Origin of the sequence: Butyrivibrio fibrisolvens (assembly GCF_023206215.1) — a bacterium.
Classification (GTDB): domain Bacteria; phylum Bacillota; class Clostridia; order Lachnospirales; family Lachnospiraceae; genus Butyrivibrio; species Butyrivibrio fibrisolvens_C.
Genome location: NZ_CP065800.1, coordinates 3,574,572 through 3,632,242, shown reverse-complemented (window position 1 = coordinate 3,632,242; position 57,671 = coordinate 3,574,572). Strand labels below are relative to the sequence as shown.

At 40.1% G+C, this 57,671-nt stretch carries 52 protein-coding genes (1 of these 52 only partly in view); 42 read left to right on the top strand and 10 right to left on the bottom strand.

Translation table 11 applies throughout. The annotated features are described in order from the left end of the window. Positions 1–44 precede the first annotated feature (44 nt). The 10 genes from I7804_RS15160 (at position 45) to I7804_RS15115 (ending at position 10,411) form a co-directional block, all read left to right on the top strand. Positions 45–1,214 (top strand): trans-sulfuration enzyme family protein, encoded by a 1,170-nt coding sequence (locus tag I7804_RS15160; RefSeq protein ID WP_034485924.1) that lies wholly within the window; start codon positions 45–47, stop codon positions 1,212–1,214. Between the two features lie 344 nt (positions 1,215–1,558). After that, complete coding sequence (locus tag I7804_RS15155) at positions 1,559–3,046, top strand: nitrogenase component 1 (RefSeq protein ID WP_248404056.1); 1,488 nt, start codon at positions 1,559–1,561, stop codon at positions 3,044–3,046. After that, positions 3,047–4,387: a nitrogenase component 1 gene (locus tag I7804_RS15150; RefSeq protein ID WP_027207627.1), complete on the top strand. Its 1,341-nt coding sequence runs from the start codon at positions 3,047–3,049 to the stop codon at positions 4,385–4,387. It abuts the gene before it with no gap. Positions 4,388–4,527: 140 nt separating this feature from the next. Beyond that, positions 4,528–4,962, top strand: coding sequence for a NifB/NifX family molybdenum-iron cluster-binding protein (locus I7804_RS15145; RefSeq protein ID WP_248404055.1), 435 nt, complete (start codon positions 4,528–4,530; stop codon positions 4,960–4,962). Continuing rightward, positions 4,962–5,837: a radical SAM protein gene (locus I7804_RS15140; RefSeq protein ID WP_248404054.1), complete on the top strand. Its 876-nt coding sequence runs from the start codon at positions 4,962–4,964 to the stop codon at positions 5,835–5,837. Before I7804_RS15145 ends, I7804_RS15140 begins: the two co-directional genes overlap by 1 nt. A gap of 105 nt (positions 5,838–5,942) precedes the next feature. After that, complete coding sequence (gene nifH, locus I7804_RS15135) at positions 5,943–6,797, top strand: nitrogenase iron protein (protein WP_110073042.1); 855 nt, start codon at positions 5,943–5,945, stop codon at positions 6,795–6,797. A 28-nt stretch (positions 6,798–6,825) separates the two neighbouring features. Further along, positions 6,826–7,611 (top strand): methionine ABC transporter ATP-binding protein, encoded by a 786-nt coding sequence (locus I7804_RS15130; RefSeq protein WP_022758673.1) that lies wholly within the window; start codon positions 6,826–6,828, stop codon positions 7,609–7,611. Positions 7,612–7,634: 23 nt separating this feature from the next. Further along, on the top strand, positions 7,635–8,465 hold the full coding sequence (locus I7804_RS15125; protein WP_080659092.1) for a methionine ABC transporter permease: 831 nt from the start codon (positions 7,635–7,637) through the stop codon (positions 8,463–8,465). Beyond that, a complete protein-coding gene (locus tag I7804_RS15120; RefSeq protein ID WP_248404053.1) occupies positions 8,377–9,333 on the top strand; it encodes a MetQ/NlpA family ABC transporter substrate-binding protein in 957 nt (318 codons plus the stop codon). Before I7804_RS15125 ends, I7804_RS15120 begins: the two co-directional genes overlap by 89 nt. Positions 9,334–9,442: 109 nt before the next feature. After that, positions 9,443–10,411, top strand: a complete 969-nt coding sequence (locus I7804_RS15115; RefSeq protein WP_110072795.1) for a LysR family transcriptional regulator — start codon at positions 9,443–9,445, stop codon at positions 10,409–10,411. Between the two features lie 95 nt (positions 10,412–10,506). Here the strand turns inward: I7804_RS15115 and I7804_RS15110 are convergent, their stop codons facing one another. The 4 genes from I7804_RS15110 to I7804_RS15095 all read right to left on the bottom strand — a co-directional run bounded on the left by I7804_RS15110 (position 10,507) and on the right by I7804_RS15095 (position 13,815). Then, entirely contained in the window at positions 10,507–11,133 is a 627-nt protein-coding gene (locus tag I7804_RS15110) for an SOS response-associated peptidase (protein WP_022758677.1), read from the bottom strand. Positions 11,134–11,260: 127 nt separating this feature from the next. Beyond that, positions 11,261–11,512, bottom strand: a complete 252-nt coding sequence (locus tag I7804_RS15105; protein WP_248404052.1) for a hypothetical protein — start codon at positions 11,510–11,512, stop codon at positions 11,261–11,263. A 91-nt stretch (positions 11,513–11,603) separates the two neighbouring features. After that, positions 11,604–13,010: a DNA methylase gene (locus I7804_RS15100; RefSeq protein WP_248404051.1), complete on the bottom strand. Its 1,407-nt coding sequence runs from the start codon at positions 13,008–13,010 to the stop codon at positions 11,604–11,606. Positions 13,011–13,107: 97 nt separating this feature from the next. Further along, positions 13,108–13,815, bottom strand: coding sequence for an XRE family transcriptional regulator (locus tag I7804_RS15095; RefSeq protein ID WP_248404050.1), 708 nt, complete (start codon positions 13,813–13,815; stop codon positions 13,108–13,110). A 203-nt stretch (positions 13,816–14,018) separates the two neighbouring features. On the opposite strand from I7804_RS15095, the gene I7804_RS15090 reads away from it, so the two are divergent. Further along, positions 14,019–14,288 (top strand): hypothetical protein, encoded by a 270-nt coding sequence (locus tag I7804_RS15090; RefSeq protein ID WP_248404049.1) that lies wholly within the window; start codon positions 14,019–14,021, stop codon positions 14,286–14,288. Positions 14,289–14,513: 225 nt separating this feature from the next. Beyond that, positions 14,514–15,419: a DUF2268 domain-containing protein gene (locus I7804_RS15085; RefSeq protein WP_248404048.1), complete on the top strand. Its 906-nt coding sequence runs from the start codon at positions 14,514–14,516 to the stop codon at positions 15,417–15,419. Between the two features lie 134 nt (positions 15,420–15,553). Here I7804_RS15085 and I7804_RS15080 read toward each other — a convergent pair whose 3' ends face one another. After that, positions 15,554–17,122: a DUF3472 domain-containing protein gene (locus tag I7804_RS15080; RefSeq protein ID WP_248404047.1), complete on the bottom strand. Its 1,569-nt coding sequence runs from the start codon at positions 17,120–17,122 to the stop codon at positions 15,554–15,556. 335 nt (positions 17,123–17,457) lie between these two features. Here I7804_RS15080 and I7804_RS15075 point away from each other — a divergent pair, with 335 nt between their 5' ends. The 5 genes from I7804_RS15075 (at position 17,458) to I7804_RS15055 (ending at position 23,305) form a co-directional block, all read left to right on the top strand. After that, positions 17,458–19,203 (top strand): cellulose binding domain-containing protein, encoded by a 1,746-nt coding sequence (locus I7804_RS15075; protein WP_248404046.1) that lies wholly within the window; start codon positions 17,458–17,460, stop codon positions 19,201–19,203. Between the two features lie 267 nt (positions 19,204–19,470). After that, on the top strand, positions 19,471–20,808 hold the full coding sequence (locus I7804_RS15070) for an O-acetylhomoserine aminocarboxypropyltransferase/cysteine synthase family protein (RefSeq protein WP_248404045.1): 1,338 nt from the start codon (positions 19,471–19,473) through the stop codon (positions 20,806–20,808). A 263-nt stretch (positions 20,809–21,071) separates the two neighbouring features. After that, positions 21,072–22,043, top strand: a complete 972-nt coding sequence (locus I7804_RS15065; RefSeq protein ID WP_248404044.1) for a hypothetical protein — start codon at positions 21,072–21,074, stop codon at positions 22,041–22,043. Then, positions 22,036–22,737, top strand: coding sequence for a dimethylsulfonioproprionate lyase family protein (locus I7804_RS15060; protein WP_248404043.1), 702 nt, complete (start codon positions 22,036–22,038; stop codon positions 22,735–22,737). The genes I7804_RS15065 and I7804_RS15060 overlap by 8 nt, the downstream gene beginning before the upstream one ends. An 88-nt stretch (positions 22,738–22,825) precedes the next feature. Further along, positions 22,826–23,305 (top strand): S-ribosylhomocysteine lyase, encoded by a 480-nt coding sequence (locus tag I7804_RS15055; RefSeq protein ID WP_248404042.1) that lies wholly within the window; start codon positions 22,826–22,828, stop codon positions 23,303–23,305. Between the two features lie 265 nt (positions 23,306–23,570). Here I7804_RS15055 and I7804_RS15050 read toward each other — a convergent pair whose 3' ends face one another. After that, positions 23,571–23,909, bottom strand: coding sequence for a cupin domain-containing protein (locus I7804_RS15050; RefSeq protein WP_022758691.1), 339 nt, complete (start codon positions 23,907–23,909; stop codon positions 23,571–23,573). 94 nt (positions 23,910–24,003) lie between these two features. Here I7804_RS15050 and I7804_RS15045 point away from each other — a divergent pair, with 94 nt between their 5' ends. From I7804_RS15045 to I7804_RS15010, 8 genes are all read left to right on the top strand, one after another. Then, positions 24,004–25,479, top strand: a complete 1,476-nt coding sequence (locus I7804_RS15045; protein WP_248404041.1) for a sensor histidine kinase — start codon at positions 24,004–24,006, stop codon at positions 25,477–25,479. After that, complete coding sequence (locus tag I7804_RS15040; RefSeq protein WP_092041231.1) at positions 25,464–26,207, top strand: response regulator transcription factor; 744 nt, start codon at positions 25,464–25,466, stop codon at positions 26,205–26,207. The genes I7804_RS15045 and I7804_RS15040 overlap by 16 nt, the downstream gene beginning before the upstream one ends. Before the next feature lie 230 nt (positions 26,208–26,437). After that, entirely contained in the window at positions 26,438–27,565 is a 1,128-nt protein-coding gene (locus tag I7804_RS15035) for a TRAP transporter substrate-binding protein (protein WP_110072809.1), read from the top strand. A 171-nt stretch (positions 27,566–27,736) separates the two neighbouring features. Beyond that, the gene (locus I7804_RS15030) at positions 27,737–28,261 is read left to right on the top strand and encodes a TRAP transporter small permease (RefSeq protein ID WP_092041225.1); all 525 of its coding nucleotides are present in this window, start codon (positions 27,737–27,739) and stop codon (positions 28,259–28,261) included. Beyond that, positions 28,258–29,553 carry a TRAP transporter large permease gene (locus I7804_RS15025; protein ID WP_110072810.1) on the top strand — a complete coding sequence of 432 codons (1,296 nt, stop codon included), beginning with the start codon at positions 28,258–28,260 and terminating at the stop codon, positions 29,551–29,553. Before I7804_RS15030 ends, I7804_RS15025 begins: the two co-directional genes overlap by 4 nt. A 168-nt stretch (positions 29,554–29,721) precedes the next feature. Further along, entirely contained in the window at positions 29,722–30,201 is a 480-nt protein-coding gene (locus I7804_RS15020) for a hypothetical protein (protein WP_248404040.1), read from the top strand. Positions 30,202–30,212: 11 nt separating this feature from the next. Beyond that, entirely contained in the window at positions 30,213–31,283 is a 1,071-nt protein-coding gene (locus I7804_RS15015; protein WP_248404039.1) for a TRAP transporter substrate-binding protein, read from the top strand. Between the two features lie 217 nt (positions 31,284–31,500). Then, the gene (locus tag I7804_RS15010) at positions 31,501–32,733 is read left to right on the top strand and encodes a hypothetical protein (protein WP_248404038.1); all 1,233 of its coding nucleotides are present in this window, start codon (positions 31,501–31,503) and stop codon (positions 32,731–32,733) included. 213 nt (positions 32,734–32,946) lie between these two features. Here the strand turns inward: I7804_RS15010 and I7804_RS15005 are convergent, their stop codons facing one another. The 3 genes from I7804_RS15005 to I7804_RS14995 all read right to left on the bottom strand — a co-directional run bounded on the left by I7804_RS15005 (position 32,947) and on the right by I7804_RS14995 (position 36,099). Then, positions 32,947–33,606, bottom strand: a complete 660-nt coding sequence (locus I7804_RS15005) for a potassium channel family protein (RefSeq protein WP_110072813.1) — start codon at positions 33,604–33,606, stop codon at positions 32,947–32,949. A 50-nt stretch (positions 33,607–33,656) separates the two neighbouring features. Next, positions 33,657–35,006: a TrkH family potassium uptake protein gene (locus I7804_RS15000; RefSeq protein WP_110074267.1), complete on the bottom strand. Its 1,350-nt coding sequence runs from the start codon at positions 35,004–35,006 to the stop codon at positions 33,657–33,659. Between the two features lie 229 nt (positions 35,007–35,235). Continuing rightward, positions 35,236–36,099, bottom strand: a complete 864-nt coding sequence (locus I7804_RS14995; protein WP_248404037.1) for an AraC family transcriptional regulator — start codon at positions 36,097–36,099, stop codon at positions 35,236–35,238. A 408-nt stretch (positions 36,100–36,507) separates the two neighbouring features. Here I7804_RS14995 and I7804_RS14990 point away from each other — a divergent pair, with 408 nt between their 5' ends. Both I7804_RS14990 and I7804_RS14985 read left to right on the top strand, forming a co-directional pair. After that, positions 36,508–37,908 (top strand): MATE family efflux transporter, encoded by a 1,401-nt coding sequence (locus tag I7804_RS14990; protein ID WP_022753035.1) that lies wholly within the window; start codon positions 36,508–36,510, stop codon positions 37,906–37,908. Positions 37,909–38,554: 646 nt separating this feature from the next. Continuing rightward, complete coding sequence (locus I7804_RS14985) at positions 38,555–39,994, top strand: APC family permease (protein WP_022758180.1); 1,440 nt, start codon at positions 38,555–38,557, stop codon at positions 39,992–39,994. Positions 39,995–40,166: 172 nt separating this feature from the next. On the opposite strand, the gene I7804_RS14980 is transcribed toward I7804_RS14985, so the two are convergent. Next, positions 40,167–41,081, bottom strand: a complete 915-nt coding sequence (locus I7804_RS14980; protein ID WP_248404036.1) for an EamA family transporter — start codon at positions 41,079–41,081, stop codon at positions 40,167–40,169. A 453-nt stretch (positions 41,082–41,534) separates the two neighbouring features. Here I7804_RS14980 and I7804_RS14975 point away from each other — a divergent pair, with 453 nt between their 5' ends. From I7804_RS14975 to I7804_RS14905, 15 genes are all read left to right on the top strand, one after another. Then, complete coding sequence (locus I7804_RS14975) at positions 41,535–42,236, top strand: YczE/YyaS/YitT family protein (protein ID WP_248404035.1); 702 nt, start codon at positions 41,535–41,537, stop codon at positions 42,234–42,236. A 120-nt stretch (positions 42,237–42,356) separates the two neighbouring features. Then, positions 42,357–43,385, top strand: coding sequence for a lysylphosphatidylglycerol synthase transmembrane domain-containing protein (locus I7804_RS14970; RefSeq protein ID WP_022755007.1), 1,029 nt, complete (start codon positions 42,357–42,359; stop codon positions 43,383–43,385). Next, the gene (locus tag I7804_RS14965) at positions 43,385–44,047 is read left to right on the top strand and encodes a CDP-alcohol phosphatidyltransferase family protein (protein ID WP_022755008.1); all 663 of its coding nucleotides are present in this window, start codon (positions 43,385–43,387) and stop codon (positions 44,045–44,047) included. Before I7804_RS14970 ends, I7804_RS14965 begins: the two co-directional genes overlap by 1 nt. A gap of 115 nt (positions 44,048–44,162) precedes the next feature. Continuing rightward, the gene (locus tag I7804_RS14960) at positions 44,163–44,972 is read left to right on the top strand and encodes a phosphatidylserine decarboxylase (RefSeq protein ID WP_022755009.1); all 810 of its coding nucleotides are present in this window, start codon (positions 44,163–44,165) and stop codon (positions 44,970–44,972) included. Positions 44,973–45,583: 611 nt separating this feature from the next. Next, entirely contained in the window at positions 45,584–46,141 is a 558-nt protein-coding gene (locus I7804_RS14955; protein ID WP_027203965.1) for a hypothetical protein, read from the top strand. Beyond that, a complete protein-coding gene (locus tag I7804_RS14950) occupies positions 46,141–46,824 on the top strand; it encodes a response regulator transcription factor (protein WP_027203966.1) in 684 nt (227 codons plus the stop codon). The genes I7804_RS14955 and I7804_RS14950 overlap by 1 nt, the downstream gene beginning before the upstream one ends. Beyond that, the gene (locus I7804_RS14945) at positions 46,821–46,985 is read left to right on the top strand and encodes a hypothetical protein (protein ID WP_248404034.1); all 165 of its coding nucleotides are present in this window, start codon (positions 46,821–46,823) and stop codon (positions 46,983–46,985) included. Before I7804_RS14950 ends, I7804_RS14945 begins: the two co-directional genes overlap by 4 nt. Continuing rightward, the gene (locus I7804_RS14940; RefSeq protein ID WP_248404033.1) at positions 46,982–48,052 is read left to right on the top strand and encodes a sensor histidine kinase; all 1,071 of its coding nucleotides are present in this window, start codon (positions 46,982–46,984) and stop codon (positions 48,050–48,052) included. The genes I7804_RS14945 and I7804_RS14940 overlap by 4 nt, the downstream gene beginning before the upstream one ends. A 247-nt stretch (positions 48,053–48,299) precedes the next feature. Beyond that, positions 48,300–49,583 (top strand): sensor histidine kinase, encoded by a 1,284-nt coding sequence (locus tag I7804_RS14935; RefSeq protein ID WP_248404032.1) that lies wholly within the window; start codon positions 48,300–48,302, stop codon positions 49,581–49,583. Between the two features lie 167 nt (positions 49,584–49,750). Continuing rightward, entirely contained in the window at positions 49,751–50,572 is an 822-nt protein-coding gene (locus I7804_RS14930) for a response regulator (RefSeq protein WP_248404031.1), read from the top strand. Between the two features lie 184 nt (positions 50,573–50,756). Continuing rightward, a complete protein-coding gene (locus tag I7804_RS14925) occupies positions 50,757–51,704 on the top strand; it encodes a hypothetical protein (protein ID WP_248404030.1) in 948 nt (315 codons plus the stop codon). A gap of 256 nt (positions 51,705–51,960) precedes the next feature. Further along, positions 51,961–53,166, top strand: a complete 1,206-nt coding sequence (locus I7804_RS14920; RefSeq protein ID WP_248404029.1) for a hypothetical protein — start codon at positions 51,961–51,963, stop codon at positions 53,164–53,166. 84 nt (positions 53,167–53,250) lie between these two features. Then, entirely contained in the window at positions 53,251–53,547 is a 297-nt protein-coding gene (locus I7804_RS14915; RefSeq protein WP_074756051.1) for an STAS domain-containing protein, read from the top strand. Positions 53,548–54,187: 640 nt separating this feature from the next. Beyond that, positions 54,188–56,068, top strand: coding sequence for a hypothetical protein (locus I7804_RS14910; RefSeq protein ID WP_248404028.1), 1,881 nt, complete (start codon positions 54,188–54,190; stop codon positions 56,066–56,068). 144 nt (positions 56,069–56,212) lie between these two features. Next, positions 56,213–57,671, top strand: the 5' portion of a protein-coding gene (locus I7804_RS14905; RefSeq protein WP_248404027.1) for a helix-turn-helix domain-containing protein. The gene runs 974 nt beyond the window's last position; only the first 1,459 of its 2,433 coding nucleotides appear in the window; its start codon is at positions 56,213–56,215; its stop codon lies beyond the right edge, outside the window.

Genomic DNA, 57,671 nt, shown 5'->3' with positions numbered 1-57,671 from the left:
AGAAATATTTATTGTTTATAAGTATAGTACGAGAGGTAACGATCATGGCAATCAGCAGATTCAGTAATCATAAAATAGAAACAAAACTTATACATGGAGGAATATACGGCGACGAGCTGACAGGAGCTGTTAATGTCCCGATATATCAGACATCTACTTACGAGCAGGAGATTCCCGGAGTTCATAAGGGCTTTGAATATTCAAGAACAGGCAACCCTACAAGAAAGGCTCTGGAAGCCCTTATTGCAGATCTTGAGAACGGGACACAGGGCTTTGCTTTTGCATCAGGTCTTGCAGCTATCACAACAGTTCTTAGCCTTTTCAAACAGGGTGATAAGCTCATCATATCTGACAATGTATATGGCGGAACATATAGACTTCTTAGCAAGGTATTCGATAACTTTGGCATCAGCTTTGTATCAGTAGATACAACAGATCCAGCCAAGGTTGAGGCAGCTATAACAAGTGATGTCAAGGCCATCTATATAGAGACTCCAACCAATCCTCTTCTTGGTATCACAGACCTTCAGGCTATCTCCGATATAGCTCACAAGCACGGACTTCTTCATATAGTAGATAACACTTTCTATACACCTTATATCCAGAGACCAATAGAGCATGGTGCGGATATAGTGATCCACAGCGCTACCAAGTACCTTGGCGGTCACAGCGACCTTGTTGCAGGACTTGTAGTAGTCAATGATGCAGTACTCGGCGAAAAAATTGCATTTATCCAGAACGCGGCAGGAGGTGTCCTTGGACCTTTCGATTCATTCCTTCTTATTAGAGGTATCAAGACTCTTGGTGTTCGTCTTGACAGGCATGTTGATAATGCAGTAAAGATAGCAGATGCCCTTAAGAACAATGCTGATGTCAAGAACGTATACTATCCTGGATTTGAGGATCATCCGGGACATGATATTAACCTTAAACAGGCCAAGAACGGCGGAGCTATGATCTCTTTTGAGCTTACAGAAGGTCATGACATTAATAAGTTCTTCAGAGCTCTTTCTATCTTTGCTCTTGCAGAGAGTCTTGGCGGCGTTGAGTCACTTGTATGCCATCCTGCAACTATGACACACGCCGCTATTCCGAAGGAAGTCAGAGACAGTGTTGGCATCACTGATGGTCTTATCAGAGTATCTGTAGGTATCGAAGACGGGGATGAACTTACAAGAGATCTGCTTCAGGCAATAGAAGCTTCCCGCGTCTGATGACACGAGCTTACTTTGCTCGTGACATAAGATAATATTTATGCAAAAAAAGCTGCGTTTTTTACAAGCACAATTATCTACGGACTATGTGCAACAAGTAATAATTATATGATTTTTGCCATCAATAATATACTTATGCAGTATACATTAATAAATGTGTATACTGCATTTTTAAAAAATGTATAGTTTTTGAATCAAAAATTTTCTTTTTTGAAAAATACGTCAGTTATATTTTAAAACTATAGCCGGAAATATCTTACAAGTATTATTCAAAAAAAAATTTACAAATGCTATAGTGCTTAAAACAACAAATCAAAGTTTAGTTTTCAGGCAGGAGGAAAGAAATGGGCAAGTTGGACATAAGCATACCCGAGGTTTCCATAAGAGAGATAAGACTTGGATCCATCACAGGATATCAGGGGTCAGCCAAAGGACTTGTGGATGGATATGGATGCGGCGGACTTAAGAACAGAGATCGTAAATTCCAGCAATGTGCAGGATGTTCGATCAGTAAAGCTGCATGTATGGTAACTCTTATTCAGGATGCAGCGGTTATAATACATGGTCCTGTAGGATGTGCATCATGTCTTCATGAATTCAACTTTACATACTATGTAAATGCAAAATCAAGAAGAGGCATCGACAATCCTACTCAGAGAAAGATCTTCTCAACCAATCTCAAAGAAACAGACACAGTATACGGCGGAGCAAGAAAACTTGCAAAAGCTATACGTGAAGTAAATGAAAGAACAAATGCATCAGCTATATTCGTACTAAGCTCCTGTGCATCAGCAATAATCGGTGATGACATCGAGAGCGTAGCAAATGAAGCTGAAGAAGAGATCGGAAAGCCGGTAGTTGCTATCTACTGCGAAGGCTTCAGATCCACAGTATGGACAACAGGTTTTGATGCAGGCTACCACGGTATCGTAAGGAAACTGGTAAAGCCTCCGGTCAAAAAAGACAACGGACTTATAAATGTGATCAACTTCTGGGGATCAGATGTATTCACTAAGTGGTTTGAGCCTTTTGGAGTAAAACCCAATCTGATCACACCATATTCTACTGTAGAGGGCCTGTCACATGCATCAGAAGCATCTGCTACAGTTCAGATATGTCCTACGCTTGGTTCATATCTTGGAGCAGCCCTTGAGCAGGAGTATGGAGTTCCTGAGATCAGAACAGCAGCACCATATGGAATCATCCAGACTGACAGATGGTTCAGAGAACTTGGTAAGCTCCTTCACAAAGAAGATGTAGCAGAACAGGTTATTAAAGAAAAGAAAGAACAATATCTCCCTAGGATAGAAGAACTTCGTAAGAGACTTAAAGGCGTAAGAGCATATGTTACAGCGGGATCTGCTCATGGACATGCACTTCTTAACATCGTAGGAGACCTTGGAATGGAAGCAGTAGGAGCCAGCGTATTCCACCATGATCCGACTTATGATGGAGGCGACGGAGCCGCAGATCTTCTTGCAAGAAGAGTAAGAGACTATGGCGATGTACCTAACTATAACGTATGCGCTAAGCAGGAATTTGAATTTGTCAATGTTCTTAACAGGATCCGTCCTGATATCCTCCTTGCAAGACACGGCGGAATCACACTTTGGGCAGCTAAGCTTGGAATTCCGTCACTCCTTGTCGAAGACGAGCAGGCCAACATGGGATATGAAGGTCTCATAAGCTACGGTGAGAAGATCGTAGAGACTCTTGAAAACACAGAGTTTATTGAGAATCTTTCCAAGCATGCAACTAATCCATACACAGACTGGTGGATGAATGAGCAGCCTGACACATTCCTAAAAGAAGCTAAGACGGAGGTTATATAAATGGGAGCAGAAATAATAGAACAGGAAAGATTTACATGTGCTCTTGGCGCGATGCAGACAGTAGTTGCTATCCCAAAGGCGCTTCCCATCCTTCACTCAGGACCTGGATGCGGAGATATGGTATCAGGCTTTTTCCAAAGGTCTAAGGGATATGCAGGCGGAAGTACAACACCTTGTTCCAACTTCTCGGAAAAAGAGGTTGTATTCGGTGGTGTCAACAGATTAAGAGAACTTGTAGATAACTCATACAAAATACTTAATTCAGATCTTCAGGTTATTTTCACAGGATGTACTGCAGGAATCGTAGGCGATGATGTACAGTCAGTTGCTGAAGAGTTCAGGGATCAGGGTAAACCAATTGTATATGTTGAAAGCCCCGGATTTAAGAGTAACAACTATGTATCACACTCAGTAGTAGTCAATGCCATCATCGATCAGTATGTAAGCCAGTACGAGGATGAGAGCACATTCAGAAGCCAGAAGAATACAGTCAATGTATTTGCTTCAATTCCTTATCAGGATATGTTCTGGAGAGGCAACCTTGATGAATATAAAAGACTCCTTGAGGCTATAGGACTTAAGGTCAATATCCTCTTTGGTGACAGATCAAGAGGCGTCAAGGAATGGCAGAGTATACCAAAAGCAAACTTCAATATCCTGGTATCACCCTGGTATGGCAAAGATATAGTTGATCACCTTAAGGATATATACGGACAGCCTTATGTTCAGTATCCTAACATTCCGATAGGCGCCGGTGAGACAGAGAAGTTCCTTAATAAGGTAGTATCTTTTGCCATAGAGCAGGGCGCAGACATCAACGAGGTCGAAGCCAGAAAGTTCATCAAGAAAGAGTCGGATGCTTACTATGCACAGCTTGAAGATCTTGCGACATTCCTTCTTGAGTTCAGATACGGACTTCCAAATCATGCACATATAATCCATGATGCAGGCTATGTCCTGGGACTGTCCAAGTTCCTTATAAACGAGACAGGGGTTATTCCTAAGGAGCAGTTCATAGTAGATGATACACCTGAGAAATATCAGGAAGAGATCGCCAAAGAGCTTCAGAGTATATCTACCAAAAGGCAGATCCCGGTATTCTTCTCACCTGATGCCGGCAAGGCTCAGAACAAGATAAGAGAGCTAAGCCATAAGGGTAAGGGCGTCATCATAGGCGCAGGCTGGGACAAGCAGATAGCAAGAGAGAAGAACTACGACTTCATATCAGCAGCGATCCCTACTGATTACAGACTTGTCATGAGAACAGGTTATGTGGGATTTGCTGGAGGTTTAAGACTTATAGAGGATATCTACAGTAATACACTTTCTAAATTTGCTTGAACTCTGGCCGGCATTATCGTTTTGGCTCACAAGAAGCTGCAATATAACACATGGTTTTCTGAGGAGTTTTAAGATTTATATGAATATATTTATAAAGGCTTAAAACTCCCGGTCCTTAAAAGGCCCAAGAGGAGAATATTATGGGAAAATTAAGAGCTGCATTTGCAAGTAGTAATAATGCATATATAGACGAGCATTTCGGATCTGCACAGTATTTTCAGATATATGATATTGATGAAAAAGAAGCTGAATATGTAGAAGAGCGCAGGATAAATCCCTTGTGCAAGGGACACTGCGAAGGCGGATTTGAAGCGGCATATGATCTTCTTAAAGATACAGATGCCATATTCGTACTAAGAATAGGCGAGTCTGCTGCAGGATATATGATACAGCACGGAAAGAGAGTCTTTGAAGCTCATGGCTTTATCGAGAATATAGTTAATGAGCTTATAGGCGATGGCTTCGCTAAGGACTCAGACACAGACAATGATAACGAAAACGTAGTTCTTGCAAGCGGCGGTGCAGATCTGCTTGCAGGTGACGAAGGGCAGGCATATAGAAAAGAGGCAGTATAGTGGCAAAAAGTTACCAGGAGCTTACGCAGAATCATCCATGCTTTGCCCGTGGCCAAAAGAGCAATAAAGGAAGGATACACCTTCCGGTGTCACCTGGCTGCAATATAGCATGTAAGTTCTGCGACAGACAGATTAACGACTATGAAGACAGACCGGGAGTTACCAGCGAAGTAATATCCCCGGAAGAAGCACTTGAAGCTGTTGGCAGGGCTATTGAACTTAACCCGGATATCCATGTTGCAGGTATTGCAGGTCCGGGAGATACGCTTGCTACAGACTTCGCACTTAAGACATTCAGACTTATCAAGAATAGATATCCGGAGCTTATCAAGTGTATGAGTACCAACGGTCTCATGCTTCCTGACAAGGCTGATGAGATAATTGATGTCGGGGTTGATTCTCTTACAGTTACAGTCAATGCTGTAGATCCCAGGATTGAAGCCAAACTTAACAGCGCTATTGTATATCACGGTAAGAGATATACAGGAGAAGAGGCAGCAGGGATCCTCATTCATAACCAGCTTGAGGGCATCAGAAAAGTTGCAGCATCAGGAACATCAGTCAAGGTAAATACGGTACTGGTACCTGAGATCAACAAGGATCATATAGAGACTATAGCAAAAACTGTAGCACAGGCGGGAGCTAAGATCTACAACATCATACCCCTTATACCGCAGGCAGAGCTTGCATGGTGTAGTGCACCAACCTGCCATGACATCGAAAGAGCCAAGGCTGTTGCAATCAAGTACCTTGACGTATTCATGCACTGTTCAAGATGCAGAGCTGATGCGGTAGGCGTACCGGGAGGAGTAGATATATCTAAATACGTATGGCTTAAGGTTCTTAATACAAGACAGACATTTAGTCATGGCTGATGGAAAATAGTAACTAAAAAAGTAGCTTAAGAAACAATAACTAAAAATATATACCAATGATTTGAAAATATAGATATTGGTATATGAACCTATAGGAGGAGAGAAATGGCTGAGAAAGAACTTAGACAGATTGCAATATATGGAAAAGGTGGAATCGGAAAGTCAACAACAACACAGAATCTTACAGCAGGACTTGCTGAACTTGGTAAGAAGGTAATGGTAGTAGGATGTGATCCTAAGGCTGACTCCACAAGACTTCTGCTTGGTGGCCTTCACCAGAAGACAGTTCTTGATACACTTCGTGAGGATGGCGATGTACAGCTTGATTCGATCATGAAGGAAGGCTTTGGCGGAACAAGATGCGTTGAGTCAGGCGGTCCTGAGCCAGGTGTTGGATGCGCAGGTCGTGGTATCATCACATCAATTGGCCTTCTTGAAAGACTTGGAGCATATACAGAAGATCTTGATTATGTATTCTATGACGTTCTTGGTGACGTTGTATGTGGCGGTTTCGCAATGCCTATCCGTGAAGGTAAGGCTAAAGAGATTTACATCGTAGCATCAGGTGAGATGATGGCTTTGTATGCAGCTAACAATATCTCAAAAGGTATCTCCAGATATGCTAGAACAGGCGGTGTAAGACTTGGCGGTATCATCTGCAACTCAAGAAATGTAGATAGAGAAAAAGAGCTTCTTGAAGCCTTCGCTAAGGAACTTGGAACACAGCTTATCTACTTCGTACCAAGAGATAACATCGTACAGAGAGCTGAGATCAATAAGAAGACTGTTATCGCTTATGATCCTAACTCCAAGCAGGCAGATGAGTACAGAAACCTTGCAGAAGCAATCGACAAGAATACATTCCTTACAGTACCAAAGCCGATGACTCAGGAGAGACTTGAAGAGATCCTTATAGAGCATGGTCTTATCGATACAGAGGAGTATTCTAAGGCTATTTGATAATTTGAAAAAACAGGTCGGAGGTCACATGGCAGAATTTGTTACAATTAAAAACCTTCATAAGAATTTCATAAAAGATTCTGTTGAGATCAAAGTCCTAAACGGTGTCAATCTTACAGTTAATAAAGGGGAGATCTTCGGAGTCATAGGATTTAGCGGCGCCGGTAAGTCAACACTTGCCAGATGTATCAACAGACTTGAAACTCCGGATAGCGGTGAGATCTATGTTGATGGTACGCAGATCCTTGCTCTTTCGGAGAATGAGCTTAGGAAGAAGCGCAAGAAGATAGGAATGATATTCCAGAACTTCAATCTCTTCGAATCCAAGACTGTATACCAGAACATAGCGTATCCCCTTGTTATAGACGGTTATAAGAAGTCTGATATTAAGAAAAAGGTTCTTGAGACTGCTGAAATGGTAGGCCTTACAGATAAGCTTTCGGAATATCCGGGAGCCTTATCCGGAGGCCAGAAGCAAAGGGTTGGAATAGCAAGGGCTCTTGTGGGTGATCCTGATCTTCTTTTGTCAGATGAATCTACATCTGCTCTTGATCCTCAGACTACTATTCAGATCCTTGACCTTCTCAAAGAGATCAATAGGAAAAAGAATATAACTATTCTGATGATCACTCATGAGCTTGATGCTATCAAATATACCTGCAAGAAGATGGCTGTACTTGAAAACGGAGAGATCACAGAAGAGGGGCTTGTAGAGGATATATTCAAGAGTCCTACAAGTAAGACAGGAGCTCTTTTTGCTAAGGTATTCAATCAGATGCAGCATGCAGAACTTGGTGATGGTGCAGGAATCTAATAATAAAAGAAAAGAGGAAAGCCATGAGTTTATTGAATGAGCCATTTTCTAAAGTTTTCATAGCATCTTTTTCCAAAGATGTGTGGGACAGTATACTGCCATCAGTATCAGAGACTTTGTACATGACACTTGTAGCCAGCGTCATAATGCTGGTGATAGGGGCAGTGCTTGGAGTAGTCCTTACAGTGACCAATCCAACAGGACTTGCACCTGTAAAGCCCTTGTATACAGGAATGGGAGGATCCATCAACATCTTAAGGTCACTGCCGCAGATGATAATGATAATACTTATGATCCCGGTATCAAGGGCGCTTTTTGGTAAGTCCTACGGAACCAATGCGTGTATCATCGCTATCGCAGCCAGTTGTATCCCAATGTATGCAAGAATGGTAGAATCAAGCCTTCTGGAGATAGAAAAAGGTAAGATCGATGCAGCCAAGGCGCTTGGAAGTACCAACTTCCAGATAATAACCAGGGTTATCATTCCTGAGACGCTCCCATCTCTTGTAAGAGGATATACTCTTGCAGTCATATCAGTAATATCTATGACAGCTCTTGCAGGAATGTTCGGCGCAGGCGGAATAGGTGATATCGCCGTAAGATTTGGTTATCAGAGGTTTCAACACGATGTTCTGTTTGCAACTGTATATGTCCTTGTAATACTGGTGCAGGGCATACAGCTGATTGGAGACCGTGTTTCGAGACATATACTAATAAAAAGGCACCTGCTATCATCCGGCGCAGGGCTAAAAAGGAGGAGACATTATGAAAAAAAATCTGACAAAAACACTGAAACTAACAACATCACTACTGGTGTCAGCAGCCATGTTGGCAGCCTGCGGACAGACAACTAGTACAGATAATAGTGGTGCATCACAGGAAAGCAGCAATGAAAATGCCTCCGATGCTCTTGCTATTACAGACACTCAGATACCTGACATAGATCTGTCTGCATATGACATATCACAGTCTAAGCTTGGTACTGTTAACTCAGACGGGCTTAGAGAGATCACAGCTATCGCAGATCTCACACCACACTCAGAGCTTCTTGAGTATGTAGAGCCGGCACTTGAAGCTGCAGGACTTAAGGTAGTACTGGTAGCAACAGCTGCTGATGCTACAACTCTTGAAAAGACTCAGAACGGTGAGATCGACTTCAACTTCTATGCTCACTGGCCATATGTTAACGATCAGAATGAAACCAATGGTTTTACTATAGTCAATGCAGGTGACATTCATGTAGAGCCTATCAGAGCATATTCGGATAAGTATACATCAGCTGATGAGATTCAGGATGGAGATGTTGTAGCTATCCCTAATGATGCCACTAATGAGTACAGAGCTCTTAAGATCCTCGAAGATCAGGGACTTATAACACTTGATGACAGCACAGATTCTACTCTTAGCGCTACTGTAGACAGCATCGTATCATATGAGAAGCAGATAGAGATCGTAGAACTTGACTCAGCTCAGATCATTCCTACCAAGGATGACTTTGATTTCTTCATTACCAATACAAATAAGGCACTTGAAGCCGGCATCACATCTAATGTTCTCTTCTCAGAAAGCGGAGATAACAACCCATTTGCCAATATCATTGCGGTGGCAGAGGGCAATGAAAACGATCCTGCAATTTTGGCAGTAGTTGCAGCACTTAGATCAGATGCAGTTAAGAAGTTTATCGAAGAGAAGTACAACGGAGCAGTTATACCGGCAGAATAAGATAATATCTTTTCTTCGAAATAATTATGGGTTCTAAAGGATCTTGGAAGATTATCTATGGCAAGTTAACCAATCATTTATCTTTTGGCAGGGAGCAGGTGCAGACTATATGACAATCAATCAAATAAGATATGTGATCTATATAGCTAAGTGTGGTTCTTATAACAAGGCAGCGGAGCAGCTCTTTGTAGCTCAGCCTTCGCTTACCAATGCAATTCAGGATCTTGAAAAAGAGCTTGGAATAACAATTTTCATACGAGGATCTCACGGTGTGTCACTTACTCCTGATGGTGCAGAGGCGCTGCTTCACTTCAGACACTTGTATGACCAGTATGAGGACATCGTGGACAAATACTGTGTCAATCATGATATCAGGAAGAAGTTTGGAGTTTCGACTCTGCACTATTCATTTGCGGTAAAGGCTTTCGTAGAACTTGCAGAAAGTCTTGATACAGCCAAGTACGATTTTGCCATCAGAGAGAGCAGAACTCTTGATGTCATAGAAGATGTCAGGAAGAAGCGAAGCGAGATCGGAATACTGTATCTTAACGATTTCAACAGAGTCTTTATCAAAAAATTACTCAGACAAAAGGAGCTTGAATTTCATCACCTTAAAAGTTGCAGAGCGTATGTATACCTTTGGAAAAAACATCCTCTTGCTGACCGTACAAAAATAAACTTTGATGATCTCAAAGGATACCCATGCCTGTCTTTTGAACAAGGTGATGAAAGCTCTTTTTATATGGCTGAAGAAGTCCTCAGCACAGAAGATTATGACAGAGTCATAAAGGCCTGTGACAGGGCTACGATGCTCAATCTCATGAAGGGTCTGAACGGTTATACGCTGTGTTCCGGAATTATATGCGAGGAACTTAATGGAGACGACTTCGTAGCTGTTCCTTTTGAAGATGATAGGATTCAGACAGACAGTTCTATGGAGATAGGATATATCACCGGCAAGCATATAAGCCTTAGCAGCATCGGACAGATGTATATCGATGAGATCAGAAAATATCTAGATGATATTGAAGAGCAGGGCAGTGAAGATACAACAGAACCTTTAAAGAAAATCGTGTAATGAGACTTCCCATCCTGGAGGAGCAGTATCTTCGAAGAATTTATGAGTATATATAGTTCCCCATGTGGGCTGATGATAGAAAGCTGAGAGAAGCGTTAACTCTCAGCTTTTTCTATGACCATATCTTCAAGAGCAAATCTGACTATTTCTTCAGGATCTGACGATGGGCTTATCCAGTCATCAATCTTATCTGTTGGAAGTATGAGAGGCATTCGGTCGTGAATCTTGGCTAGTTCTTTGGTTGGATCTTTTGTCAGGACGACAAAGACAGGATAACCTTCTTCAATGCGGTACAGGCCGCACAGCCAGGTCACAGTTAATCCGGCAGGCTGGATTGCAAACTTATCACCGGTTTTTTCTTTGCCATCAGGGCTTTTAAAGTGTTGCCATTCATAGTAATAGGAAGCCGGAATGATGCATCTGTGAGATTTCCAGGCATCTTTAAAGGTGGGCTTAACACTTGCTGTTTCCATGCGGGCATTGAAAAGAGTTCTCTTATTATCTTTGGATAGAAAGCCCCATTGCATGGGATATGCACATCTCTCACCTTTGGGATTTGGAGCAAGGACAGGTACGATATCAGTAGGGCGGACTTCGCCATAAGTTATGAATGGCCTTGCGTAGCTATCAATAAATTTCTGTACGAGTCTCGATCTTGAGGCTGCATCTATTATATCTTTTAATTCAGGAAGGTCTTTTTCAAGAGCGTATCTGGTACACATAATATTATCTCCTGCAGGTAAGTGTCTGACTTTACAATGAACATATGTTTTCATGACAGTTATACAATAATTCGCCTACATATTTTGTTCGAATAGGTAAGAAGGACTGCTTGTTATGTGAACTGATTTATGGTGCTTCATCTATGTGGATTGTATCGTCGAGGTAATTGTCTGTTACATCTGTCTGCATCTTAGCAAGTTCGTCATCAAATCCTTTAAGTGCATCAAATGGACTGAATATCTTCGCCCGTCTTGAAAGGTCCATGGCAGGATGCTTTAATGAAAAACTGTCGTATTTATCATGCACAGGCTTTCCTTTCTCTAAGACATTCTTATATCTGAAAGAGGAAGGGAATGCATTGCTATATGTGTTATTCATAGCGTTCCTCCTTCGTTACATAATTCAATAAGTATAAGGTTATATCGAATCATCATAATATAGAATCGTTCGCGCTTTTATTTCATAAGGCTTAAGCCTTATGCCCACCAATCTGCTCATTTCTCATTCTGGTTGTTGCACCTTCTAAAAAGTTTGTTCCTTTTAGTAGGGCATTGGCTCCGTACTTGTTTCTGACTTCAAGAAGAGCAGCGTGAATTTTCTTCTCCCTATCCAAGGCATCATAATCAGTAAAGAGATCCAGCTGATATATTCCATCATCGCTTGTAACATCGCAGGCACTGACACCGAGCCTTCTAAGCAGGATCCTGTGATCGCTCTTTTTGGCAATGTCCTGCATGATCTTAGGAATGATGATATTTGCAGCATTAGTAGCGGCAGTTAATCTGACAGTTCCGTTGGAGTGAGCAGGATGGAGTCTTCCGTACCAGTCGATGGATAGTCTTCCATCATATTCAGGGAAGTACTCCATGCTTTTGTAATCGTAACTTATCCACCAGGTGAATCTTGATGATACAAGGTTCTTTTTGTACATATCGCAGCACAGTACGTCGATCATCTCTTTAAATACAATGCAGGCCTCTTGGTATTTGTAAGGCCTTGGAAGTACCTGACCATTGGTAAGGGAGTGGTTGTCGCTCTTGTAGTGCTTAATATCATACATGGTGACAGGTTCTATCCCCCATGCATGATCGATCAGTATTTCTGCATCAATACCGAAGATTTTATACAATAACTCTTCATCCAGCTGTGAACGTTCAGCTATATCACCCATGGTGTACATATGATTGCTGGCAAGTCTTGCAGCTTTGCCACGACCTATCTGCCAGAAGTCGGTGAGAGGCTTATGCTCCCATAAAAGAAGCCTGTAGCTTTCTTCCGTAAGTGATGCGATCCGGACTCCGTCTTTATCGGCGGGAGCTTTCTTAGCCACTATGTCCATGGCAACCTTGGCAAGGTATAGATTGGTTCCGATCCCGACAGTTGCCGTGATGCCAGTATTCTTAAGAACATCACGTATAATGGTCAGCGCCATGAAGTGGGCCGGATGCTGGCAGGCCTTTCTGGCGGCATCTTCATAGAAGTGCAGATATGGTGTGCAATCAATAAAACATTCATCAATGCTGTATACATGGACATCTTCGGGTGATACATACTTTAGGTATATTCCATATATCTTTGCAGAGATTTTTTCATATTCCGCCATACGTGGAGTTGCCGTGATATAACGCACTTTGGTATGGTGGAGCTTTTCATATTTACTTATCGCTTGTTTGGCTTCAAAGAGTCTAGGCCTACTGGGAACGCCGATACCTTTAAGAGCAGGAGATACCGCAAGGCAGATGGTCTGATCGGATCTGCTTGTATCTGCTACGAGAAGCTTGGCACTTAAGGGGTCAAGACCTCTGGCTACACATTCAACAGATGCATAGAAGCTTTTCATATCTATGGCGATGTAAGTTTTTTGGTTAATATCCATATGATCTAATGTCTTTAATGGTGCAAATCTGAGCACTGATCAGGTTTTGGCAATCAGGGCTAAGCAAACAGGATGTGTTCCTATCAGGCAAAGATGCTTAATCTGTGGCGAGCTTGCCAAATATTTTGAAAGTATTATATTCGCCTACCTCAATAGGCTTGTACTTGGCATTGAGTGATACAAGGAATGTTCCCGATTTATTGACTACATATTTTTTGATATAAGTCATTCCATCCAGAAAAAAGAGTCCGATGTCACCTGATTCGAGCATGTCTTTCTGTTCGATCCAGACAAGCTCTTCGTCATGGAACCTTGGTTCCATACTGTCTCCTGTAATGTATACGCCAAAGTCAGCTTTATTAGGAACAGGTTCTGTGATCTCCATCATTTCGAAGTTCTCTTCATCAAGAAGATTACCGGTACCTGCTGATGCAGAAATAAGGGCTATCTTCATGAGACGAGGCTTTATATCGATAATATCTGAGCTGTGCTTCTTGTAATCTCCGGACTTTTTGAGAAGATCAATGTATTCGAGTGCCTTCTGAGTCCCTTCAGAATTAAGTTCTTTAAAAGGATCCAGAGGATTCTCACCAATGAATTCTGTGTAAATATCGCTTATCTTAAGTATCTCACAGACCGTCAGAAGAGCTTCGGCGCTGGGGGTAGTGTTCCCTTTCTCCCAGGCACTGATTCCTGCATTGGTAATAACGATATTGTGCTCTGCAAGCTGCCTGGCAAGATCTATCTGGGATAACTTCATCGCTTTGCGATGTTTTGCAATAACTTTACCTATGTCTTTTTTCATGTTTTCCTTTCCTTTTTGCTATAGCTGTTATAAGGGAAATGATAAAATCTAAAATCCAGTTCAATGCCCTTAGCAGAATGAACGTGTGCAAGGAGTGTTATCATCTGGAATTTACTTTCAAGTCTATAACTAAAACATAACATATTTTTACGCAAAAATCAATTCACAATTGACATTCACGAGTTGCGTTGTATATAATATCAATGTATAGTAGATTGAAGTTTAAGGTAATTCAGCGTAATTCGGCAGATGGACTCCATCATTACAAGGAAACAGAGAAAGGTCGTGATATTGTGTGTGAAAAAGTTGAAAGATATGCAAAAAAACGTGTCGAAGAGAATAGAATAAAGACCTTGACGCAGAATGTTAAAGTGCTAATGAAAAACACATCTTTTACAATGGAACAGGCTTTTGATAGCTTGGAAATTTCAGAGATGGATAGAACAATTATTTCTGAACAACTTCAAGTGTAATGGTCATATGAGTATACACATCATAATGTGTTTGGATGGCGGTAGATCTTAAAAAATCTACCGTTTTTTTATGTTGACTATTACGTTACGTAATAGTTTATATTTGTAATTACAAGAAGATAAATGATTACGAGTTTTTTATATCATACAGTCAGTAATCATATTATCAAAGTGTTTTCAAACAAATACAGATGAATTAGAAATGACCTATCAAGGAGATGACTAATGAAACTAAATCGATTATTTTCACCGGATATCTATACTAAAATCATGCTTGCAGATATGGACAAGAAAGATGATATCTACCGCTACGAAATGATGATGCCATTTAAGGGGAAGTGGGATATGTATCATATTCCTATTAAGCCTACGCATCCCGGAGGTTACGATATCATTATGGCCAATAATAGACTGGGACTTATGCCGCCTTCTGAAATTGATACTAATTATAAAGATAGTATTGAAGCGCTATATGATGAGGCTATCTGGGATTCTTGCACGAAAGCTATAGAGACAGCTCTTAATAGATTTGAAGATCAGGGAGTTGAGCTTAAAGTTAAAGAATATCTTTATTCCATATTTCTTGCTAATCCAAAGAATGCTTATACGATCATGAATGAGGGTTACTGTGGTGATGGAGGGATTCCCGGATACATAATGGGATGGCTGATCCCATCTGGTGACACTATTAAGAGGCTTCCGGCTGCACTGGCGCATGAGACCAATCATAATGTAAGGTATCAGTATATAAAATGGACAAATGATATAAATCTTGCAGAGATGATCGTGAGCGAAGGGCTTGCAGAGAATTATGCTACGACGATATTCGGAGAGGAGTTCCTTGGTCCATGGGTTACAAAGACTGATATGGAGCTGATGCCTCTTATTAAAGAGATAATAAGAGCTGGTCTTAATGTGACTGGATTTGCAGAGATAACGGCATATCTTTATGGCGATGAGATGGCTGAGCTTCAGAGTTTTCCAAAAGTGGGACTTCCTTACTGTGCTGGATATGCTACAGGTTACTATCTGATCAAATACTTTCTTGAGAAAACTCATATTCCGATTGAGAAGGCGACAGTTCTGCCTGCTGATGAAATACTTGCAGAAGTGGAAGAATTTTGGACATAAACAAAATCCCCCTCACCAGAAGGTGACAGGGGGGTGAATTAAGTGAGCTTTGATTTATTCCGATACACAGTTCTAGGGGACTTTGTTAGTTACGGAGCATATGGTAAAGTATCAGGTAACTGTTTTTTTAGATATTAGTAATAATCAAATTCTCCAAGAACTCCATTTTTAACTGAGCATATGGCAAAGTACCATGCACCGGTATAGCTTCTTGCCAGATAATCATCACGGGTTCTTACTTCATAGTTGTCATTTGCGTCCCAGATCTCTGCATAGCAGTCAGTATCAATTGTATTGGTACTGGTCTGCCAGGAGATGTTGTATGTAAGATCATCTCTAAAAATTTGAATTCCATAACCTTCTTCACTAACAGTATGAGAATAGATCTTTTCTTCCGTACCGTTTACAAGTGCATAATAAGTATCAGTATTTTCAAATGTCTCACATCTGAGAGAAGTTATGTCTATAGTTGAGCTTCCGTCTGAAACATCTACATATACGTCGTTTTCATAAGGCTCAACACCCATTTCACGCCATGTATCTTCCTCATAATTATCAAAATAGGTCCAGTTGACGTGGATGAGATAGAGTGGTTCGGAGCTTACAGTTGTCTCGAATCCGTAATCATGAACGAAATCAAAGTCAGGAGCTGAGTCAGACATCTTAATAGTATAAGTTTCTTTTTTAGGAAGCGAAGCCTGGGTTTTTACAAAATCATCGCCGCTTCCGCAGGTATAGCCCCAGAAATATTCATCAGTAGCACCAAAGTTGTAGCCGCCTTTTTTGTTATCCCACTCTGTATCTATACTGAGAGTAGCAGTATCTATAGCCGTCCATGTATCAGTGCCGTATTCCATTACATAGATATTATTAAGCTTCATGCTTCTAAGTTCGTTGCAGTCATTAGAATTAAAGTTCTCCATGAAAAAAGACATGTTGCCTTCCAGATAAGAATCTTTGATATGTGTATCATAAGCTGCATAAAGAGTCCATTCGCCGCTCTCTTTATCCTGAATCCACTCTTCAACAACAGTTCCATCAGACCATTCAGGGTCAAAAGCTCTTATAACCATTCTGTACCAGTGATCCTTTTCCCAGGAATAATCTCTTATCCACTTAACACCAGACCCTTCATTGTCAAAAGTATCTGCTGTATCATCCGGATAGACTAAAGTTGCTAGTGCTTTATTGGGATCAGTAGCATGATCGTTTTTCCAAAAAGACAGTATGGCAACTTTGTTATTTGAAGCATTCTGAAGTCCTGCATAAGCACCGCTCCCATTATGCATGTTCCAGTTGCAAAGTGACCAGTAGGTACTGTTTGCATCATCGGAAGTTTTGAAATCAATACTGTAAGCGCTGAAAGCATTAGAAGTATTACTTAGATCAGGATTAAGATATATATTATGCGCCATGCGGTTTTCCGGATTAGGATCAGAAGGATCTATATCATATGGATAGCCTTCCGTTCCAAATGAAGATTCTTCAAAATTTTCGGTATCATCTGCTTGCGATGAGCTATCGCCGGAATTTGATTTTGTTTCACTTTCAGAATCAGTGTCGTTAGATGTTTCGACCTCATCATCTGCTTTTTCTTCATTATCATTTTGCAGTTCAATCGATACGCTTTGTCCTGAACATCCTGCCAGTAGTGATAGTGTCATAACAGATGACAATAATAGACTGCATATTTTTCTTTTCATAATTACCCCTTTTTTGAATGTACTTTGGTAAAACTCCTAGAAGCACAAAATGTATCATTCCCTATTCAATTATTCATTATCTGATAAATTAATAAACAGGTAAAGATATTAATGGAAAAGAATTTAACGGTAATAGGCAGTTGTTCGAATTAAAGATAGAGAGGAAAAAATAATGAATTGATTTAAATTACGAAAATTACGAAAATACGTATTTTTAAAAACTACTAATTGCATATTATATATATTATTGGTATACTTCTTTTTGGTGATATCACTTCTGCCGGCACTGTGATATTGCCTAAACTGACAATTAAATATTGTAGAAGGGGTATATTATGTTCAAGAAAAAGAGTGTTTTGGTTTCGTCGTTATTAGTAGTAGCAATGTCTTTTAACATGATCTCATTCAATTCTTTTGCTGAAGAAGTGCCCGATGAAGAAATCGTCACTATCGATCCCGATGGGGAGAGTGCAACTATCGCTTCCGATGAAGAGAATGCAACAATCGCCCCCGATGAGGAGAACGCAACTATCGATTCTGATGAGGAGGACGCAGCAATCACTTCTGATGAGGAGGACACAACTATCGTTCCTGCGCAGGAGCCTGAAGTAACATACGTGCTGCCAGAAACGCCCGAAGAAGAGACGGAAGTTTTCCCTGAAGAGCCTGTTGTAGCAGAAGAACCTGTTGCAGCAGAAGAATCTGCAGATCCCGGATTCAAAGTTACATTTGCTCTCCTTGAAGATTGGGGAGATGGATACAATGCAGGTGTTACTATCGAGAATACGAGCGATAGGGTTATCGAAGACTGGAAACTGAGCATGGCCTATGATGCTCCGGATTTTACAACAATCTGGAACGGTGTTGTAGAAAGCCATGAAAACGGCGTGTTTGTTATTAATAACTGCGGATGGAATCAGGATATTCCGGTTGGCGGATCTGTATTCTTTGGATTCAGCGTTGGTGCTGCTTTTAATGGCGAACCCACTGATTTTAAAAACCTGAATGCCAAGACAGATACCCAAGAAGAAGACTACACAGTCACTTATGAAGTTATAGCAGACTGGGGGACAGGCTTCACAGGTCAGGTAACTATCACGAACAATACTGACAAGACTATTGAGGACTGGGGACTTGAATTTAATTTTGCCAACGAAATCACACAGATATGGAATGGCATTATCGAACAGCACGAGAACGGAAGATATGTTGTAAAGAATGCAGTTTACAATCAGAATATTCCGGCAGGAGAATCTGTATCTTTCGGATTCAACGTAGTTGCTCCCTGGGATAATCCGGATGTTACAGTAGATTCCTCCGCGCAGATAAATGACTATGTGCTGACAAAGTATTCAGAAGAGGCTGAAGCACTTATTCTCGCAATCTATGGACGTGTTATAAATGCTGTAAACGGATCTTCAATTGAAGGTGCTGTTGTAAGGCTTCGTGAAGGTAAAGACAATCAGGAAGGTGACTTCATTGCAGAAGCAGTCTCAACTGAAAATGGAGATGTACAGTTTGCTGTAAAGGAAGGAGATTATACAGCAGAAGTATCAATCGATGGTTTCATTACCGGATACTTTAACGTTACTGCAGTGGAGCAGGAAACAGTAGAACCTGTAGTAATGGCTATTTCACCGGTGCTTCCTGAAGGACAGTACAGAATAGTACTCACATGGAATCCTACTCCCAGAGATCTGGATTCGCATCTGGATATTTATGGGGAGGATGGTGGAAAGGTCGCCAGCGTTTACTACGGCAGGACAGAACTTAGCAGCAGCGGTGAAGTTGTAGCAACTTTAGATGTTGATAATACCGAGGGATTAGGACCGGAAACTATAACTATAGATATCGACAACGAATATTTTAATGGAAAAACGCTTAAGTATGTTGCCTATAACTACAGCGGCAACCCTGTGATAGCAGAATCAGGAGCAACCGTCAACGTATACAAGGGAAGCGTTCTCGTGGACACATTTGAAGTTCCTACAAGCGGCAGCGGTAATGCATGGTATGTATTTGATATTGACGCAGATGGGGTTCATGAAGTGAACGAATTGATTCAATACAGTTATAGATAAGACATTAAGGACCAGAGGTATTTTTACCTCTGGCTCTTTTGGGGTGAATATATGTGCCCTCACAAATTCTTTGAGGATACTGCACTAAGCTATTGGGAAGTTTTGGGTGTATAGTATAGTTAAAAGCAATACCAAACTATAGTTAAAATCTATAGCTGTAGGTATTGCTTTTTGTTTTGAGGGGGCGTATTATTCATTTAACAGTTAATCCTATCTAAACGGTATGAATAGTATGAAAGCAAAAAGCGGCAAGAGGAGGACATGGTTATGAGTAATATCAAATCTATTGAAAAAGAAGAGAACTGGGGGATAGGAACCAAGTGCATACAGTCAGGATACAGACCAGGGATCGGAGAGCCAAGAGTTCTTCCTATCTACCAGTCTACTACATATAAATACGAGGATCTTGATCAGGTTGAAAGACTTTTTTCACTGCAGGAAAGCGGTAATAAGTATTCAAGAACAGGCAATCCTACATTGAATGCGTTAGAAGCTAAGGTTGCAGCACTTGAAGGCGGAGTTGGAGCTCTTACAACAGCGTCAGGTCAGGCAGCAGTATTCCTTGCAATATCAACTATAGTTCAGGCAGGTGACCATATCGTAGCATCCAATGCCATCTACGGCGGAACCTATACTCTTCTTGATGTAAGACTTAGAAAGCTTGGAATTGAGACAACTTTCGTAGATCCGGAAGCACCAATCGAAGAGCTGAGAAAAGCATTTAAGCCTAACACCAAGATAGTATACGGCGAGACGCTTGGTAATCCGGCACTTGGAATTCTGGACTTCGATAAATTCTCAGCACTTGCTAAAGAGTTCGATGTTCCATTTCTTGTAGATAATACACTTGCAACTCCTTTCTTAAGTAAACCATTGAAGCACGGAGCTGACATAGTCATCCATTCAGGAACCAAGTACATGGACGGACATGCAGTAGCTCTTGGCGGCATCATCGTAGACGGCGGAACCTATAACTGGGCCAATGGCAAGTTCCCTGATTTCGTAGAGCCTGATGAGCAATATGCGAACACCTCTTACACAGGTAAGTTTGGAAATAAAGCATTTATCACAAAGGCAAGAGCTCAGTACCTTAGAGACTACGGCCCGGTACTTAGTCCCCTTAACGCATTCCTTATAAATCTTGGCCTTGAATCACTCCATTTAAGAGTTCCAAGACACTCAGACAATGCGCTGAAGCTGGCTAAGTTCCTGCAGAATAATGAAGCAGTTAACTGGGTCAACTATCCCGGTCTTGAAGATAACAAAAATCATGAGAGAGTGAAAAAATACTTCGACTATGACGGAGCAAGCGGTGTACTTACCTTCGGACTAAAAGGCGGAAGAGAAGCGATAAAGACTTTCTTTGCATCCCTCAAAGTAGCTGCACTTGTAGTACACGTAGGCGATGCAAGAACATCAGTCCTTCATCCTGCAACCAGCACTCATTCTCAGATGAGTCCCGAAGACAGACACAAAGCAGGCATTCCTGAAGATATGATCAGAGTCTCAGTCGGAATCGAAGACGCAGATGACATTATCGCAGATTTTGCACAGGCAATTAATAAAGCAGTAAATATAAGCGAAGTAGAGCAGAAAGCGGTTTGACTTAAACTCGTTGTACCAATAGACAAGTACTTTCAACTGAATTCAGACCTCCGGCAAATAGATACAAATGCCGATTTTGAAAATGTTCCTGATTTTTGTTAGGGGGTTAGGAGCGAAAGTACAGCGTGTTTACGACAGCGAATAAGCCCCTTACAAAAATCAGGGTTATTTTCACATGAGGCATTTGTATCTATTTGCCGGAGGCCTGAATTCAGGGCGGCACCCTTAATTCAACGAGCTTATGAAGCATTTTGGAGGAAGGTATGAATATTGAAGTTGATATAAAGAAATATTTCGAATTACAAAAAGATACAGATCATATAAATGATATAGTCGACATCTCAGTTGAATCTCACGCTTATCTGCCTCAGGTCGAAGATGTTAAGAGCGACTGGCTTTCATTTGTATCAGTTCCGGCATTTAAGATCGCAAGAAAGGAAAATGGCAAAGACTTTGGCTCCTTCCTTTCCCTTGGAACAGGCTCAGGCCTTGACGTTCTTGCGGGCGCGGAGATACTGGGAGCTAAGACCCTTGGCTTTACAGACCTTCAGAAGAGCGTTGTAGATATAGCAAGACAAAATGTTGAAAAAGGACTTAAGAAAACTGGCACCTACAATCTGCTTAGCGGCGCAGGCGACCTCTTTGCTCCATTTGCAAATGAGTCAGAACCTGAAAATCGTCCGAAGTTCGACGTCATATACGAGAATCTTCCGAACGTGCCGCTTGCAGATGACAAGGAAGTCACAGACAGCCGCAACAGTGGTCACTATCTTGAAAAAAGAGTAGAGAAAATCCCTGACAAGGTTCACGGCGATATGCTGGATCTTCACTATCTGGCTCTGGTTCAGGCCGGTGATTATCTTACAGATGATGGATTTGTCTTCTCGCTAATGGGCGGAAGAGTACCTCTTAGCTCTTTTATCAGACTTGGAGAACTGGCCGGGGTACAATCTGAGATCTATACCTTTCAGTGGAAGATTCAGGCTGAGCCTTTGGACGTAATAGGAGGATATGCAAGGCAGGAAGAAGAGGGATTTGGCCCCTTCATATTCTACAGGGCAGAAGACCTTGAAGAAGCCTTTAAGGGAGTCAGCGTAGAAGAGTCCGGCCGAAAAGCTTTTGAAATTGAGAAGGTGCTTGAAGATAAGAGACTTACTGCAACTAAAGCTTTTGAAATCTTCAAAAACGGAGGCAGCATAGGACATACAGTCGTAGTGCTGAAGTCACATGTCTAAAGAACTTGATATAAAGATCAGAAAGATCATCGATGAAGCTATAAAGCTTTTGAATGAAAATAATGAATACAGTAATAACTATGAAAAAGATCATAATGATTCTAATAGTAATATAGGTGATCATCTTATTCATAATAATGAGTTTGATAAAGACATAAATAAAGAAATAAAGGAAGAAATAGCAAGGGTGACATCATCAGTCATTCCGGAGCAGACAGGCTCATTTGAAAAGAGCACGTCTCCACTTTTGAAATATGCAGAGTCATCTACTCTTCATGGATCTAAAGAGACGGAGCCCTTGCTAAGGCTTATCAGGGAAGTATTCGACTATCTTCCCTGGAAGTACAACTACGAAGAAAGAGAAGATAAGAAAGACCTAGGTTCATATATGGGATGGGCAGAGCTTATAGGGCCTGAAGCCCCTTATAAGTCAGATAATTTCTGCCTTGGATTTACATTGATATCACCTTACACTTTGTACCCGGAGCACAGACATCCTGCCATAGAGCTATACAAAGTCCTATCAGGTACTGCAGAATGGACACTTGAAGGAGCGACCAGCAAAAGAGTGCCCGGTGAAGTAATCCTGCATCCGTCTAATAAGATTCATAAGATGCAGACTTATGATCAGACGCTTCTGGCGCTATATACCTGGAGTGGAAATGATGTAGTGACTTTGTCTGAATACGTGTGAAGAACGTAAACTATCCTATAAAGTTATTAAGGATGCTTGTCTGTTCAAGTGTGAGCGGTAGTAAACAATTGATGAGAAAGGATATGACATGGAAAAGATAGCAAGCTTTACAGTTAATCATTTAAAACTAGTACCTGGCGTGTATGTATCACGTAAGGATACTGTAGGAGAGGAAGTGATCACAACCTTCGATCTTCGCATGACAGCACCTAACAAGGAACCTGTTATGAATACAGCAGAAATACATACGATAGAGCATCTTGGTGCAACATTTCTTCGAAATGATGAGGAGTTTGGTGATAGGACCATATATTTTGGCCCTATGGGCTGCAGGACAGGATTCTATCTGGTTCTGGCAGGAGATCTTGATAGCAGGGATATTGTGGACCTTCTTACAAGACTTTTTGAATTCATAAGAGATTTTGAAGGTGATATCCCTGGGGCAGCGGCAAGAGACTGCGGCAATTATCTGGATCAGAACCTTGCAATGGCTAACTTTCTTGCAGCTAGATACCTGGATAATGTGCTCTATAACATAAGCGAAGATCAGCTGGTATATCCGGAGTAAACTATAGCAGATGCCTTTAGAAAAAAACTTATACCAGTTATCTGATACTGGTATATAGGGCATTGAAATAATAAAGATCATAAATAAATAAGGATCATGAAAAAACTCTCGATTTAGAATGGAAACTTGCATCGCAGGAATCTGTTCTAAAACGAGAGTCTTTTCTTCTTACAGGAAACGTGCTATTTTATAGTGGTAAATTTTGAGGGGAGATACTAGTGTACTTACTCATTCATCTTTGATCAGATATGAACAAGTCAGCACATTAGTCGTTTACAAAATCTTCACGATATGGGGTAAAGATATCCAAAAGGATACCTTCTTCCAGACATACGCAGCCATGCTCTACACTGTCTGTCTTTAGAAGCGTGTCGCCTTTTTCTACAATATGCTTTTCGCCATCTATTTCAAACTCGAATCTTCCACTTACTACGTAAGTGATCTGGGTGTGGGGATGATGATGAAGAGCACCTACAGCGCCTTTTTCAAAATGATTCTCAACGGTCATTACATCACCGCTGTAAGCAAGTACGCGCCTTACTACGCCGTTGCCAAGATCTGTAGGCGCTACATCTTTGTGGAATACCCATCTGTCGTTTTTCATACTGAAAACCTCCAAGTTAAATTAGTATTATGAAATATTGTAAGCATAAATGCTCGGAATAATAAAGGGAAAATCTGAACCAGAAATAAATAATATGAATGTAGCAAAAAAACTGTGGCTAAGGCTCTCAATTGAAAGAAAAACAAGGATATACTCACTTACCATCATAACTATAGTGATCGCGGTAGGTGTCTTCAACATGTTTATAATCGGAGGATCAGTAAAAGGCCTAGGCAAGGTTCAATCTGATCTTAGCAAATGTGTTAATGTACAGACTGCATTTGAAGAAGAGAATGCAGCTTTGGAAAAATATATTCGAAATGATATAGATACCAACAAAGAAAATTATGAGAAGGCATGCCTTCATACAAGAGCCTGTATCACAGGGCTTCCCTATTCGTACAGGGATATAGGATCCGAGAGATATGCAAGAACCTGGAGGATCATCAATGCCTACGACTATTATGAATCTCAGAGAAATGAGGTTCTTGATGAGGTCTTGATGGGAGAGCTCAATCAGAAGATCTATGATCTTTATGACATGCAGAACTGCATCTACTCATATATTCAGGATCTTACCAAGATCACTGTCAAAGAGGGAAGCCTTCTGTATTCAATGAAAGAGGTTATTATAGACAGGCTTCCGTTTGTTCTCGTTGTTATAAGCGTTGCAGCTCTTTTTCTTACTATCGCTTTTGGAAGACTTCTGTCGACAACTGTTACAAGGCCGCTCAAGATGCTGGCCGGAGGTGTTCATGATATCTCTGAGAAAAGATTTGATAAAGAGGATATCAAGGTGTCCAATGAGGACGAGATAGGAGAACTTGTAGATACCTTCAATATTATGAAGCATGCCATGTCAGAGCATATAACTACTCTCAAAGAGAATAAGGAACTGACTGACCGTATCCATGAAGAAGAGATGGAGAAACTGGAAATAGAGAAGCAGCTTGGCCTTGCCAAACTCGATCTTTTGCAGAGCCAGATCAATCCGCATTTTCTTTTTAATACTCTAAATGTTATATCCGGAATGGCAGAACTTGAAGATGCAGAAACGACCAACAAGATGATTAAGAGCCTTTCACATCTTTTTAGATATAATCTAAGGACCAGTTCGCAGTTTGTATCATTGTCCCAGGAGATCAGCATCATCGATGACTATATGTATCTTCAGAAGATGCGATTTGGATCAAGGCTTATGTATATCAAAAATATAGCTGATGATCTCGATACGACAAGTATAACGGTACCTGCATTCCTCTTGCAGCCTGTTGTTGAGAATTCAATAGTTCATGGAATCGCTCATATAGAAGAGGGTGGCAGGATAGAACTTAGTGCTTACAAGAAGGACAATACCCTATATATAAAAGTTATGGATACAGGAGCAGGTATGTCCAGGGACAAGGTTGATGAATTAAATGCCAAATCAATCTCCGTAACCCAGGAACATGCAGGAATAGGACTGTACAATGTTCAAAAGAGGATCAACAGCCTCTATAATGACAGCGAAGTGATAGTGGAAAGTACTATGAACAAAGGAACAACGGTGACTATATGTATAAGATACTGATAGCAGATGACGAAATGATAGAGAGAATGGTCCTTAGAAAAAAACTCATCGACAATTTTAAGGACAGGTGCGAGATAAGAGTTGCAGAAAACGGAAGAGAAGTAGTTGATAAATTCAGGCAGTTCGAAGCAGATCTTCTGATACTGGATATCGAGATGCCCGGGATGAATGGTCTTGAAGCTGCTGAGGCTATAAGGAAGATGGGGAGTGATTGCAGCATAATATTCCTTACTGCTTTTAATGAATTTGATTATGCCAAGAAGGCTATCTCTGTTCATGCACTTGAATATCTGTTAAAACCTTGCGATGACAAGGAACTGGTATTGTCTGTCGAAGAAGCCATGAGAGTCAGTATACTAAAAAAATCATCTTCACAGATTGAAAGCTATGAAGAAGGCTCCAGATCACAGGCAAGTACAGCAGATGCTATTTTAAGATACATAGAAGATCACTATGGAGAAGAGCTGTCTGTTCAGGTTATGGCTGATAAGTTTGCTTATTCGGAAGTGTATTTTTGCAGATTATTCAAACAGCACTTTGGTGAGAGTTTTATAAGCTTTTTGACTGATTATAGGATCAAAAAGGCAGTTGAGCTTTTAAAGACAACCGGTATGAGCGTCAAGGAAATAGGTAAAAAGGTCGGATATGAGGATTCTAACTATTTTACCAAGGTATTTAAAAGAGTCATGAAGGCTCTTCCGAGTGAATATAGGACTACGGATCAGTGAGATAACTTCATCAGATTATTTATGAATTATAAAGAGTTAAAATCAAAAAGCTTTCAAAATTGTGCATATTCAACATATTTATCAAAAGAATATTATCTAAACTATACATAATAATTAATTAAAGTTCAAAATTTACTACCCGATGTAAAAATATTGCTATTTTGTACCTTTATTTCCCGCTTATATAATGTGCTTGTAAAACAAACTACATAATAACGGGAGGGTACAAAATGAGAAAAAAACTTTTCAGTGCACTTATGAGCGCATCTATAGCAGTAGCCATGATGTCAGGCTGCGGCCTCAATGCTCCTGCCCAGACTGAAGGCAGTCAGGGCACTTCACAGGAAGTAAAAGAGAATACAGAAGATACTAATGTATCTGAGGAGCAATCAGAGTATGAGGTTAATGAAGCAGCAGCTGCTGATCCTGCTGTAACTCTTACTATGGCAGAGGTTAATCCTATTGAAGGAACTATCTGCGGAGCTATGGATACCAAATTTAAAGAAGCAGTAGAAGCCATGTCTGGCGGTTCTATTACGATTGATCTTCAGGGCAGCGGTGTTCTGGGTGTAGAAGCAGACATCCTTGATGGTATGCTTGGCGGAACAGGAACAGTCGATATCTGCCGTATTTCAGCATTTGCACTTAATTCATACGGATGTGACAAGGCAACACTTCTTTCACTTCCTTACACTTTCCAGGATAGAGATCATTTCTGGACATTTGCTAATTCAGATCTTGCTCAGGACTTCCTCAATCAGTCATCCGAGATAGGTCTTGGAGTTAAGGGACTGTACTATGGTGAAGAGGGCTTCCGTCATTTCTTCACAGCACCTGATAAGCCAATCTCATCTCCTGAAGATATGAAGGATATGAAGATCCGTGTATCCAATGACCCTGTTATGACAGCAATGGTTCAGAATCTTGGAGCAACACCTTCACCTGTTTCTATGTCAGAGATATATCAGTCACTTCAGAATGGAACAATTGACGGAGCTGAGCAGCCAACTGCTAACTATAAGTCCAATTCCTTTGATGAAGTTGGTCCAAACCTTACAATGGACGGACATACACTTGGCGCTATGATGACTATAATCACAGAGAAGTCATGGGGCGAGCTCACAGAGAATCAGCAGCAGGTAATCCTTGATGCAGGTAAGATCGCATCAGATTATTGCAGAGAAGTATCTGAGCAGAAAGAGAATGAAGTTCTCGAGCAGCTCAAAGCAGATGGACGTACCATCATTGAAGTTGAAGATAAGACTCCTTGGCAGGAAGCTTGTAAGCCAATCGTAGAACAGTATGCAACAGGAGATCTTGCAGATATCTATCAGCAGATCCTTGATATGGCAAAATAATATTTTTTAAAAAAGTTTCAGGCCTCGGATGATTTATGGCACTTGTATGGCAATACTTATATAAATGTCATGAAATAAATTCCGGGGCCTGAATATTGGGGTTGATGGATCATAATAGTTGACCTGGCCTGATAAAAAAGATTTTTATGTATTACGATTGGGGGTTATCATATGCCTGAAATTTTTAATAGACTTCGAAAAATAGAACCCATCTACCAGCTGGTATACAAGATATTTCTTAATATCTGTAAGATACTCCTGGTTGCGGATATCTTGATCACGAGCTGGATCGTTCTTGCTCGTTATATTACAGCTATTCCCGCTCCAAACTGGGGTGAGGAACTTATTCTCACACTTATGGCTTACATGGCAGTATTATCAGCTGCACTTGCGATAAAGAGAAATGCACATATCAGAATGACTTCTTTTGACAGATATCTTCCCAAGAATATGATCGTAGCTCTTGATCTTGTGGCTGATGTTGCAGTGCTGATACTTGCTATCATCATGCTGGTCATTGGCTGGGAGTATGCTCTGTCGATCGGCGCTAAGGGAACTTACATCAGTATGCCCTGGCTTTCTAAATTCTGGATGTATTTTCCTGTTCCTCTTGCAGGAATTGCCATGATATTTTTTGAAATAGAGAGGATCGTTCTTGATATTGAGAGATTTTTTACAAAGGAGGTTAAGGCATGACTATTAATACTACAGCTATCGCACTCCTTCTTATCAGCTTCCTTGTAATGGTATTTTTGAGATTCCCGATTGCATATTCGGTTGCGATATCATCTCTTTTATGCCTTGCATATCAGGGTCTTCCGCTTGCAACATTGTCACAGCAGATGATCAAGGGTATCAGCTCTTTCTCCCTCATGGCTGTACCGTTCTTTATCACGATGGGCGTTTTGATGGGATCGGGTGGTATCTCTGAAAAACTTCTGAATCTGGCAGACGCCTGTGTAGGCTGGATGACAGGTGGACTTGCAATGGTCAACATTGTAGCATCCTATTTCTTTGGAGGAATATCCGGTTCTGCAGCAGCTGATACTGCATCTCTTGGATCACTTGAGATACCTATGATGGTAGACAGAGGTTATGACAAGGACTTCTCAACAGCAGTTACTATCTCATCTTCAGTAGAAGGTATGCTGGTTCCGCCATCTCACAACATGGTAATCTATGCAACTACCGCAGGCGGATTATCAGTTGGATCACTCTTCCTTGCAGGTTATCTTCCGGGAGCACTTCTTGCAGTATGTCTTATGGTTGGATCATATATCATTTCTAAAAAAAGACATTATCCCAAGGGAGAGAAGTTCAGCCTTAAGAGACTAGGAAGAGAGTTCAGGACTTCTATCTGGGCACTGTCAGCTATACTGATAGTAGTAGTGGGAGTTGTAGCCGGCGTATTTACAGCTACAGAGTCTGCGGCTATTGCAGTTATCTACTCACTTCTTGTAAGTATTTATGTTTATAAGGGAATTACATGGAAAGGTGTATGGAAAGTAATTGATTCTTGTATTGATACTCTTTCTATAGTTTTAATACTAATAGCAACATCCAATGTATTCGGTTACTGCCTTACAACTCTTCATGTTCCGGAAATTGCAGCCAAGGCTATAACAGGAGTATCCAGCAATCCTTATGTGATCGCCCTCCTTCTTAATGTGATACTTCTGGTACTTGGTATGATCATGGATATGGCACCTATCATCCTGATATCAACACCAATCCTTCTACCGATCGCTACATCAATCGGCATTGATCCTATCCAGTACGGAATCATGCTGGTACTTAACTGTGGTATCGGACTTCTGACTCCACCTGTAGGAGCAGTATTGTTCATCGGTTCAGCTATAGCTGAAGAGCCGATGGAGAAGGTAGTCAAGGCTCAGTTACCATTCTATGTGATGATGATCATTGCACTTATCCTCATTACATTTGTTCCTGCCATCAGTCTTGTAATACCTAACCTGCTTGGATACTAATAGAGATTGATTTGGAACTTTTATGATCATGACTCCCGGCTGCCACAGGCTGGGAGTCTATTTTAATAGGCCTATGCATTAAAAAACATTTTGATCAAACAAATATTTTTAAAATAAAACGTTTTTATAATAAAACAGCAAATTATTAAAATGCGGAGAAAAGAGAATATGAAATTTGAATATAAGTTCAGGAATACCAAGGGTGATTATTTTATATTCAATATGAGTAATATATACAGTCAGTGGACTGCACTTGTAAATATCATATTTACAGTTGCCATGGCGGTGCTTATAGTTGCCAGATGGAGTGATGCTCATTTGTTCTTTAAAGGGATCATGGTATTTGGGCTTTGCCTTTTTCCTGTGATACAGCCTGCAACTATATACATAAGGTCGTCTGCTCAGGCAGAGAGCATCAAAGATGAGACACTGCTTTATTTTGATGATGCCGGTATGCATATAAGTGTTAATAGTCATAGTCAGATGATAAAATGGAAGGACTATAAGGCAACTATAAACAGACCCTTTGTACTGATTCCTGTTCCGGATGGTCAGCATGCATATATTCTTACAGACAGGATCTTAAAGGGTCAAAGAAAAGAATTGTATAATTATATCCAAGGAAGAAAGCAGAGGGTGCTTTTCTAAGGAGATGCTGTATGGCAAAAGATCTTTTTTCATACAATAAAATAAGAATATTTGTATGTATAGTGCTGATCCTGGGATTTGTTTCAGGACTGATCATGGGATGTGGAAAGACAGATACAGGAGATGATGTTCTACCTCAGTACAGGACTATATGTGAAGAATATAAGGATGTTAATCCCAAGTACGTTTTTTCTTATGCAGAGAATCAGGCCAAGGATTATCCTACATCACTTGGGGCGTTCAGATTTGCATATCTTGTCCATGAGAGGTCTAAGGGCAGGATCCAGATAAGAGTATATACGGATTCGGAGCTTGGAGATGAACCTGATCTTGTAAGAGAGCTGACAAGAGGCGGACTGGACTTCATACGAGCATCTATGTCAGGCCTTACCGAGTACAATGATGAAGCCAATGTCCTTGTCATGCCATATTTATACAAGGATGCGGATCATATGTGGAAGGTTCTGGACGGAGATATAGGGCAGGAGATAATGGACTCATTTGATGGAACAGGCATGGTAGCACTATCCTGGTATGATGCAGGTGTCAGGAATTTCTATTCAGATGAGCCTATAAACTGTCTTGAAGATATGAGCGGCAAAGTGGTACGTATTCAGGATTCGGATATCATGGATGATATTATAAAGAGTATTGGAGCGATACCTTATCCTACTATGTTCGATGAGGTCTATTCTGCCTTGCAGACAGGCCGCGTAGATATCGCTGAGAACAACTTATCAAGTTATGAGTCTATGGAGCATTACAAGGTCGCTTCATATTATATAGTCGATGAACATACCAGAATTCCTGAACTGCAGCTCATATCGCAGACTACATATGATAAATTAACTGATGAAGAAAAAGATATCATAGTATCCTGTGCCAGAGAATCAGCCATGTACGAAAGGCAGCTCTGGAAGGAAAGAGAAGAAGTATCACTTGAACGTGTCATGGATGGAGGCTGCCATATAATATATCTTTCTGATGAAGAGAAAGAAAGATTTAAAAAAGCTGTTGAAGGTGTATATGAGAAATACTGCAGCGATTATATGGATCTGATAAATAGGATTCAGGAATACTGACTTACTGTTTCGTAATTGGGATAAGCCACCGATTAGGTGAAAGTTAGTGTACTGGCACGATGAGATTTAAGCATTTTGTCAGTAACTAGTGTTAAGAAATAACATATATTATCCGATATATATGAAGAGATAAGTATAGGTATGCCCTGCTGATGACTTGACTCTAAAGTCAGCCTTTAAAATGGATTTAAGGTTTTTCTACATGGAGGTAGATATTATGGCAGGTGGTTTTAGGATTGAGGCGTATTCGCCTTTTTATAGCAATAATATGTTAAAAACCGGAAGTAATGGCGGACGAAGTGTGTCCTCATATGCTTCCGGTCTTTTTGCGTCTTCAAATGCAAAATCATTAGGGGATGATTCTTTTAACAAAGTAGCTGATGGAATAAATGATGATGCCAAAAAGCGTAAACAAGATCAGCTCAAACAGATAAGAGACAGTCTTCGTCAGATGCAAAAGGAGCAAAGACAAAAAGAGTATATGGATCAGATGAAGCAGATGCAAAGAGAGCAGTTTCAAAAGACTGGAATACTGGATCCTAAGCCTTCGAACTACGTGGATGATTTCCTCAAAATGTCCGGAGCACCTGATGAAGAAGAGGATGAAGAAGAGCTTGTAATAAAAAAGTATAACTATAAAGACGTTGCTAATAAGATACTTAGGGCAAAGAATTCTCAGAGCGCAGGTCAGGCGGTACTAAGTGCTAAGAGAAAAGTCCTTGAAGTTAAGCGTATGATAGGAAGAGGCGAAGGAGACCCGGAAGAGCTGCAGCTGGCACTTACTCATGCTAAGAGAATGGAGATGGCTGCCAGGAAGAAAAAGCATCATTTAGAACTTGAAGAATTCGTAGAACATTCTCAGAAGCGCAAAGAGAATATGGATAAAGAAGAGGATCAGACTCAGGATCTTAAATCTATGATGACAGAAGCTGCAGAACTTGAAGTAGAAAAGCAGGAAGATGCTATATTTGAAGCAAGGCAGGATATGATAGCTGAAGTTGTAGATAGCGTCAGAGAAAGCGGGATGGAAGCATCTGATGAAGCTTTTGCTTCTATCAATGAGATGATATCTGAGTTTGGTGAAGAAGAGCTTGAGATGCTTGAAGAAACTATGGCGATGCTTGAAGAGATGGAGATAGCTAATCCAAATATGAGTAAGGAAGATCTTGAAGAACTAAAGAAAAAGCACAGAGCATCTGAAAATAAGGCTATAGCCAAGGCCAATATGGATTATCTAAAGGGAATGTTCAAGCATATGGAAGATAAGAAGGCAGCAGGAATCACGCATTCTATGGGAAGTGGCACAGGCTTTAAGATGCCGATGACGATGGGAGGAGCAGGTATGAGCGCTATAGAAGGAGCTGGTCCGGACCCTGGAGGAGCGCCGTCTGTAGCAGCTGTGTTTGTGGATTCCGGAGGTTCATCCGGCTCTGTTGATGTATCTATATGATGACGTAAGGTTCATAAGTTGATTCAATTCTAGATTATTCTCAATCGAATATGAATTCATGATCCGTATGGCATGATCAAAGTAACTAAAACTTCCCACTTGGGGATGCCGGTCCGTCCAAGTGGGAAGTTTTAGTTCATAAGTTAATTCAATTCAATTCAATTCAAGATTATCTCCAATCGAATATGAATGAGCCGGTACACTGGTGGCTTTTTAAAGCATTATTCCTTTATCAAGTTTAGGGAGATTGTTCTTATGAAGGATCATGATCAGCGGGTTTTCAGCCTTGAGCGGCTCATCAGGATCTATGGATTCTTTGACTATGCCGTCCTTTATGGCGATTACGTTGACTCCGTATTTTTTTCTTAAGTTTAGTTCTTTTAAAGTCTTGCCAACCCACTTATCCTTTGGGGCCATCTCTACAAGACACAGTTCATTGCTTATGTCGAAGTATTCAAGGAAGTTACTTGCAATGAGTCTTTTTGCAGTTCTTATGCCGCTTTCTTCTTCTGGATAGATGATCTCGTCGGCACCGACTTTTTTTAGTACTGTGCCCATTCGCTCACTTCCTGCCTTGGCTACTACCCACTTTACTCCGCACTCTTTAGATACCATGGTGCAGATGATGCTGGCTTCAAGGCTCATACCCATTGATACGATAGCACAGTCTATATTGGATATACCAAGAGCTTTGATAGCTGTAGGATCTGTAAGGTCAGCTTCTATAGCAGAAGTTGCCTTGGCTGAGTACTGCTCGATGATGTCCTCGTCATTGTCTACAACCATAACATCAGCGCCGCTTTCAAGAAGCTTGTCAGCTATTGCCTGCCCGAATTTACCAAGTCCGAATACTACAAATGAATTATATTTCATGATGAATACCTCTTTATATCTCTTATATATCTTTTGTTCTTTTTTATATATTAACCTACAATAAAATGTCCGTTTGAATACTTGATGTCATTTTTGTCTGCATGGGATGTTCTGAAGAACAGTGCCATGGATATAGGTCCTATTCTTCCTGCATACATTCCTATCATAACTACAGTCATGCCTGCCAGATTCAGCCTTGATGTAAGACCTCTTGAAAGACCTACAGTTCCTGTTGCACTGAATATCTCATAAGTGGCAGACAAAAGCGAAATCTGCGCAGTCTGCATAAGTGCAAGTATAAGGACGATCGTGATGATAAGATTTGATGTGATAATGGCTGTTGCCTTATTAATAAGCTCCGGAGATACTGCTCTTTTTAGGACAACAGCTTCGTTCCTGTCTCTGATAAAAGATATTGCATTTAGAAACAGTACGAATATAGTAACCGTCTTGATACCACCGGCAGTACCTACCGGGGATCCGCCTATGAACATGTATATGCAGCCTATAAGGCAGGTTGATGGTGTAAGTGCATCCTGCGGAACTGTTGCAAATCCAGCTGTTCTGAAGGTGACGGACTGGAAGAAGCTGGTCAGTATCTTATTGCCAAGAGGAAGATTAGCTATAGTATCAGGATTGTTCCACTCAAATCCCAGCACCAGAAGTGTTCCGGATATGAGGAAAAAGAGTGTGAGATTTATAACAAGTCTCGTATGTTCATTTAGCTTCTTCCAGAAGATCTTGAAATTGTAACCTCTTTTATAGCTAAGCTTGACTGTTTCTATTACATCGAACCATACAACATATCCAAGACCGCCAAGGACTATAAGTGTGATAGTAACAGCATTTATAAAAATGTCTGTGTTGTAATCAATAAGTGAATTGGGACCTATAACATCCATACCGGCATTACAAAAGGCTGATACTGCATTGAATATAGATATCCATAAACCTTTGAAAAATCCAAATTTAGGAATGAAAGCGAAGCAGTAGAAAAGAGCTCCCACGCCCTCTACTTTCAAAGTGTCCTTTATGACTCTTTTTAGGAATTTGATAAGACCGTGTATGGAATCTAGGTTGTAATAATCCTGGATAAGGAGCCTGGTACTAAGTGAGAACCTTTTTTTCATAAGGATCACAAATCCTGAATAAAGAGTGATGACACCAAAACCACCTATCTGTATCAGGATAAGTACTATGATCTGTCCAAAGATAGACCAGTGTGAGAAGGTGTCTACAACTACAAGACCTGTAACACATATGGAAGTTGTTGCGGTAAATAGCGCTGTAGATAAGCCTGTGTGCTGCCCTCTTGCAGTAGCAAAAGGAAGCATTAAAAGCCCTGCTCCTATAAAGATCGCAAGAAGAAAACCAAGAACAATGATCTGCGTAGAGGTCATCTTGATCCTTTTTTGTAATTTTCATTTATAACTCTCAAAACTTCTCCCCCAAAGGAATGATTCGTATGACTTCATAAATATATTCTAAAACAAGAAAACTGTCAGATCTAAAATCTGATAGAACACTAATATAGTCATAACTCAAATATTATATAGCACGGCATCTTATAAGTCATCACCAAACTTAACCTAATGTCACGAGCAAAGAAAGTGACTACTTATATGCTTATCATACAGTGACCATATACTTTCGAAACTGCCTTGGAGAGCAGTTCTTGATCTGATGGAAGACCCTGTTGAAGGTGGATATACTCTTAAAACCAGACAGATAAGCAACCTCTGTGATAGGAATAGAGTTATCCCCAAGGTATCTCTGGGCTTTCCTTACTCTCTCTATCATAAGATACTCTACGAAATTGTAGCCCGTAGTTTCTTTGAACATCCTTGAGAAATAGTTGGGACTAAAACCTGCCATAGATGCAACATCGTTTAGTGACAGATCCTCACTGCAGTTTTTGGTTATATATACGCAGGATCTCTGAATCTTGTAAAGTGCGTCAAGACTTAAACTTCCCGGAACCTGCATGGATGCATCATAGGCATTATCAGCTTCTTTAGATAAAGTGGTCATGAATTTAAGAAGATTTATAATCTTCTCCACTCTATAAAAAGATTCCTGATCCTTGTCCAAATCACAGATATCATCAAGATAAGAAGACAGACTCATAACAAGATCTATATGCGTGCTGCTCTTAAGATGATGAAGACGCCTTAGCTTTGGAATATAAGGAATAAAGTCAGTTAGACTTTGCAATAAAGCTGAGTCGAACTGAAAACCAATAAGCTTTTTGTCAGGATTCTTGATAGTCGTGTGAAGCTCCCCCTGCCATATCAAAAGAATATCCCCAGGACTAAGCTCATACTCCTTACCGGATATCTCCGTAACAGGATTAATATCAGTAGCATTATAAAAAGGATAGTAGATTATCTCTATCTCCTTGTGCCAGTGAATAGGGTAGTTAAGCGGATAATTCTCCCTAGGTATTACATTTACATCAAAATCTAAATTCAATATTTCCTGTATATTTTCCATACAATATCTCCACATCAAAAGTTATGTTCAGAAGGGAATTTGCAAAGACACGCTGACCAAATGCTAACAGTGAACCTATACCAATCCTCCAAGGATGCTATGCAGCATAACGCAAGTGGAAAGTCTAAGTAATACAATAATGCCTATTTTTTATTATGAGCTATTTTGTATAAAACAGTCCCATTGAAATTTGCAAAAAGCTTTTAAAATAAAGGTTCTGTCGTTTTGCTACAACAGACCCTGCTATAAATGATACCCTGTTTTAGCTAAAAGATACATAGATTTTGAAGAAATAATAATAAAAAATGAGCAAAAAAATTAAAAATAGAGAGTTATTACTAATTATTGCGCATATAATCTGTATTTGAACAAATGCGTTCACAGATTGCTAGACCTTGGAGGTTTAATATGCAGAAATACAAGATGGTAGATATGACTTTTGGAAGTCCCTTAAAGCATATCCTTGTTTTTACTATTCCGCTTGTAATAGGTAACCTGTTTCAGCAGCTTTATAATATGGTGGATTCTATAGTTGTGGGACAATATGTCGGCAAGACGGCGCTGGCTGCTGTTGGCGCATGCGGTTCTATGAACTTTTTATTCTTTTCTCTTAGCTTTGGACTTTCAAACGGTGTAGGAATACTTGTATCACATAGATTTGGAGCCAAAGATGATGAGGGGATACGTAAGACTATTGCAAGCTCGTTCTATGTGCTTTCTATAGTATCTGTAGCTATCATGGCTATAGCTTTTTTTCTTGCGCCTGTTCTATTAAGGCTACTTGATACACCTTCTACTATAATCAATGATTCTATTGCATATATAAGAGTTACATGCCTTGGAATACTGGGGATTACTTTATATAACGGTGTTGCAGCTACTTTAAGAGCTCTTGGAGATTCAAGGACACCTCTATACTTTCTAATCTTTTCAAGTATCATGAATATCGTGCTTGACCTTGTGCTGGTTCTTAACTTTGGAATGGGAGTTGTAGGAGTAGCGCTTGCAACTATCATCTCTCAGTATGCATCTGCAATAATTGCTTATATATATGCCTTTGGAAGAGTACAGTATTTTAAGGATATAAAAGGAAATATCAGAGCTGATCAGGATTATATCAAGAAGGAGATCCGTCTTGGCGTTCCGCTCTCTCTTCAGTCATCAATGATCGCTATATCATGTCTGGTGCTTCAAGGCGTAGTTAACAGCTTTGGTGAAAATGTTGTAGCAGCATTCACTATTACAAGTCGTGTGGAACAGCTGGTTCAGCAGCCCTATAATTCAATAGGTACAGCCCTTATGACTTATGCGGGGCAGAATATAGGTGCGAGGAAGATCGACAGAGTCAAAAAAGGATTCTGGCAGTCTGCAGGCATAGTTGCTATATTCAGCGCTGTTATGGTCGCAGTCATGTTCTTGTTTGGAGACAATATTTCCAGAATTTTCGTATCGGACCTTTCAGTTATCAAGATGAGCTCTATGGCGCTTAGGATCACAAGTCCCTTTTATCTGGCACTTGGTATGATCTATGTTCCAAGATCACTTTTAAATGGCTGTGGTGATACAGGTTTTGCAATGATCAATGGAATAACTGAGGTTGCAGGCAGGATTATTTTCTCTAATGTATTTCTTTTCTTCGGACTATTTGGATTCTGGTCTGTATGGGTTACAACTTCTGCTACATGGGCACTTACCAGTATCGTATGTATGATGAGATTCTTTAGCGGAGTATGGAAGCATGGAATAGAATCAGAGTCAGGGCGCAGAAGAAGACTGAAATTGGTTGTTCCAAAGGCTATAATCAGGTAAATCTGAGATACATGTTAATGATCGTTATAGAATAATTAACTACAAGGCAGCAAATTATAATAAAAACTGTTAATGGCAGTGCTTCGAATACCGGAGTGCTGCTTTTTATTTTATAATTCAAACTTCGCACTTGCCAAACATACGCCACTCTTTGAGGCAGCGCCGATGCGGATAGTTTATAATGCATTTTCATATCTTTTGAAGGTGTTATAAAATTCAGGAGCATGAGAGATGGATTTTTATATTCTTCTTAGGGTCTGCATGTCTGAGCGAAGCGAGTTTCAGACCCTAGAATATAAAAATCCAGATATCATGCCCTGAATTATAACACCTTCAAGATATGAAAATGCATTATAAACTATCCGCATCGGCGCTGTCTCAAAGAGTGGCGTATGTTTGGCAAGTGCGAAGTTTGAATTTATAACTACAAAGCGTGTGAGCGTTAAAACTATAAAACGTCGGCGCGGCGCCGCGTTAAAATACATCAATATCATTGATTTAACTTGTCTTTTTCTCGAAATTGCGATATACTACTTTCTTGCGTTGAAGTTATGCGCTGTTTAAGTGTGCAGTGCTGATTTCCTTTTTTATGTCAGGAATCGCTTCTATGCTGAAATTTATTAGAAATAGGGAAAAGGAAAAACAAATGAAACAAGAAAAGAAAATGACCGGAATGACACTTGCATTCATTGCGTTTTCAACTGTTTGGGGGTTCGGAAATGTTTTAAATGGATTTGTTTATTTCAACGGAATTCAGGTTATCTTCAGTTGGATCCTGATGTTCGCTTTATACTTTGTTCCTTATGCTCTTATGGTCGGAGAGCTTGGATCAGCATTTAAGGAATCAGGCGGTGGTGTAAGCTCATGGATTCACTCAACTATGGGCAAGAAGCTCGCTTACTATGCAGGATGGACATACTGGGCTGTTCATATCACTTATATTGCCAGTAAGTCAAGCGGTGGTCTTAAGGCACTTAGCTGGGCTATATTCCAGAATGCAGAAGCTTATGATGAGCTTAATACAAAGCTTGTACAGACTGTGACTTTTATTGTACTTATTGTATTTTGTTATATCGCAAGTAAAGGTCTTAGTCCTCTTAAGGCTATGACAACAATTGCAGGAACCAGCATGTTCGTAATGTCACTTTTATATATCGTTATGATGTTTGCTGCTCCTGTTATCAATCCTGGTGCTTCATACGTATCAATGGATTTTAGTATGAAGAATCTCATTCCTAATTTTAACGTTAACTATTTTACCAGCCTCTCAATCCTTGTATTTGCGGTTGGTGGATGTGAGAAGATATCTCCTTATGTTAATAAGATGAGAAAGCCCAGCAAGGACTTCCCTAAAGGAATGATCTTCCTTGCAATTATGGTAGTTGTATGCGCTATGCTTGGTACTATCTCTATGGGTATGATGTTCGACCCTAAGGAGATCAACGCATCTGAAGAAGCTTTCAGTAGCTATATGTCCAACGGTTCATACTGGGCATTCCAGAAGCTTGGTCAGTACTACCATGTTGGTAACCTTCTTATGATCGTATATGCACTTTGCAACGTAGTAGGACAGTTCTCAACACTTCTTCTTAGTATTGATGCTCCTCTTCGTATCCTTCTTGGCAATGAAGACAGTAAAGAGTTCATCCCTTCAGGTCTTCTCAAGCAGAACAAGAATGGTGCATATGTTAACGGTATAATCATGGTTGCCATACTTTCAGGTGCTATCATAATCGCTCAGTCATTTGTACCTGGTGCTGCAGATGTACTTCGTCAGCTTACAAAGCTTAACTCAGTATGTATGCCTATGCGTTATCTGTGGGTATTTGCTGCATATATTGCACTTCGTGTTCACAATGATAAGTTCAATCCTGAATATCGTTTTGTTAAGAACAAGACTGTTGGTATTATATTTGGTGCATGGTGCTTCATAGTAACAGCTGCATGCTGCATAATGGGTGTATACTCAACAGATCCGCTTACACTTGCACTTAATATCATCACACCTGTTGTACTTATCGCTCTTGGTCTCATCCTTCCTGTAATTGCAGGGTATGAGAAAAAGTCTGGCAAAAAGGTTGCATAAGTATATAAGATCAGGGAATAAGCATTTTAGATAAAAATAATCTTGAACATATTATTTATGCTCAGGATCCTATAAAAAAGACCGGGAACTTTATAGTAAAGCGCCCGGTCTTTTTGTTCATAATGAGTGAATAGAATCAGTTATAAAGTGTATATGCCTTAGCAGATGCTTATCAGTCACCTTCGATAACAGCAAGGGTCAGGATACCGACAATCACAAGGAATATGAAGAAGTACTGCTTGGCTGTAAGCTTCTCTTTAAGGAAGATACGGGACAGTAAAAGCGATACTACGCATACAGCTGATATAATAGGAGCTGCGATCGCACCGTTACCACTCATTGCAAACACATAAGTGAACTGGCCGGCTGTCTCGCAGATAGCAGCAAGGATCTTGTCACGCTGTTTAGGAAGTTCATACTTTACACCTTTTGCCCTTATGAAGATATAAAGGATAATTGCTACGAAGAAAAAAGTAAGCTCATAGCTTGTATTGGCTACCTCTTCGATAGTATCTTCTGTAACTCCTATCAAAGGCGTTGTAGCTACATCGTCAAGATAGTAGATATCGAAGAAGCTTCCGAAAGCATCAAGAAGAGCATAAAGGAAAGGCATTGTAAATGCGATTATAGCCATCTTACGTCCTATCTTGGCGCTTCTGTTGGTAGAACCTGTGTTTTCAAGGAAGCCTACACCTACAATGCCGACTGCTATAATAAGGATAGCTATAACAGAAGGAATTGAAAGCTTCTCATGAAGGAAGATAACGCATAAAAGCGCGGCTATAGCTCCGGAAGTGTTCTCTATAGGATCTGAGATGGACTCCTCTATGAAGCGCATTCCAAAGAAGGAAAAGGCCATGGATATAACATAAAAAAGTGAAACCGGAAGATACCTAAGAAGGTTCACGGGATCATAGCCTATATCCTTGGTAAGCAGAGTGAAAAGAGCGTGGAGTCCCATAACTGCACCTACAGATATACAGATCTTAAGGTGGGCGTATTTCTCGTTAGGAAGGGCTCCTTTCTTATAGAATAATTCGGCAAGACCCCATATGAAGGTGGTTGCCAGAGTGAATATAAACCACATGTTTTTCTCCTTATCATAGTGGCATTTTAGACGGATCATATGAACTTTGATACTGTCAAAGCCGGTGTACTGGCTGATTCATATTTGACCAAATATGAACGAGTCTGCACACTAGTGTGGGTCTTATCTTATTAGTGTTATCCCGTTAAAATGCATTTTAAATTACCAAAGAATATTTCTAACATAATTTGATTATATTATCAATAGGTAGTAAATTTCCATAATTATTCCAAGAAGTTCAGTTTTTAAGATTTCCTTAATATAGAGCTTTTTTGGTTGTATGACCTATATTAATGTGATATAAACAATACGGTGCTGTTTGTTTATGATGAAACAGATGAGATATTAATGAAAAGTTTTGTGAGGCTTTGAAAGTCATGTTATGACGACTGCAAAAGAATGCGTTATGACATTTTGAAGTCTTATAAATAGGTATAGTTGCAGGATATTATTATGATCAGATATTTAAAACGTAAAGAGATACATGATAATCAGACAATCGGAGCTATCATCCTTCATATGGTGATAGCTGCTGTAAGTCTTTTCTTTAACGGATTTGGGATATATCTTACTATAAAGGCAGGTATAGGAGCCGGACCGTGGGATGTTCTGAACCTTGGAATATCCAAGACAAGCGGGATATCTTATGGCAATGCTTCTGTGATGGTGTCGTTTACGATCCTTTTAATAGATATCTTTTTAAGAGAGCCGATAGGAATAGCAATGTTTATAGATTCCGTTGTAGTTGGTAAGGCGGTAGACTTATTTGACAGGCTTGATCTTATCAAGACATGTAACAATAATGCTTCAGGTATAATATTAATGCTTGTAGGGCTTATCATAATGGGATATACGCAGTATACTTATATGGTTGCATCGCTTGGATGCGGACCAAGGGATACTCTTTTGGTAGGTCTGTCCAAACGTATCAGAAAGATCCCGATTGGCATCATAAGCGTAGCACTTCTAAGTCTTGCAACTTTTATAGGTTATATTCTGGGAGGACCTGTAGGTATCGGTACTTTGATATGTGCTTTTGCCACAGGACCTATAATGCAGCTTGCATTTCACACAGTTCACTTCGATGCGGCAATGGTTCATCATCAGTCACTGACAGGCTCTGTTAAAGTGTTTATGTCTAGAATTGCTTCATAATTAAATTACTATGATATATCATGGCTTCATCATTGAAGATCTATGTCATAAAGTGGTTTAATCATATAGCAGCCTGGAATGGATAGACTTTATTATTTGATATGAAGGGTAAGTTTGAAAATGGGAAAAAACAAGGTCTTATGGTCTGTCCTTTTTCTTGTCCTTGCGGGACTAACGATGGCAGCCATTATTTCGCAAAGTAAAAATTTTTCCCCCGATGATATTTCACAATTGTTCGAGGAATCACATAAAGGCTGGCTTGTATTAGCCTTTGTATCCATGTTTGGATATATATTTTTTGAAGGGTATGCTCTGGTACGTATGGCCAGACGCCTTGGATACAGAGTAGGTGCCATAAACGGAATGACTTATGGCGGGGCAGATGTATATTTTTCTGCTATAACTCCGTCGGCTACAGGCGGACAGCCGGCAAGTGCCTATTTTATGATCAAAGATGGAATAGCACCATCGATGGTCGCAGTAATGCTTCTTATAAATCTTGTAATGTATACTGCGGCACTGCTTATATCAAGTATTGCAGTGTTTATATTCGGAGGAGATCTTTTCTGGGGATTTTCACTTGCGGGTAAGATTCTTGTCGCATTTGGAGCTGCGGTGCTGGTAGTGCTTATTTTCGGATTTTTCTTACTGCTCAAAAAAACCTCATTTTTACATGGAATTTTTGATAAGATATTGGTATTCCTGTCAAGGATACATGTTGTCAAGCATATAGAAAGACGCAAAGCTCAGCTTGAGAATGCTATGAGAGAATACAAAGAATGCTCTGATTTTATATTCGGAAGAGGAAGACTGTTATTAGAAGTACTTGGATGGAACATTTTGCAGAGGATGTCTTATCTGCTTGTTATCTTCATGATATTCATGTCTACAGCTCAGGGCTTCGATAATGCTGTCAAAGCTATGGGGATTCAGTGTTTTGTTACAGTAGGATCCAATTGTATACCTATCCCCGGGGCAATGGGGGTTGCTGACTTCCTTATGATCGATGGACTTAGGCAGATCATAAGCCCTGACAATCTGGTAGCAATGGAACTTCTGTGCAGAGGAATAACATTTTATTCCAGTGTTCTGGTTGGACTTTTAGTGGTGATCATTGGATATATTAGAAGAAAGGAAAAGAAAAACTAATGTTAGGATTTTATGATTATACTTGTTGGCTTACATACTTATCTTTATTGTCTGCAGGATCAGGCATACTTTTGTGCCTTAATGATGACGGACACCCTTATATCGGAATATTCTTCCTGATGATAAGCGGTCTGTGCGATGCTTTTGACGGCAAGGTTGCAAGAACCAAAAAGAACAGAACACAGGCTGAGAAGAACTTTGGAATACAGATAGATTCACTAACAGATGTAGTTGCTTTTGGAGTACTGCCTGCATGTATCGGATATGCAATGCTCCGTAAGTTCCCTTTTATGGAGAGATTCCCTCTTATAAGTGTATTCTTTGCTATCATGCTTATATATATGCTGGCTGCTATGATCAGACTTGCATATTTTAATGTTATGGAAGAAGAGAGACAAAAGACTGAGGACACAGTCAGAGAGTACTATTCAGGACTTCCTGTAACATCATCTGCTCTTATATTCCCTATCATACTTTTGATCCATTATATTGTTGTATGGGATATCACTCCTATATTCTTTGCAGTTATGCTATTTACAGCATTTGCATTCCTTATGCCTATACCGATCAAAAAACCCAAGCTTAACGGAATTCTGGCTTTGGTTGGAATCGGCGCTGTAATATTCATAGCACTTCTGTGGCTGATTCTTGCAAGAATGTGATATAGCCAAAGTCAAGGCATGCTACTTACATGGCCAGGACCTGACCTTATATGATTTTCGTTTAAAAAAATTATAGATTGATGTGATCATTCGTAGATATACAAAGGGGGATTAGATGCTCAATTTATTATATGGATCTACATTGGGAAGGATGATCCTTAAGATACTAACATATCCGCGCTTATCTATCATCGCCGGTAAGTTCCTTGATTCTAAGGCATCAAGATTCCTGATACCTTTGTTTATTAAAAAAAATAATATATCACTGGAAGAATATGAAGATGAAGAGTATGAGAGCTTTAATGCTTTTTTTACCAGAAGGATAAAGCCGGAATGCAGGCCTGTAGATACGGATCCTAATCACTTCATAGCTCCTTGCGATGGATATCTTAGTGTATATCCTATAGAAGATGGACTGATCATGCCTGTAAAGCAGAGCATGTACTCTGTAGCAGATCTTCTTAAGGATGAAGAACTTGCCAAAGAGTATGACGGTGGAACTTGCATGGTATTTCGCTTATGTGTACATCACTATCACAGGTACTGCTATCTGGATGGGGCTTTTAAAGATGATAATGTCCATATAGACGGAGTGCTGCACACAGTAAGACCTGTAGCGCTTAGAAAAGTTCCTGTGTTTAAAGAAAATTCCAGAGAATATACGATCCTTCATACTGACCACTTTGGAGATGTCATTCAGATGGAGGTGGGTGCCATGTTTGTGGGAAGGATAGACAACTACCATCAGAAAGCTCGTGTAGAAAGAGGAGCTGAGAAGGGGCGCTTTCTATTCGGAGGATCTACTATCATAGTTCTTACCAAGAAGGATATGATAAGGGTTCCTTCCAGTGTCTTCGACAAGACTAGAAGAGGCAAAGAAATACCGGTTAAGCAAGGCCAGAAGATCGGTATTCGAAAAAGGTAAGGCAACTGCGTACAAGAAAACATACACCCCCTTGCAGTTGTGACTGCATGAACAGTATATAAAGTCTTTTTGTGTCTTGAAGGTGTTATAATTCAGGGCATGATATCTGGATATTTATATTCCAGGGTCTGAAACTCGCTTCGCTCAGACACACAGACCCTAAGAAGAATATAAATATCCATCTATCATGCTCCTGAATTTGATAACACCTTCAAAAGAACACGAAAAGACTTTATATACTGTCCATGCAGTCACAACTGCAAGGGGGTGTATGTTTTCTTGAAGGTAGAGCTATTGAAGGTGGATTTTTTAATAATAGAGCAAAAAATAAATTGCATAGTATATTAAAAATGTTCAAACAATTAGTATTAGTATATAATGGCAGATGATATGGAGCTGACTTAGAATTGTGATGCTGTTTTGGCGGCTATATGTTACATTAATAGAAAGTATTCAAATTTTAATCTGATTTTAATCTTACTAAAATCTTATATTAATTTTGGGCGCGTATCATTTCAGATATCAAATAAAGTTACTTACAACTTTGGTCTAAGGCAAGGGTTAAAAATAAAGGCTTTAGGCACAACATATCTGAAAGGAAGGTAGTAGTTATGGAAAATTTTGAGAAGGTTGAAAAGATCGTTGAGAAGACCGGTGTATCTTATGAGGATGCCAAGAAGGCGCTTGAAGAAAGTAATTATGATATGCTTGATGCGATCATAGCATTGGAGCGTCAGGGCAAGGTCAATGAGCCCAAAGAGGGAACTTATACAGCAGGTGCAAGTCAGGATATGCAGAATGTTCAGAAGTTTGAGCTTGCAAGAAGGCAGTATGAGAATGACTGCAAGAAGAACAATTTCAAGGAAGGCTTCAGAAAGCTTGCAGATATCTTCAGAACAGCATTCCGTAAGAGTCTTGAGATCAATTTCTGTATCAACAAGGATGGCAGGAATGTTATAGCTGTTCCGCTTCTGGTTCTTATCCTTTTGCTTATAGGATTTTTCTGGATCACACTTCCGGCTCTTATCATAGGTCTTTTCTTTGGTATATCCTATAGCTTTACCGGCGTTGATAAAGTAGTAGTAGATGTTAACAGTGTATGTGACAAGGCTTCTCAGACAGCTGAGAATATCAAAAATGAATTCAAAAAGGAAAACGAACAAAAATAATGAGCAAAATACTGATCGTAGAGGATGAAGCACAAATTGCACGTTTTGTAGAACTTGAACTTATCCATGAAGGAAATACAGTGGATAAGGCAGAGGATGGCAGGACAGGCCTTGATAAGGCACTTGCAAGTGATTATGACCTTATACTTCTTGATGTGATGCTGCCCGGTATCAACGGCTTTGAAGTTCTTAGAAGGGTCAGAGCCAAGAAGGATACTCCTGTCATCCTGTTGACTGCAAGGGACGCCGTTATGGACAAGGTATCAGGTCTTGATGCAGGAGCAGATGACTATATCACTAAGCCTTTTGCTATTGAAGAGCTACTCGCTCGTATCAGAGTAGCTCTCAAAAGAAAGGGTTCTGCATCTACTTCCACAAGACAGATCACAGTCGGCAAAGTGATGATAGATCTTGACAGGCATGAAGTAGTAGCAGACGGCAATCCTGTTGAGCTTACCAACTACGAGTTTGAACTGCTCAGAATACTCATGGAGAATCGTAACATAGTCCTTGACAGAGAGCGTCTTATAGGCGATATCTGGGGCTATGATTACGATGGTGAGAACAATGTGGTAGATGTATATATAAGGCATCTTAGAACTAAAATTGATGATAGATATGGCATCAAGCTGATCCAGACAGTCAGAGGTGTCGGATATGTCATCAAAGAGGACTTTCGATGAATATTAATAAACGTACATCATCAATTGCAAGAGGTATCAATACGGCTTTCTGGTTTAACAAACTGAAAGCCTTTTTTACCGTGGACATTCTTATAGTATTGGTATCCTTCGGACTTTTTGCTATAAGAGTTATCTTACTATACCTACTGATGAATATGTGAGGCGCTTCGATCTGACAGGACAGAGTATAGACAGGATCGTTCTTGAGCTTTATACAGATATCACGCTGTATAGCTTTCCTATGGGTGAGTATATCTATTTTATAGGAATCATAATGGGAGTAATAGGAGTATATCAGGTGCTGAATCTCTTTGGCTCTTTTACCTATACATCGAGGATCAGAAAGAAGCTAAAGCCGCTTAATGAGCTTGCGTTAAAGGCGGAAGCCATAAGCGAAGTGCCGCTTGATACTACTAAATTCGAAGAGCTTGAAGAGGCTATATTAAAGGTGCCTGCAGATAACGCAGGAGCCAGGATCTCGACAGGGGATGAAGATCTTGCCAGTATAGAAGCGGCTCTTAACAGCCTCCTATACAGAATGCAGGATGCACGGCTTCAGCAGGCAAGATTTGTGGACGATGCGTCTCATGAACTAAGGACTCCTATCGCGGTAATACAGGGTTATGCCAATATGCTGGACCGCTGGGGCAAGGATGATCCGGCAGTTCTGGAAGAGTCTATCAAAGCTATAAAAAATGAATCTGATAATATGAAAGAGCTAATAGATCAGCTGTTATTCCTTGCAAGGGGAGACAATGGACGTCAGAAGCTGTCTATGGACAGGATAGACCTGTCATCCGTGATAAGAGAAGTCTGGGAAGAATCCATGATGATAGATCCGGATCATAAATATGTGCTGGAAGATTGTGATAACTGCTATATCTATGGCGATAATGCCATGATCAAGCAGTCTGTGAGGATATTCGTACAAAACGCTGCCAAATATTCCGATAAGGGCAATAATATAAAACTTGCTGTTAGAAAAAATGGAGCTAAGATATGCTATATCGTTCAGGACGAGGGAATCGGAATAGCAGGAGATGAGCTAAGTCACATATTTGAACGTTTCTACAGATCAGACAAGGCGAGAAACTCATCCACAGGCGGATCCGGTCTTGGACTTTCCATAGCAAAATGGATCATAGATGCACATAAAGGTAATGTAGAAGTCCTTTCAAGGCAGGACATAGGAACCAGGATCACGGTAAGCTTTGATGCTGTGGTATAAAAAATATACGCCCCATGCAGTTACGGCTAAGAAGTGTCGCAGTAGCTGTATGGGACGTATATTTTTTGTATTGTTGGACATTTGTTGGACAGGAGTTTTTATAATATAAATGGTAGAATGGTATTAAGTATAATAACTGACTAAAACTTTCCACTTGGACGGTGCAGTATTACCAAAGCCTTTAGTGATACTGCAACGTCTTAGTGGGAACTTATAGGTGGTACCTTAACTGGTATGCGGGGGCTTTATGTTTACTGATATTATTAATGCATTGAATGATCCAAATGGGCAGATTCTTCTAGCCCTTAATTTTGCGCTGATTATGCAGCTTCTTGGTGCGCTACTTGCAGTCGCCATCGACCCTTATATGAAGAGGGATAACAGACGCAGGATCTTCCTCATAGTTATGATCATATTTGTGCTTTTGATAGAGCCGCAGGTTAGTAATACATATGGCGATACGTTGTATCGAAACCATCTGGCCTTTTGGAATACGCTGCTATCGTCAGTTAGTTATATCTTAAGATCTGTTGCTTTATACCTTTTTATCAAACTGACAGGAAGTACAAGATGGGATAAGGTGTTAAACTATATCATCCTTATCAATGCAATCATATGTCTCACACCTTTCTTTGTTCCGTGGGTGTTTAGTTTTGATGCAGGTGGTCATTGGCACAGGGGACCGCTTGGTTTTGTTCCTTTTTTGACGTGTCTGATTCTGATAGTGTGGCTTATCGCAGATTCTTTTACCAAGTATAAAGGGATTAGAAGGCGGGAAAGCATAGTTCCTGTTGTGATAGCTATGTTCGTGGCATTTGCGGTATATCTGGATACTCCTCTTGGATTTAATCCTGATATATCATTCCTTACAGTGGCGATGACGGGGAGTACGGTTTTCTTCTATATATGGTTGCATCTTCAGTTTGTAAGGGAACATGAGAACGCAATAAGGGCAGAGCAGAGGATAAAGATCATGATGTCTCAGATCCAGCCTCACTTTCTGTTTAATGCACTATCTACAATTCAGGCTCTTACAGAGACTGATCCTGAGAGGGCTTCCAAGGTCATAGAAGAGTTTGCTATATATTTAAGGCAGAACATAGACTCTTTGAATCAGGAAGATCTTATTCCTGTGAAAAAAGAGCTGGAACATACCAAAGTCTACTCGGATATCGAGAAGGTCAGATTCCCGTCTATCAGGATTGAATATGATATTGAGGATGAGAATTTCCTGATTCCGCCGCTTACTATACAGCCTATGGTTGAGAATGCAATAAGGCACGGAGTAAGAGGTAAGAGAAACGGCTGGGTGTCAGTAAGCACCTACAAGGAAGATGGATATCATGTTATTTCTATCAATGATAACGGTAAGGGCTTTGACTACAATGAAGCTTTTAAGAAGGCTCAAAATGGTGGTCATATAGGGATTCAGAATGTAAGAGACAGGATAATTGATATGACAGGAGGATCTTTTTCCATAGAAAGTGAGATGGGAGAGGGAACCTGTATCATCATTAAGATACCGGAATGATGATCATTATATGAATTTATGATGCAGCAGATTCATAGATAAGTAATCAGATTAAATATGAAAGAGCCGGTACATTGGGCTGGGTTTTCATTCAATCGGAAGTGTTAGAACCAGATACGAAGAAATAAAAAAATATAAGCAAAGTAAAGATAAAAACGAGGATTGCAATGACTGTAATATGCGTTGATGACGAAGCGCTGATACTGCAAAGAACAGTAACAATGCTTAAGAAAACTAAGAAATTCGATAATGTTGAAGCTTTTTTGGAAGCTCAGGAGGCACTGGACTATCTTGAGGGGCGAAGCGCACAGCTGGCTCTTCTTGATATAGATATGCCGGAGATGACGGGGCTTGAGCTTGCTGAAAGGATGAAGGAGAAGTGTCCGGAGATTAAGATCATATTCCTTACAGGATATTCGGAATATGCAGTGGATGCCTATGCTATTCATGCTTCAGGATATCTTCTAAAGCCAATAGGATATGACAAGCTTGTTGATGAGATAGATTATGTTCTGGGACAGACGCAGACTGATAATATAGAAGAGCCTTCTAAGGCGTCAGGTACAAGGGTCAGGATAGAAACTTTTGGATATTTTAATATACTTGTTGATGACAAGCCGGTTGTCTTCAAGCGTAATAAAGCCAAGGAGCTCATAGCCTGCCTTGTGGATCGCCAGGGCAAATTCGTATCAAGAAAAGATCTTTTTTATATCGTATGGGAAGATGATGACTATGACAGAGCCAAGCAAAAGTACCTTGATACTATCATAAGGAGCCTTAGAGATACGCTGGAAGAGTACAAAATATCAGATATCTTCGAGATGGAGAAGGGACTTATGAGGGTGGTACCTGAGAAGTTCGACTGTGATCTGTACAGATTCCTTAACAAAGACAGGAAAGCAATAGAAGGTTTCAGAGGAGAATATATGAGCTCCTATAGCTGGGCCAGTGAGACGGAAGGATTCCTTTCGGATAGTTTGAATATGTGACCTTGTAAGCCTTATCTTAGCAATGGGATAAGGCTTTTTGTTGATCTTTTGTGATATTTATTTGTATAAAAAATATATTTTTGGTGTTGTTGGACATTTGATGGACACGCGGTATTATACTTCAACATGTAACGAAATAAAAAACAAATATCTATCACATATATTTTTTGAGGAGGATTTTAACATGAGAAGGAAAATGGTTAAATCAACAATATCAATTGCTCTTGTTGCTATCGCAGGTCTTTTTCTGGTTGAAGGATGCAGCTCTGATAATGTAGTAAAGGGAAATGTTTCTGCCGGTGAAGTTACAGTAGTCGATGAAAAGGTTCCTATGGATGCACAGCCGCAGGATGCCAAGGAGTATTTTGCCAAAGGTGTATATGCCAGTTATGCAGCTGAGCTTGAGAATCCTGAGAAGACATACTTCTATGTATTTGAAGGTGATGGCCAGGGACATGTAGAAGATGGCGATGCCGGGACAGGACAATATTTCGTTTATGAGCAGAAAGAAGACGGAACTGTAGAATTTACTTTTGGAAATGATGATCCGATAACAGATATACTAACTGTTAGCTCTTATGAAAATGGCCTTGTCACAGGAGCATTTGAGGATACCATAGATGTGATATTCGAACCGGTTGAAGGAGAAGATCCTGATACCTTTGATGCTGTCAATTATGTACATGCTCAAAGAGGTGAAGACTTCACTTATACAAGTGCCAACGGCTGGAGTGTTAGATACAATCCTGAGAAATTCGAAGTTAACACAGGCGGACCTGTTACAACTTTCGTATATACAGGCGAGTGTGCAGGAACCAATATGATAACAGTTACATATACTGTTGATAACGATGCAGAGGGCGCTATTAAGGCTCTTGGTGAAGCTTATGGCGATGATGCATCATATAGTGAAGCTCCTTTTTTAGGAAATGAAGATATTACAGGTTACTGGGTGACAACACCTGTAGATACAGAAGGCTCAGGCAGTTATATGACAGCAGTTGCAAGAGACTACATGGATGGAGCGCTGGTATTCGAGCTTACAGGTCATATGAGTGGAGACGAGATGCTTGATATAGAAGTATCTGACTATCTTGCGGATATCATTGATTCAGTACAGTTTGTAAACTAATGATATTGTAAGGTTATATGACTGAATTTACATAGACAGCAAAAGGGTAGAAATGTTTTTTATGGCAAACAAGCCCGGCTCAGTGGAACTTGTTTGCTATTTTTTAGGGTTAAGTTTGAAAATAGTAATAGGGTAGATATATGGAAAAATTCGGAAAAAAGTCCGAAAAAAGTTCTTATAAAGGCATGTCTCGACTTGCGTAAATATGATATCATATATACGTAATATAGTTTCTAAAATCAGGGAGGCCGGAAAGATGGATTATAGGCAATCAGAGCACGTAAAGATCAGAGATATAAATCAGGATATCGAAAGAGCTTATAATGTACTTACTGATTATGCGTTTGATGTAGGAATCAATGACAAAGATTCTCTTAGATTCAGGCTTCTTACAGAGGAAGTACTAAGGCTTGTAAAGCAGATCCTGGATAAAAGGTCAGTTGAACTGTGGTTTGAAGGTGATAAGAGAGTTTCCAGAATCATACTAGAGAGCGCAGGATCTCTTGAAGGAGATAAAAAAGAAGAACTTGGCTCTATTGCATCATCAGGTGTTGTTTTTGAAGAAAAGGGGTTTTTCAAAAAGATCACTGATATGTTCATGATAAAGGTTCCTGAAGAAAAAACATGGTCTTTAAAAGAATATCAAAGACAGTTGCAAGCCAAAAAAGAGCAGGATAAGTACAGCCTTGAAGCCTGGGAGGATCTGGAAAGGTCACTGGTTGCAAACCTTGCGGATGATATAGAGATAACAGCAAGTTCTGATAATATCAAGATGGTTGTGACCAAAGACTTCACGCAGTCATTATCATTCATCTCTACAAGCAGCCTCGAGGCATCTACAAGCCAGATTCTTGTGGGAAGCAGCAAGGATATCGCAAGAGAGCTGGATAGGGCGGATGATCTTATTGCTGAGCTGAATCTTGATAGAAAGAATGCACTTCATGCTAAGCTGGTATTTGAGGAAACTCTGGGTATGCTTAGGGAGATGACTGAGAATTATCAGGCTGTCGTATGGATGGAGAAATACAAGAAGGGTTATTGCTTAAAGCTTGCTGCCAAAACTGAGATGAATTTTGACAAGAAAAAAGAGCTTTTATCTGTAGCTTCTGATAAAAAGAACAGTAGCGCCAAGGGTATTATGGGTAAGCTTGGTGATGTGATAGAGAACGGACTATTAAACTATGAAAATGTCATGAATCTGAGTCAGGAATATGGCGGCGGATATGTTGACTATGGCTCGATGGGAATGTATGGAGGCTTTGAAGGATCACTTGAATACGGAATGATGTGGTCACTTAATGACTACAGGACTTGTCTTGAGTCAGTATCTGAGAAGGACGATGCATCCAAAGAAGCTTGGGATGAGTTGGAGAAGTCTATTGTAGCCAATATCGCAAACGATGTACTTGTAGGTGTTAAAGGTGACAAGGTCGAAATGACTATCATCTGCAGGATGAAGTAGTGGAAAGGTGCTTTGGACACCTTCAATACAAAGTTTCATAAGAATAATCGATTTGATCGTAGTTGACAAGAAGGGAGATAGGTAATGGTTATTAATAAGACTAGAAACGGTGATGAGCTCACTGTAGCAGTTGAAGGAAGACTGGACACAACAACAGCTCCTGAACTTGATGATATGCTTAAAGCAGAACTTGGTGATGTTAAAAAGCTGTTGTTTGATTTTGCAAAGCTCGATTACATCTCATCTGCAGGGCTTCGCGTGTTGCTTCTATCTCAGAAAACAATGAACAAGCAGGGCAGCATGGTCATAAAAAATGTAAATGAAGAGATCAATGAGATCTTCGAAGTTACAGGCTTTACAGATATTCTGACAATAGAATAAAAAACAGACTTCTTACTTGCAAAACAGACTCCGTCCCTTGGAGTTGCGCTGACATAGATGGTTTATTAAGTCTTGTCGTGTCTTGAAATTGTTATAAATTCAAGGCATGATATCTGGCGATTCCCATTCTGGGGTCCAAACTCGCTTCGCTCAGACAGGTGGACCCCGGGCAGAATGGAAATCTCCATCTATCAAGCTCTTGAATTTTATAACAACTTCAAAAGAACACAACAATACTTAATAAACCATCTATGTCAGCGCAGCTCCAAGGGACGGAGTCTGTTTTATAAGAGGAAAGTCTGCAAAAAATTATTGAGCGTAATAAGCCATCTTGTAGTAGCTGCGACAGCTTAACTGATTGCAGGTGCTACGAGATGGCTTTTTGGCGTAAGCAGGGTTAAAAGGAAACTATGCATGGTTTTGAAGGACGTAGTAAATAAATAAAAGGTCGAAATGTGGCTGAATTGCAACGTTATTAGATAGAAAACTGATTCGAAAAGAGCTACTATGTGTGCAAGAATGGATAATATACTAAAACATCCCACTTGGACGGGCCTGCCCCTGTAAAGACTTTGGGGATGCCGGCCCGTCCAAGTGGGGGTAGTAATATACTAAAAAGAGTTTTATAAGCGGGGGGAAGATGGCGAATTTAGTTGAATATCTTAAGGTTCCATCAAAGCAGTACAGTCCTATGCCGTTCTGGTTTTGGAATGACGAACTGTCTGAAAATGAGATAGAGCGGCAGATGCTTGAAATGAAAGATAAGGGTGTTGAGGGCTTTGTGATACATCCAAGGAAAGGTCTTCCTAAAAGTATACCTTATCTATCTGATATTTATTTTAAGTACGTACGATTTGCAGTGTCTAAGGCTAAAGAACTTGATATGAAAGTGGTATTGTATGATGAAGCTATGTATCCATCCGGTTCGTGCCATGGTGAAGTGGTGAGGTCTGATGCGGGATTGGCATCTATGTGCCTTATGAGGACTACAGATAACTGTACTTCTAAAGAAAATACAATCATAGCTAAGGTGACTGAGGATGGAAGAGACGTATCTTATGTTATGGCTCCAAGTGGCGGTACTATAAGGGGAGTTCATGACAATGAGGATGATGGAGAAACTTACGCTCCCAAAAGTGCTGATCTTCTAAACCCCAAAGCAGTTGCAATGTTTATAGAACTTACTCACGAGAAGTACTATAAGGAGCTAAAAGACTATTTTGGCAGTACTGTGATAGCTTTTTTTACAGATGAGCCTAATATACTTGGAAGATGCGTGGAAGATGATGTGATACCGTGGAGTAGCGGGATCTATGAAGAGTATATAGAAGCAGGAGGAAATAAGGATAATCTTAAGAGTCTTTTTGAAAAAGAGGGAAGAGATTACCAGATCTACAAAAAAGTAATATATGAAAGGCTTTCAAAGGCATATTATAAGCAGCTTGAAAGCTGGTGTGTATCTCATAATGTAGCGCTTACAGGCCATCCGGAGAAGAGCACTGATATAGGATATCTTAAATATTTTCAGATACCCTGCCAGGATATTGTATGGAGATATGTAGAACCTGAGGATGGGCATGCGATAGAAGGAGAGCACTCGACTATGGGCAAGTGCTCATCAGACAGTGCAAGGCACAGAGGCGTTATCAGAAATGGCAATGAATGCTTCGGATGTTGTGGACGAAAGTCTGATCCAAAAAGCTTCACACAAGATGATATGAGATGGTATCTGAACTGGCTGTTTGTAAGAGGCGTCAATATGATATATCCTCATGCCTTCTACTACAGTATCAGAGACGGACGGGGAGATGAGAGGCCGCCGGAAGTCGGGATGCACAACCCCTTCTGGCCACAGTACCGAAAGCTCAGTGATTATATAAAAAGAATGTGTTATCTCAATACAGAATCTGTAAATATGGCCAGGGTAGCAATTATATGCAGTGAAGAAATGCTTTCCTGGAAGCTTTCAAAGCCCCTATATACAAATCAGATAGAGTTTAACTATCTTGAAAGAGAGCTTCTTGATAGCTGTAATGTAGATTATGGAAAGCTTGGCATTGCGAAGCAGGAATATACTGTAGTCGTTTCTGATATCAAGGAGTATGGAGATCTTACACATGATCAAAAGACAGTACTACATGACTTCGAAAGATCAGGAGGCAGGCTGATAATTGCAGATGAAGATAGCATAGCAGGAGCTTTGAAATCTGAAGATGGTAATGGAGATAGGGAGCTTCGTACAAGATGGTATATAGATGAGATCAGAAAAAATTCTGATCCTGATTTTGAATTCGAAGGAGATGTATATGATCTTAGATTCTCTCATCTAAAAAAAGATGAATACGAGTACATCTTCCTATCTAATGAAGGGCTTAAGACTATAGATATAACAATAAGTAAGGGAATATCCAAAATAAATAAAATATGGGATCCATATACTAATATCTGCATCGAACAGGCTTGGGATAAGGTTATAACCATAAGACCTTATGAACTACTTGTAGGCATTATAAATGGATGATGATCATTTAGGCATTCATTTACAAAGAGTGATAAAAGTACAGGTATATACTAAATCAATATACGACATATTTGTTTTGGATATGATAAAATAATTTAGATACGTTTAAGCGCGAATCAGTTCACTAATAGCAAGAGGTTATGTATGAATAGACAAGCTATACTATCTGTATCAAAAATCCCACAAAGAATATCATATAAGCTATTCGTAACTATATGCATCAGTATATTGGTAGGCCTATTCATGGTCATCATGGTCATAAACTCTTTTCTGGCAATAAGGTCTAACAGCCTTGAAATGTCTGAAAGAGAAGCGCAGCTTACGACAGATCATATGGTTTCAGAAGTAGAAGATAAACTGGAAATACTTCGCCAGTACTATCTATACTCAGCCATGGATGAAGATATCGAGTGGTTTTTGAACAATAAGCTTGACTATTCTGACTATGGAAGATATAAGCAGATATCGACCGCGCTTGGCAACAATTCTCTTTTTCCCAATTATCTTAACAGCTATGTGGTTATCAATTATGATAATGGCAGAGTCATAAGTTCGAGAGGAATCTACGAAATAGACGAGATGATCAATAAAGAGGAGATAGATAATCTCTATAAGGACAATTCAACTAAGGTCAATAAAGGAAATTGGGTCTATATACAAGGAGGAGTTAGTGCCGATTCAAAGAACACTGGATACAGGCTTACGGCAGATACTAAGGGGCTTAATTTCCTTCTGAACCTGCCTATAGGAGTATATACTTCCAAGGGCTTTCTTCAGGTCAATATCAACATGGATGAATGGAAGAGCTGGATCTGGGACAATATCGATATCTCAGGAAGATATGTTGCTGTACTTGATAATGACGGGAATGTGATCTATTCAAATAGTTCTGAGTTTTGCGTCAAATGTATGGATCAGAATAGCTCGGATATCCCGAAAGAAGCTTCCAAAGAGTCTATCAATAATAGTAAATATATAGTTGCGCAAAGCTCATCAACGATGCTGGGATGGAATTATTATGTTGCCTATGACTATGGCACGATACTGGGGGCTACTTCAAAACTTCTGATAGAATTCCTGGTTGCGATAACAGTTCTTGCTGCTCTTAGCTTTATAGCAGTAAGATATGCTCTATATCAGCCCGTTGACAGGCTTATAAAGGAAGTCTCCGATGCTGATAACAGGGACGTTAAGGGGAATGAGCTTCAATATCTGGCAGGTCAGTTTGAAAATCTGAAAAATGACAGGGAAGTCCTTAATCAGTCAATAATCCAGAAGAGACAGAAACTGGCAGAGCTCTTCGAGATGCGTATAATCCGAAGCGCAGTATCCATGGATGATGAATGGAATGAATATATAAAGGTATTAAATCTTACAGAGTATCCCTACTATGCAGTGATAGCCATAATCTTAAATCTTCAGGGCAAGGAAGAACTTGAAGAAGAGATCAACGAGGATGCACTGTGCCTTGAACTTGCAGAAAATCTTCCGGAGGATCTAAAGAAAGCAACATGGCTTCCGCTTATATATGATTCATGCACGCTTACATGTATAATGGGCGCAGACTCAGAAGAGAAGCTTATGGATCAGATATCTGCTTATT

Bases quoted from the DNA above. Each gene is read 5' to 3' on its own strand.
- I7804_RS15105 (WP_248404052.1), bottom strand. From the start codon at position 11,512: ATGAATAACACATATAGCAATGCATTCCCTTCCTCTTTCAGATATAAG.
- I7804_RS15070 (WP_248404045.1), top strand. From the start codon at position 19,471: ATGAGTAATATCAAATCTATTGAAAAAGAAGAGAACTGGGGGATAGGA.
- I7804_RS15080 (WP_248404047.1), bottom strand. From the start codon at position 17,122: ATGAAAAGAAAAATATGCAGTCTATTATTGTCATCTGTTATGACACTA.
- I7804_RS14980 (WP_248404036.1), bottom strand. From the start codon at position 41,081: ATGTGGTTTATATTCACTCTGGCAACCACCTTCATATGGGGTCTTGCC.
- I7804_RS15055 (WP_248404042.1), top strand. From the start codon at position 22,826: ATGGAAAAGATAGCAAGCTTTACAGTTAATCATTTAAAACTAGTACCT.
- I7804_RS14960 (WP_022755009.1), top strand. From the start codon at position 44,163: ATGCTCAATTTATTATATGGATCTACATTGGGAAGGATGATCCTTAAG.
- I7804_RS15005 (WP_110072813.1), bottom strand. From the start codon at position 33,606: ATGAAATATAATTCATTTGTAGTATTCGGACTTGGTAAATTCGGGCAG.
- I7804_RS15110 (WP_022758677.1), bottom strand. From the start codon at position 11,133: ATGTGTACCAGATACGCTCTTGAAAAAGACCTTCCTGAATTAAAAGAT.
- I7804_RS15025 (WP_110072810.1), top strand. From the start codon at position 28,258: ATGACTATTAATACTACAGCTATCGCACTCCTTCTTATCAGCTTCCTT.
- I7804_RS14925 (WP_248404030.1), top strand. From the start codon at position 50,757: ATGAGAAGGAAAATGGTTAAATCAACAATATCAATTGCTCTTGTTGCT.
- I7804_RS15155 (WP_248404056.1), top strand. From the start codon at position 1,559: ATGGGCAAGTTGGACATAAGCATACCCGAGGTTTCCATAAGAGAGATA.
- I7804_RS15000 (WP_110074267.1), bottom strand. From the start codon at position 35,006: ATGACCTCTACGCAGATCATTGTTCTTGGTTTTCTTCTTGCGATCTTT.
- I7804_RS15010 (WP_248404038.1), top strand. From the start codon at position 31,501: ATGGCAGGTGGTTTTAGGATTGAGGCGTATTCGCCTTTTTATAGCAAT.
- I7804_RS14955 (WP_027203965.1), top strand. From the start codon at position 45,584: ATGGAAAATTTTGAGAAGGTTGAAAAGATCGTTGAGAAGACCGGTGTA.
- I7804_RS14975 (WP_248404035.1), top strand. From the start codon at position 41,535: ATGATCAGATATTTAAAACGTAAAGAGATACATGATAATCAGACAATC.
- I7804_RS14965 (WP_022755008.1), top strand. From the start codon at position 43,385: ATGTTAGGATTTTATGATTATACTTGTTGGCTTACATACTTATCTTTA.
- I7804_RS15090 (WP_248404049.1), top strand. From the start codon at position 14,019: ATGTATAGTAGATTGAAGTTTAAGGTAATTCAGCGTAATTCGGCAGAT.
- I7804_RS15075 (WP_248404046.1), top strand. From the start codon at position 17,458: ATGTTCAAGAAAAAGAGTGTTTTGGTTTCGTCGTTATTAGTAGTAGCA.
- I7804_RS14920 (WP_248404029.1), top strand. From the start codon at position 51,961: ATGGATTATAGGCAATCAGAGCACGTAAAGATCAGAGATATAAATCAG.
- I7804_RS15150 (WP_027207627.1), top strand. From the start codon at position 3,047: ATGGGAGCAGAAATAATAGAACAGGAAAGATTTACATGTGCTCTTGGC.
- I7804_RS15035 (WP_110072809.1), top strand. From the start codon at position 26,438: ATGAGAAAAAAACTTTTCAGTGCACTTATGAGCGCATCTATAGCAGTA.
- I7804_RS15160 (WP_034485924.1), top strand. From the start codon at position 45: ATGGCAATCAGCAGATTCAGTAATCATAAAATAGAAACAAAACTTATA.
- I7804_RS14935 (WP_248404032.1), top strand. From the start codon at position 48,300: ATGTTTACTGATATTATTAATGCATTGAATGATCCAAATGGGCAGATT.
- I7804_RS15045 (WP_248404041.1), top strand. From the start codon at position 24,004: ATGAATGTAGCAAAAAAACTGTGGCTAAGGCTCTCAATTGAAAGAAAA.
- I7804_RS14930 (WP_248404031.1), top strand. From the start codon at position 49,751: ATGACTGTAATATGCGTTGATGACGAAGCGCTGATACTGCAAAGAACA.
- I7804_RS15125 (WP_080659092.1), top strand. From the start codon at position 7,635: ATGAGTTTATTGAATGAGCCATTTTCTAAAGTTTTCATAGCATCTTTT.
- I7804_RS14915 (WP_074756051.1), top strand. From the start codon at position 53,251: ATGGTTATTAATAAGACTAGAAACGGTGATGAGCTCACTGTAGCAGTT.
- I7804_RS14945 (WP_248404034.1), top strand. From the start codon at position 46,821: ATGAATATTAATAAACGTACATCATCAATTGCAAGAGGTATCAATACG.
- I7804_RS15130 (WP_022758673.1), top strand. From the start codon at position 6,826: ATGGCAGAATTTGTTACAATTAAAAACCTTCATAAGAATTTCATAAAA.
- I7804_RS14995 (WP_248404037.1), bottom strand. From the start codon at position 36,099: ATGGAAAATATACAGGAAATATTGAATTTAGATTTTGATGTAAATGTA.
- I7804_RS15120 (WP_248404053.1), top strand. From the start codon at position 8,377: ATGAAAAAAAATCTGACAAAAACACTGAAACTAACAACATCACTACTG.
- I7804_RS15085 (WP_248404048.1), top strand. From the start codon at position 14,514: ATGAAACTAAATCGATTATTTTCACCGGATATCTATACTAAAATCATG.
- I7804_RS15060 (WP_248404043.1), top strand. From the start codon at position 22,036: ATGTCTAAAGAACTTGATATAAAGATCAGAAAGATCATCGATGAAGCT.
- nifH (WP_110073042.1), top strand. From the start codon at position 5,943: ATGGCTGAGAAAGAACTTAGACAGATTGCAATATATGGAAAAGGTGGA.
- I7804_RS15095 (WP_248404050.1), bottom strand. From the start codon at position 13,815: ATGAAAAAAGACATAGGTAAAGTTATTGCAAAACATCGCAAAGCGATG.
- I7804_RS15065 (WP_248404044.1), top strand. From the start codon at position 21,072: ATGAATATTGAAGTTGATATAAAGAAATATTTCGAATTACAAAAAGAT.
- I7804_RS14990 (WP_022753035.1), top strand. From the start codon at position 36,508: ATGCAGAAATACAAGATGGTAGATATGACTTTTGGAAGTCCCTTAAAG.
- I7804_RS15115 (WP_110072795.1), top strand. From the start codon at position 9,443: ATGACAATCAATCAAATAAGATATGTGATCTATATAGCTAAGTGTGGT.
- I7804_RS15145 (WP_248404055.1), top strand. From the start codon at position 4,528: ATGGGAAAATTAAGAGCTGCATTTGCAAGTAGTAATAATGCATATATA.
- I7804_RS15020 (WP_248404040.1), top strand. From the start codon at position 29,722: ATGAAATTTGAATATAAGTTCAGGAATACCAAGGGTGATTATTTTATA.
- I7804_RS15015 (WP_248404039.1), top strand. From the start codon at position 30,213: ATGGCAAAAGATCTTTTTTCATACAATAAAATAAGAATATTTGTATGT.
- I7804_RS14950 (WP_027203966.1), top strand. From the start codon at position 46,141: ATGAGCAAAATACTGATCGTAGAGGATGAAGCACAAATTGCACGTTTT.
- I7804_RS15040 (WP_092041231.1), top strand. From the start codon at position 25,464: ATGTATAAGATACTGATAGCAGATGACGAAATGATAGAGAGAATGGTC.
- I7804_RS15050 (WP_022758691.1), bottom strand. From the start codon at position 23,909: ATGAAAAACGACAGATGGGTATTCCACAAAGATGTAGCGCCTACAGAT.
- I7804_RS15030 (WP_092041225.1), top strand. From the start codon at position 27,737: ATGCCTGAAATTTTTAATAGACTTCGAAAAATAGAACCCATCTACCAG.
- I7804_RS15100 (WP_248404051.1), bottom strand. From the start codon at position 13,010: ATGGATATTAACCAAAAAACTTACATCGCCATAGATATGAAAAGCTTC.
- I7804_RS14970 (WP_022755007.1), top strand. From the start codon at position 42,357: ATGGGAAAAAACAAGGTCTTATGGTCTGTCCTTTTTCTTGTCCTTGCG.
- I7804_RS14910 (WP_248404028.1), top strand. From the start codon at position 54,188: ATGGCGAATTTAGTTGAATATCTTAAGGTTCCATCAAAGCAGTACAGT.
- I7804_RS14985 (WP_022758180.1), top strand. From the start codon at position 38,555: ATGAAACAAGAAAAGAAAATGACCGGAATGACACTTGCATTCATTGCG.